Raw genomic sequence first — 54,422 nt, 5'->3', positions numbered from 1 at the left:
CTCCATTATTGAGGACTACATTTCCACGACCTACGCCAACAAAATGACCGCCGGCCCTGCCCCCAAAAACGGCATGAAGGCGGCAGTCGTTGGCTCCGGCCCGGCGGGCCTGACCATTGCGGTGCTGCTGGCACGCTGGGGCTACGATGTGACCATCTTTGATGCCCGCGATAAAATTGGCGGCGTCATGCGCTACGGCATCCCCAACTATCGCCTGCCGGACAGCGTGCTGGACGATTTCCAGTACCGCCATCTGGAGCTGAAGGGCATCAAGGTGCGGCCCAACACCACCATCGGCAAGACCATCACCATCGATGATCTGTTCCGCGACGGCTACAAGAGCGTGTTCATCGGTGCCGGTCTGTGGAAGGCCAACGCCATGCATATCAAGGGCGAAACTTTGGGAAATGTAGCTTTTGGCATCGACTATCTGGCAAACTCCAAGGCGTTCCGTCTGGGCAGCGATATTGCCGTGATCGGCGTGGGCAACTCTGCCATGGACTGCGCCCGCACCGCCATCCGCAACGGTGCCCGCCACGTCACCTGCTATGCCCGCCGCGACGAGAGCTGCATCAGCGCCTCCGAGTACGAGGTGAGCTATGCAAAGCTGGAGGGCGTGGGCTTCCGCTTCTGCAAAGCACCGGTGGAGATCCGGGAGAACGGCCTGATCTGCCGCGATACCGTCAAGGGCGAAGATGGCAGGTTCACTCAGGTGGAGGGCAGTGAGATTTTCTACCCCCACACCGGCGTGATCGTGTCGGTCAGTCAGGGCTCGGAGAGCAACCTCGTCAAGACCACCACCGGCATCGAGACCAACCAGAAGGGTCTGCTCACCGTCAGCGAGGACGGCAGCACCACCCGCGAGGGCGTATTTGCCGGCGGCGATGCCGTGATGGGCGCACGCACCGTGGTGGAGGCGGTGGCTGTGGCCAAGAAGGTGGCCGAATCCATGGATGCCTACATGAAGAGCCTGCCTGCAGAAGAAGTGGCTGACCCCTATGCCAATATCCCGGTGTTCCAGACCCCCACTTCGGACGTGCTGGCAAAGCAGGAGATCTGACGAAATAAAGACAAACTTGGAAGAAACTGTAAAGCTTCTGCGTCTTTGCCGATCTTTGCCGCTCCGTTTGTTGACGGGGCGGCTTTTGCCTTGTATACTATTCATATACTTACTCCTGATTTGTACAAACTGGATATAAAACGGTGAAAGGCGGTGGACGCTATCCTGAAAGCATCCCTCCCGAAACTGCGGGAAAAATTATTGGAAGCGCTGCAGGCAGTGCTGCCCATTGCAGCCATCGTGCTGGTGCTCTGCTTTACCATTGCGCCGGTGTCGCCCAGCATCCTGCTGTGCTTTTTGCTGGGGGCCGCCATGATCGTGGTGGGCATCATGTTCTTCACACTGGGCGCGGAGATGAGCATGACCCCCATGGGCGAGCGCGTGGGTGCGGTGATCACCAAAAGCCGGAAGCTGCCGGTGATCTTGGGCATCGGCTTTCTGCTGGGCTTCCTCATCACCATTTCGGAGCCGGACCTGCAGGTGCTGGCCAATCAGGTGCCCTCCATCCCGAACCGCACCCTTATTTTATCGGTGGCGGCGGGCGTGGGCCTGTTTCTGGTGTTTGCCTTCCTGCGTATGCTCATTGGCATCTCGCTGCCAAAGCTGCTGGTGCTGTTCTACGGCATGATCTTCCTTCTGGCGGCGTTTGTGCCCAAGGAATTTCTTGCTGTGGCCTTTGACTCCGGCGGTGTGACCACCGGCCCCATGACGGTGCCCTTTATCATGGCGCTGGGCGTGGGTGTTTCGTCCATCCGCGGCGACCGCCACGCGGCGGACGACAGCTTTGGTCTGGTGGCCATGTGCTCCATCGGCCCCATTCTGGCAGTGCTCATTCTGGGCATCGTGTTCCGCGCCTCGGACAGCACCTATATCCCGCCGGTGCTGCCGGAGGTGAGCGACTCGGTGGAGCTGTGGCAGCTGTTCCATGTCAGCCTGCCTACGTATCTGGAAGAGATCGCTGTCTCGCTGCTGCCCATCATCGTGATGTTCGGCATTTTTCAATTTGCGGCTCTGCACATGGACCGCCGGTCGCTGGGCCGCATTGCGGTGGGTCTTGCGTATACCTACGTGGGCCTTGTGCTGTTCCTCACCGGCGCAAATGTGGGCTTTATGCCCGCCGGTAATTATCTGGGTCAGGTGCTGGCCGGGCAGAGCTTCCGCTGGATCATCATTCCCATTGGAATGCTCATCGGTTACTTCATCGTCAAGGCCGAGCCGGCCGTCTATGTGCTGAACAAGCAGGTGGAAGAGGTGACCGACGGTGCCATTTCGGCCAAGGCCATGGGCATGGCACTCTCGGCAGGTGTTTCCATCTCGGTGGGCCTTGCCATGGTGCGGGTGCTCACCGGTATTTCCATCCTGTGGTTCCTCGTGCCGGGCTATGTGTTTGCCATCGGCATCTCCTTTGTGGTGCCAAAGCTCTTCACCGCCATTGCATTTGACGCGGGCGGTGTGGCTTCCGGCCCCATGACGGCTACCTTCCTGCTGCCGCTGGCACAGGGCGCCTGCGTGGCCGTGGGCGGCAATATCGTCACCGACGCTTTCGGCGTGGTGGCCATGGTGGCCATGACGCCGCTCATCACGGTGCAGCTGATGGGCCTTGTGGCACAGCTGCGCACCCGCAAGGCCCGGCGGCTGCAGCCTGCGGCCGTGGGTGAGGCCTTTGCCGGACTGCCGGACGATGATATCATTGAACTGTAAGGAGGGTGCGGTATGAGTACATTGTTTTTGCTGGTCACCATCACCGACCGCCGCTCCACCGATGCCTTTCTGCAGCTGTATGAGAGCCACGGCGTGAATGTGTGCCTGCGCACTGTGGGCAGCGGCACCGCCGTGCGTGAAACGCTGGCCACGCTGGGTCTGGAAAAGACCGAGAAGGCGGTGCTGCTGGCGGTGGTGACAGAGGATACATGGAAGGCCGTCCGGACAGACCTGCGCCGCAAAATGCGCATCGACGTGCCGGGCACCGGCATTGCATTCACGGTGCCGCTGAGCAGCATCGGCGGCAGAAGGGCGCTGATGTTCCTCACCCAGCACCAGCCGCTGACATTGAAGGAGGAGAGCACCTTGAAGGATACCCGTTACGAACTGCTGCTGGTGATCGCCAATCAGGGCCACACCGGCACCATTATGGATGCAGCCCGCGCCGCAGGTGCCGGCGGTGGCACGGTGATCCACGCCAAGGGTACCGGCATGGAAGGCGCAGCCCAGTTCCTTGGCATGGAGCTGGTGAACGAAAAGGAGCTGGTGCTCATCGTGGCCCGCACGCCGGAAAAGAACCGCATCATGAAAGCCATCATGGACGGTGCCGGGCCAAAGGCGGGTGCGATCGTGTTCTCGCTGCCGGTGACGGATACCGCCGGTCTGCGTCTGCTGGAGGACGAGGAACCGGTGCAGGAGACCTCTGCGCAGTAAACAACAAAATGTAATTTATTCCGGGATTATTCCGCATTTATGGGCGAAACGCTTGATAAATGCGGATTTTTTCGTTATCATAAAAGAAAGAAATTCAAGAACGAGGGACAAAAGATGATAAAGCTTTCATATGAGCAGCAGATCGCATTCAATTCGCTGTCCATCATCGTGGGCAATGCACTGTATGCGCTCACGGTGGTGCTGTTTCTTGTGCCGTCAGGCCTGATCACCGGCGGTGCCACCGGCATCGCACTGGGCATCAACCGTGCATTGGGACTGCCGGTGTCCGGTGTGCTGTTCGTCATCAACATGACCATGCTTACGGTGGGCTGGGTGCTGCTGGGGCGGCGCTTTGCCATCACCACCATTGCCAGCACCGTGCTCAGCCCCCTGTTTCTGGCTCTGTGGGAGCGGGTGTTCACAGGCTTTGTGCTCACCGATGATCTGGTGCTCAACACCATTTTTGCAGGCCTCGGCGTAGGCGTTTCGCTGGGCATCACCATCCGGGCAGGCGCATCCACCGGCGGCATGGACATCCCTCCGCTGGTGCTGAACAAATATTTCCACATCCCGGTGTCGGCCAGTATGCTGGTGTTCGATATGCTCATCCTCTGCCTGCAGGCGGCGTTCAGCCCGCTGCAGCAGTGTCTGTACGGCATCGTGATGGTGATCGTGTATACGGTGGTGCTGGACAAGGTGCTCATCTTCGGCACTACCCGCACCGAGGTAAAGATCATCAGCCAGCACGCCGATGATATCCGCGAAGCCATCTTCATCCAGCTGGACCGCGGCGTGACCGTGCTGCATGGCGAGGGAGGCTACAGCCACGAGCCGGAGCAGGTGCTGCTGAGCATCGTGAGCAACCGCCAGCTGCCGAAGCTGGAAAAGCTGGCCCATGCCATCGACCCCACCTGCTTTATGATCGTGAGCCATGTGACCGAGGTGAGCGGGCGCGGCTTCTCGCTGGAAAAGAACTATCAGGCGTGACGGGGAGGGCTTTAAGGAAAGCGGATTTTCCGCAAGGCTCTTGCAAAACAGGCATGGTTTGGGGTATAGTATAGAAAGACGGTAGGTTTTACCGCAAAAGACCCCCCATACAGAAAGGAAAACCATCATGTTTGATATTTTCAATATGCTCAAGAAGGAAGAACACAAGGACGCAAAGCAGGTGACCCGCGAGACCATCATCGGCGATATCCTGGATATGGACCAGACCACCGCTCCCTACTTCATGGAGATCGGCATGCACTGTCTGGGCTGCCCTGCATCCCGCGGCGAGAGCATCGAGGAGGCCTGTGCTGTCCACGGCGTGGACTGCGATGAGCTGATCGAAAAGCTGAACGAGCATCTGGCCGCAAAGAAGGCATAAATTGCTGCCCACACTGGATGCGCGTCTGGCTGCCGCCGCAGAGCTTGTGCGGCCGGGAGAGCCGGTGGCGGACATCGGCTGCGACCACGGCAAGCTGACGGCGGTGCTGGCGGCTTCGGGAAAATACCCGAAGGTGATTGGTGCCGACCTGCGGCCCGGCCCGCTGGCAAAGGCAGAGCAGACGCTGGAACATGCAGGCTGTAAAGACCGCGCTGAGCTTCGGCTTGGCGACGGTCTTTCTGTGCTTACGGAGAACGAAGTAGGCAGCATCGTGCTGGCGGGCGTTTCCGCCCAGACCACTTGGGAAATTTTAGAGAAAGCCCCGTGGGTGTTCACCGTGGGAGGGCCGCGGATCATCATGATCCCGGCCACCCGCCACGACGCGCTGCGCCGCTGGTTGTGGGAGCATGGCTTCTCCTTTGCAGCCGACCGCCCGGTGCAGGCGGCGGGCCGCTGGTACGCGGTGATGGCGGCGGAGTACACCGGCAGGGTGTATGCGCCCACCTTTGCCGAGTGCCTGTTTGGCAGTACGGGAGAGTGGCCTGGGGGAAAAGGCTACGCCGACTGGCAGAAGGCAAAGCTGCCCCGGATGCGCCTTGGCGTGCCGGATGGCAGCGAACTGGCGCAGGAAATCGATAGTTTATTAGCTGGCTTGCCCTCTCAGGCCGCTTCGCGTCCAGCTCTCCCAAAGGGAGAGCCTTTGGCAAAATGATGAACGCTGCATGGAATGCCAAGGCCTCTCACCATGGGAGAGGTGGCATTGCGTAAGCAATGACGGAGAGGGCGAGGATGGTGAAGATATGATAACAGTTAATCAGATATACGAAGCAATGCAGGCCATCGCGCCGCTGGAGCTGGCGGAACACTGGGATAATCCCGGCCTGCTGGTGGACTGCGGCGGGCAGATGCACCGGGTGCTGGCAGCACTGGACATCACCCCCGAAGTGGTGGCCGAAGCCGCCGCAAAGCAGTGTGAGATGATCGTGTCCCACCACCCGGTCATTTTTGATCCACTCAAAAAGATCGGCCCGCAGGATGTGCCGTTCCAGCTGGTGCAGGCGGGCATTTCTGCCATCTGTATGCACACTAATCTGGATGCTGCCGAGGGCGGCGTGAACGAAGTGCTGGCAGGCATCTTTGGCATGAAGAATATGGAAACCTTTGCCGAGGGCTGCGGCCGCGTGGGAGCCATTGAAGAAATCGCGGTTCCAAAGCTTGCCCGCAAGGCACAGCAGGAGCTTGCTGCGCGCTGCAACCAGCCGAAGAACGGCCCGGCGGTGCAGGTGAAGTTTGTGGATGCGGGGAAGCCGGTCAAGCGCTTGGCGGTCATCAGCGGTGCGGGCGGAAGCCTGTTTGCAGATGCCATTGCTATGGGCGCGGACTGCCTGCTGACCGGTGAAGCCAACCACCACCACGCCATCGATGCCAAGCGGCTGGGCCTTTCGCTCATTGCGGCGGGCCACTATGCCACCGAATTTCCGGTGACTGCCGCCGTGGCTGCAAAGCTGCGCGCCGCCCTGCCGGAGCTGGAAGTGCTGGTGAGCACTGAAAACCGGGATCCGTATACGTATTTATAAAGAAAGCTGCAATAAGGTGAACGGCCTCGCCCTCTCAGTCTCGCATCTGCTCGACAGCTCTCCCAAGGGGAGAGCCCTTGGCAAAACCATGAACCTTGCGTAGACTGCCAAAGCCTCTCACTTTGGGAGAGGTGGCACGGCGTTAGCCGTGACGGAGAGGGCGAGGCCGCTTAAAATAAAAGAATTTCCATTCCAAATCATAAACGAGGTAAACACTATGGCATTGGATGCCGCGACACTGGCCCTTACGGCAGCAGAGCTCAAAGCAACGCTGACCGACGCCAAGATCGCAAAACTATTTGAACCCACCCGCGATGAGCTGGTGCTCACCCTGCGCACCCGCACGGATACCTATGCGCTGCTGCTTTCGGCCCGCAGCGGTTCCGCCCGCGTGTGCCTGACCGAAGAAAGCTTTGAAAACCCGGAAACGCCGCCCTCCTTCTGTATGCTGATGCGCAAGCATCTCACCGGCGGCAGGCTGCTGGACGTGCACATGGAGCCGGGCGACCGCATTGTCTACTTTGATTTTCAGTGCACCAACGAGATGGGCGACCTTGTGCGCAACACCCTGTGTGCCGAGCTGATGGGCCGCTACTCCAATCTGGTTCTGGTGCAGAACGGCAAGATCATTGACGCACTCAAGCGCGTGGATTTTGAGGACAGCGATGTGCGCCAGCTGCTGCCGGGCCTGCCCTATACCACGCCGCCCAAGCCTGCAAGACCGGACTTCCTGCTGGTGAGCAGTGCGTCCATCGTGGCAGCAGCCTGCCAGAGAGATCTGCCGGTGGCAGATGCCCTCAACAAGACCGTGGCCGGTGTTGGCCCGGTGGTCTGCCGCGAAGCTGCATGGCGTGCCTTTGACGGCGAACATCTGCCCGCCAATGAGCTGACCGAGGAACAGAAGCGCAAGCTTATGGCCGCCATCGACGAGCTGAAGGAAGAGCACGCAACCGGCGGTACGCCCTGCAGCGTCACCGACCCCAGCGGAAAGCCCATCGAGTATACCTTCTTCCGCCCGCAGCAGTACGGCGAAAAATATATAATAAAGGAGTGGCCCTCCTTCAACGCCATGCTGGAGGGCTACTACGCTGAGAAGGACCGCGCGGAACGCCTGCGCACCAAAAGCAAGGAGCTGCACAAGGCGGTGCACAATATGTACGAGCGCGCCGTGCGCAAGCAGGCCGCCCGTCAGGAAGAGCTTGCTGCCAGCGGCAAGAGCGAAAAGCTGCGTCTGTACGGTGAGCTGCTCTCGGCAAACCTCTATCTGGCCCAGAAGGGCATGAAGAGCATCACCGTGCCCAACTGGTACGACGAGGGCAAAGAGGTGACCATCCCGCTGGACCTGCGGTTCACACCCAGCCAGAACGCCCAGAACTTCTTCAAGAACTATAAAAAGAAGCAGACCGCCGCCCGGATGCTGGTGGATCTGCTGGCAGAGGGTGAAGAGGAGATCGCCTATCTGGAAACGGTGCTCTACGAGGTGGAGTCGGCTTCCGGTGAGGCGGCCCTCAACGAGATCCGGGCAGAGCTGAAGAGTCAGGGCTACCTGAAATACTACAAGCAGCGGGATAAGCGCCAGAAGCCTGCAGATTTCCTGCGGTTCACTTCCACCGATGGCTTTGAGATACTGGTAGGCCGCAACAACGCCCAGAACGACAAGCTCACCCTCCACACCGCCCGGGGCAAAGACCTGTGGTTCCATGTGCAGAAGGCCCCCGGCAGCCACGTTGTGGTCATGAGCCGGGGCGAGGAGATCCCGGACACCACCAGGCAGGAGGCCGCGGAGCTGGCAGTCATCTACTCCAGCACCTACAAGGCGGGCACCGGTGCCAAGGTGGCGGTGGACACCACCGAGGTGAAAAACATCTGGAAAGCCAGCGGTGCCAAGCCCGGCATGGTGCTGTACGAGGTGTACACCACGGTCTACATCACACCCCGGGATGGGCTGGAGGAGCAGCTGAAGAAAAAGTAAAAACGAACTCCTTCAGGCGCTTACGCGCCAGCTCCCTCACGGAGGGAGCCCTTGGCAGTACGGAAAAGTTTCCCTCTTTGCCAAGGGCTCTCCCTTTGGGAGAGCTGGCAAAGCCGACAGGCTTTGACTGAGAGGGCGAGGACGGTAGTGCTCCGGCCCTGCTTTTTATTATATATGTATAAAAGCGGCAGAACAGCCCATACTAAGCACTGCGCAGCGGGCGCGGCGGAGTTTTCCAGCCGCAAAATGGAAACGGATTGTGCATCTTGCACAGAAAATGCGCTTTTTGATAAAACAGAGAAAATAAAAAAGAAAATTCGTTCTTTTTTCTAAAAAACACTTGCCAAATGCACGAAGGTGTGATAGAATAACTCTCGGCTGCAAAGGGCTTGTGCGATACAAGTCGTGCAGGCCAGCGATATGCGTAGATGCGGGAGGTTGTCATCCGGCGATAGCTGCGATGGGTTATTTCCGCGGAGTATGTCCGATCTTAGAACCGGGCGAAAGAATTACTGACAGCGATGGAATACGTTCCCTCGGCAGAGAAGTTACTCCTCTGCGAAACGGGCGGAACCAATGTTCGGATTTGATTTGCTAATATGTTTCCGGGAGAACTGCCATGCGGTTCACCGGTTTTTATAGTGCCAAATCGAGGAACACCCGGAACTGTGTAGAGCAATTTATCGGCTCGCCTAGGGCAAAATCAATTTTTTCAGGAGGCGTAAGCAATGGCAGTCAAAGAGAAAATCAGAATCCGTCTGCAGAGCTATGATGCTCAGCTGATCGATGCCGCAGCAGAGAAGATCGTGGAGACCGCAAAGCACACCGGTGCACGCGTGTCCGGCCCCATCCCCCTGCCCACCGATCGTGAGATCGTTACCGTTCTGCGCGCTACCCACAAGTACAAGGATAGCCGCGAGCAGTTCGAGAGCCGCACTCATAAGCGTCTGATCGACATTCTGAAGCCGTCCAACAAGACGGTCGAGGCTCTGATGAGCCTCCAGCTCCCCGCTGGCGTGGACATCGAGATCAAGCTGTAAAAGACATTCGATCAAATTCGATGCCCTCGTTTCCCGAGGGGTCATGTTGGCAGTGACGTGCGCTGCCAACCAATAACCTTTACAGGAGGAAAAGAAAATGGTTAAAGGCATTATCGGCAAGAAAGTCGGTATGACCCAGCTGTTCGACGCGAACGGCAAGGTCGTTCCCGTCACCGTCATCGAGGCTGGTCCCTGCACCGTCGTGCAGAAGAAGACCGTCGAGAGCGATGGCTACCAGGCTGTTCAGCTGGGCTTCGGCGAGGTTTCCGCCAAGAAGGTCAACAAGGCAGCTGCAGGCCACTTCAAGAAGGCAAACGTTGCCCCCAAGAAGACCCTGCGCGAGTTCCGTCTGGAAGATGTTTCCGCAATGAACGTTGGCGACGTGCTGAAGGCTGATGTCTTCGCAGAGGGCGACAAGGTGGACGTTGTGGGCGTTTCCAAGGGCAAGGGCTACCAGGGCGTTATCAAGCGCTACGGTCAGCACCGTCTGCGTGAGAGCCACGGCACCGGTCCTGTTGCTCGTCATGCAGGTTCTAACGGTTCCACTTCTACCCCTGCTCGCGTGTTCCCCGGCAAGCGCCTGCCCGGCCACATGGGCTTTGTGCGCGTCACCGTGCAGAACCTGACTGTTGTCAAGGTTGACACCGAGAACAATCTGATCGCTGTCAAGGGTGCGGTCCCCGGTTCCAAGGGCACCATCATCACTCTGGCCAACAGCGTGAAGGCGTAAGGAGGAAAGCTACAATGGCAAAGTTTAACGTAGTCGATATGAACGGTCAGCATGTTAGCGAGATCGAGCTTTCCGACGCCGTGTTCGGTATCACCCCGAACGAGAAGGCTGTCCACATTGCTGTGGTGAACTTCCTGGCCAACCAGCGTCAGGGCACCCAGAACACCAAGATCCGCATGGAAGTTTCCGGCGGCGGCAAGAAGCCCTGGCGTCAGAAGGGCACCGGCCACGCTCGTCAGGGTTCCATCCGTGCACCGCAGTGGACTCACGGCGGCGTCGCTCTGGGCCCCAAGCCCCGCAGCTACAACTACCACATCAACAACAAGGTCAAGCGCCTGGCTCTGCTGAGCGTCCTGTCCGACAAGGCTGCCAATGGCAACATGGTCGTTGTTGACAAGTTCGCTTGCGATGAGTACAAGACCAAGACCGTGGTTGCAATGCTGAACGCTGTTGGCGCCGGCAAGAAGAACCTGCTGGTCAACGAGACTGTCGATGCAAAGTTCGTCAAGAGCGCTGGCAACATTGCCGGTGTGAAGACCACCTTCGCAGGCAGCGTGAACACCTACGATGTGCTGAACGCCGACAAGCTGATCATCAGCGTCGACGCAGCTAAGAAGCTCGAGGAGGTGCTTGGCTAATGAAAACCGCACATGATATCATCCTGAAGCCGGTCATTACCGAGAACTCCATGGCTGGCATCGCTGACAAGAAGTACACCTTCAAGGTCGCTACCGATGCTACCAAGGTCGAGATCGCTCAGGCCGTTGAGGTCCTGTTCCCGGGCGCTAAGGTCGCAAAGGTCAACACCATTTCTGTGCGCGGCCGTTTCCGCCGCCAGGGTATGCACGCCGGTTACACCGCTGCATCCAAGAAGGCTATCGTGACCCTGACCAAGGACTCCAAGGAGATCGAGTTCTTCAACAGCATGGTCTAAGCCGAACCCGCCGAGGGTTCCTCTATGGGGATATGACCCCGATAATAATTCATAAGATAAACAAAGGAGAATAGCACTATGGCTATCAAGAAGTATGGCCCCACTACTCCGGGCCGCCGCGGCATGACCGTCACGGATTACAGCGTCCTGTCTAAGGTCGCTCCCGAGCGCAGCCTGCTGGAGCCCATGAAGAAGCACAGCGGCCGCAACAACACCGGTCGCATCACCGTCCGTCATCAGGGCGGCGGCAACCGCACCAAGTATCGTGTCATCGACTTCAAGCGTCAGAAGACCGATATGCCCGCTACCGTCAAGACTCTCGAGTACGATCCGAACCGCAGCGCATTCATCGCTCTGGTCGAGTACACCGATGGCGTCAAGAGCTACATCATTGCTCCCGATGGCCTGAAGGTGGGCGATGTGGTCGTCAGCAGCAAGTCTGCCGATATCAAGCCCGGCAACTGCCTGCCCTTCGAGAACATCCCCGTCGGTACCATCATCCATAACATCGAGCTGTATCCCGGCCGCGGCGCTCAGCTGGTTCGTTCCGCTGGCAACATGGCTCAGCTGATGGCTAAGGAGAATGGCTACGCTCTGGTTCGTCTGCCCTCTGGTGAGATGCGCAACGTGCCCGTGAACTGCACCGCAGTCATCGGTCAGGTTTCCAACATCGACCACGAGAACGTCAACCTGGGCAAGGCTGGCCGCAAGCGCCACATGGGCGTTCGTCCTGGCAGCCGTGGTACCGTCATGAACCCCTGCGACCATCCCCACGGTGGTGGCGAGGGCCGCGCACCTGTTGGTCACTCCGGTCCTATGACTCCCTGGGGCAAGCCCGCTCTGGGTCTCAAGACTCGCAAGCATCATAAGCGCTCCGATAAGCTGATCGTGAAGCGTGCAGGTAAGTAAGAGAGGAGTTTAAGACAATGGGTAGAAGCATTAAAAAAGGACCTTTCGTCCAGGCTGCTCTTATGAAGCACGTTGAAGCGATGAACGCTTCCGGCAAGAAGCAGGTCATCAAGACCTGGAGCCGCGCCTCCACGATCTTCCCCGAATTCGTTGGTCACACCTTTGCCGTCCACGACGGCCGCAAGCATGTGCCTGTGTATGTGACTGAGGACATGGTTGGCCACAAGCTGGGTGAGTTCGTTCCCACCCGTACCTTCAAGGGCCACACTGGTAATTCTAAGTAATAGAGGGAGGAACACAACATGGAAGCTCGGGCAATTCTTCGTTATGCCCGCATTAGTCCTCGTAAGGTGTCTATCGTTATGGACCTGATCCGTAACAAGCCCCTGGACGAAGCGCTGGCAATCCTGCAGTACACCCCGAAGGCAGCTTGTGAGCCCCTTCTGAAGCTGGTGAAGTCTGCAGCCGCTAATGCGGAAAACAACTTCAATATGGACAAGAACAACCTCTACGTCGCCGAGTGCTACGTCTGCCCCGGCCCGACGCTGAAGCGCATGATGCCTCGTGCACAGGGCCGCGGCTACCGCATCCTGAAGCGCACCAGCCACATGACCGTTGTTCTGAAAGAGAAAGAGTAAGGAGGGAAAACAATGGGCCAGAAAGTAAATCCGCACGGCATTCGTGTCGGCGTTATTAAAGACTGGGACAGCCGCTGGTTTGCCTCCAAGAAGGATTTCAGCGATAACCTCGTCGAGGACCACAAGATCCGCACTGAGCTGAAGGCTCAGCTGAAGGATGCTGGTGTGCCCAAGATCGAGATCGAGCGTACTGTGGACCCGTCCACTTCCGCTCCTCGCGTAACTGTCAACATCTACTGCGCTAAGCCCGGCATGGTCATCGGCAAGGGCGGCGAAGAGCGCGTTGCTCTGCAGAACAAGCTGACCAAAGAGTATGGCAAGACTGTCATCGTCAACGTCATCGAGGTCAAGAGCGCTGCTACCAACGCTCAGCTGGTCGCTGAGGATATCGCTCGTCAGCTGGAGAACCGCGTGACCTTCCGCCGTGCCATGAAGCAGTGCATGCGCAATGCCATGAGCCCCCGCGATCGCGCAACCGTTCCCGCAAAGGGCATCAAGGCAATGTGCTCCGGCCGTCTGGGCGGCGCTGATATCGCTCGTACCGAGAGCTATCACGAGGGCACCATCCCCCTGCAGACCCTGCGTGCTGACATTGACTACGGCTTTGCAGAGGCTGCTACCACCTACGGCCGCATCGGTGTCAAGGTGTGGGTCTACAAGGGCGAAGTCCTGAAGAGCGCTAAGACCGCTCAGAAGAAGGAAGGAGGCAACAAGTAATGTTACTGCCTAAGCGTGTTAAGTATCGCCGCGTCCAGCGCGGCCGCATGACCGGTAAGGCTACCCGCGGCAACGTGGTGTGCCAGGGCCAGTACGGCCTTGTTGCTCTGGAGCCGGCATGGATCTCTTCCACCCAGATCGAGGCTGCTCGTGTTGCCATGACTCGTTACATCAAGCGTGGCGGCAAGGTGTGGATCAAGATCTTCCCCGATAAGCCCGTAACTGAAAAGCCCGCTGAGACCCGCATGGGTTCCGGTAAAGGCTCTCCCGAATACTGGGTCGCTGTTGTGAAGCCCGGCCGCGTTCTGTTCGAGCTGGCAGATGTCGATGAGACCACTGCCCGTGAGGCTCTGCGTCTGGCTATGCACAAGCTGCCCATCAAGTGCAAATTTGTTGTCCGTGAGGACTCCGTGAAGGAGGATGGCACCAATGAAGGCTAATGAACTCCGCGAAATGCAGACCGCAGAGCTGACCAGCAAGCTGGCAGACCTGAAGGCCGAGCTGTTTAACCTGCGCTTCCAGCATGCCATCAACCAGCTGGAGAACCCCGGCCGCATCGAAGCAGTCAAGAAGGACATCGCCCGCGTGATGACCGTTCTGGCTGAGAAGCAGTAAGGAGGTTAAACGATGGAAGAACGTAATCTGAGAAAGACCCGCGTCGGCGTCGTCGTGTCCGACAAGATGGATAAGACCATCGTGGTTGCCGTTAAGGATAGCGTGCAGCACCCCCTGTACAAGAAGATCCTGAAGCGTACCGCCAAGTTCAAGGCTCGTGATGAGCAGAACGAGTGCGGCATCGGTGACCGTGTTGAGATCATGGAGTGCCGCCCCCTGTCCAAGGATGTGCGCTGGCGCCTGGTCCGTATCGTTGAGAAGGCAAAGTAATTTGCCCGCTGCTTTGAACAGTTTGAAAGGAGATATCTGATATGGTTCAGATGCAAACTTATCTCAAAGTTGCCGACAACACCGGTGCCAAGGAGCTGATGTGCTTCCGCGTGCTGGGCGGCACCCGCAAGAGATACGCAAACATTGGTGACGTTGTGGTCTGCTCTGTCAAGAAGGCAGCCCCCGGCGGCTCCGTTAAGAAGGGCGACGTTGTGAAGGCTGTCATCGTGCGCAGCAAGCATGGCGTGCGCCGCGACGACGGCTCCTACATCCGTTTCGATGAGAACGCCGCCGTTATCGTTATGGCCGACAAGAGCCCCAAGGGTACCCGTATCTTTGGACCCGTTGCTCGCGAGCTGCGTGATGCCGGCTACACCAAGATCCTGAGCCTGGCTCCGGAATCGCTGTAAGGAGGTTTTAAAAATGAATAATCTTCATGTTAAAACCGGCGACAACGTTATGATCATCAGCGGCAAGGACAAGGGCCACACTGGTAAGGTCCTGCAGGTCAGCCCCTCTGAGAACAAGGTCATCGTTGAGGGCCAGAACATGGTTACCAAGCACGTCAAGCCTCGTCGTCAGGGCGAGCAGGGCGGCATCGTCAAGGCTGAGGGTGCTATGTACGCATCCAAGGTCATGCCCATCTGCCCCAAGTGCGGCAAGGCCGTGCGTGTGGGCCACGTCGAGAAGGACGGCAAGATGGTTCGCGTCTGCAAGAAGTGCGGCGCTGAGCTGTAAGAAAGGAGTAAGGAACAATGGCTCGTTTGAAAGAACAGTATGTCAATGAAATTGCTCCTGCTCTGAACTCCAAGTTCGGTTACAAGAGCGTTATGCAGATCCCCAAGCTGGACAAGGTCGTCATCAACGTTGCCTGCGGCGAAGCCAAGGACAACGAGAAGATCCTGGAAGCTGTTATGAAGGATCTGGGCCAGATCACTGGCCAGAAGGCAGTCGTCTGCCGTGCCAAGAAGAGCGTTGCTAACTTCAAGCTGCGCCAGGGCACTCCCATCGGCTGCAAGGTCACCCTGCGCGGTGAGCGTATGTATGAGTTCGTCGATCGCTTCTTCAACATCGCACTGCCCCGTGTCCGCGACTTCCGCGGCATCAACGGCAACGGTTTTGATGGCCGCGGCAACTTTGCATGCGGCATCAAGGAGCAGATCATCTTCCCCGAGATCGACTTCGAGAAGGTCGATGCAGTCCGCGGCATGGATGTCTGCTTTGTCACCACTGCCAAGACTGACGAAGAGGGCAAGGAGCTGCTGAAGGCTCTGGGCGCTCCGTTCGCAGAGAACAACTAAGGGAGGAGATTTCTACAATGGCTAAACTGTCTATGAAGCTGAAGCAGTCTCGTCCTGCTAAGTTCTCTACCCGTGCATACACCCGCTGCCGCATCTGCGGCCGTCCCCACTCCGTGCTGCGCAAGTACGGCGTGTGCCGTGTGTGCTTCCGTGAGCTGGCCTACAAGGGCGAGATCCCGGGCGTGAAGAAGGCTTCCTGGTAATCAAGCCAGAGGGCCGGATAATTTGTCGGATATCCGCCCCGGGGCAACGATGTTTCGGGGCGGTATCATTATAAAACAAACGAGAGCTAATCTAAGGAGGTTAGTGGCAAATGCAGATTACTGATCCTATCGCGGACCTGCTGACTCGCATCCGCAACGCTAGCACTGCCAAACACCCTTCTGTGGAGATCCCCGCTTCCAACATGAAGAAGGCTATCTGCCAGATTCTGGTTGACGAGGGCTACATCAAGGGCATGCAGGTCAAGAACGACACCGTTCAGGGCACCATCGTTGTCACCCTGAAGTATCAGGCTAACGGCGAGCCCGTTATCGCTGGTCTGCGCCGCGTGTCCAAGCCCGGCCTGCGCATCTACACCAACTGCGAGGATATGCCCAAGGTCATGAAGGGCCTGGGCACCGCAATCATTTCCACCTCTAAGGGCATCATGACTGATAAGGCTGCACGTGCTGCACACGTCGGCGGCGAAGTCCTGGCCTACGTGTGGTAAGAAAGGGGTAAAAGACAATGTCGAGAATTGGAAGAAAACCCATCGTCATTCCTGCCGGCGTTACTGTCACTGTCGATGAGGCAGCACATCACGTCGCCGTCAAGGGCCCCAAGGGCAGCCTGAATTCCAACTATCATCCCCTGATGACCGTCAAGGTCGAGGGCAATGAAGTTCTGGTTACCCGCCCCAATGACGAACCCCAGGCCCGCAGCCTGCACGGCCTGACCCGTACCAACATCGCCAACATGGTGAACGGTGTTGTGAACGGCTACGAGAAGAAGCTGGAGATCGTGGGTGTCGGCCTGCGCTGCCAGAAGCAGGGCTCCAACCTGGTCATGAACCTGGGCTTCTCTCATCAGGTGAACATTCCTGATACTGAGGACTGCACCATCGTGTGGCAGGATCCCAACCACTTCACCGTTACCGGTATTGACAAGCAGAAGGTCGGCCAGTATGCTGCCGAGATCCGCGCCAAGAAGCCGCCCGAGCCTTACAAGGGCAAGGGCATCCGCTACGAGGGCGAGGTTGTCAAGCACAAAGAAGGCAAGGCCGGCAAGGGCAAGAAATAAGGTAAGGAGTGAAAGACAATGGTTAAGCAGATCGACAAGAACGAAGCTCGTCTTCGTCGTCATCGCCGCGTTCGTAACAAGATCAGCGGCACCGCAGCACGTCCTCGCCTGGATGTTTTCCGCTCCGCCAAGCACATTTACGCTCAGATCATCGATGATGAGCAGGGCGTGACTCTGGTGTCGGCTTCTACTATGGACAAGGACTTCAACGGCAACGGCGGCAACGTCGAGGCCGCTGCTGAGATCGGCAAGAAGATCGCAGCAAAGGCTCTGGAAAAGGGCATCACCGAGGTCGTGTTCGACCGTGGTGGCTACGTTTATCATGGCCGTGTTAAGGCCCTGGCTGATGGCGCCCGTGAGGGCGGCCTGAAGCTGTAATGAGAGGAGGAAACACATTATGGCTATGAGAAACCGTGAAGACGACGGCATGATCACCAAGGTTGTCTCCATCAACCGCGTTTCCAAGACTGTCAAGGGCGGCCGCATCATGAAGTTTGCCGCTCTGGTTGTCGTGGGCGACGGCAAGGGCACCATCGGTTACGGCATCGGCAAGTCCGGCGAAGTGCCTGAGGCAATCCGCAAGGGCGAAGCTGCTGCTAAGAAGAACATGCACAAGGTTGCCCTGAAGGGCACCACCATCCCCCACGAGATCGTCGGCAAGTACGGCGCAGGCGCCGTTCTGCTCAAGCCGGCTGCACCTGGTACCGGTATGATCGCCGGCGGCCCTGTGCGTGCCGTCATTGAGGCTGCTGGCATCAAGGACATCCGTGCGAAGTCTATGCGTTCCAACAACCCCATCAACGTTGTTTCTGCTACCTTCGCAGGTCTGTGCGGCCTGGTCAGCGCTGAGTCTGTCGCTGAGAAGCGCGGCAAGACCGTGAAAGAAATTCTGGGTTAAGGAGGTAACAAACCATGGCAGATAAGATGCTCAAGATCGAGCTGAAGAAGAGCCTGATTGGCCGCGGCGCTAAGCAGATCGCTACCGCTGAGGCTCTGGGCCTGAAGAAGCCGGGCGACGTTACCGTTCAGCCTGACAATGCCGCTACGCAGGGCAAGATCGCAAAGATCGGCTTTATGCTCAGCGTCACCGAAGCCTAATAGCAGGGGGTATACGCATAATGAAACTTCATGAATTGCACGCGATTCCCGGCGCAAACAAGGCTGTGACCCGTAAGGGCCGCGGCATTGGCTCCGGCAATGGCAAGACTGCCGGCTTCGGCAGCAAGGGCCAGAAGGCCCGCTCCGGCGTGAAGCACGCTGGTTTCGAGGGCGGCCAGATGCCTCTGGCACGCCGCCTGCCCAAGGTTGGCTTTAACAACATCTTTGCTACCCAGTACGCCATCGTCAACGTGGCTGATCTGGAAGCTGCTTTCAATGCCGGCGATGTCGTCGATACCGAGGCTCTGAAGGCAAAGGGTCTGGTCAAGAAGACCCTGGACGGCGTTAAGGTTCTGGGCAACGGCGAGCTGACCAAGGCTCTGACCGTGAAGGCCGCAGCCTATTCCGCTTCTGCCAAAGAGAAAATCGAGAAGGCAGGCGGAAAGGCTGAGGTGATGTAAGGTGTTCCAGACATTCCGTAACGCATGGAAGATCCCCGAGCTTAAAAATCGTCTCCTGTTCACGCTGGCGATCCTCGTGGTGTACCGTCTGGGCTGTGCCATTCCCGTTCCGTTCGTTTCCGGCTCTGCGCTGACGCAGATGTTCGCAAACGGCGACATGCTCTCCTATCTGAACATGATGAGCGGTGGTGCTCTGGCCCGTTGCACGCTCTTCGCGTTAGGTGTGACACCCTATATCAACGCCTCCATTATTGTGCAGCTGCTCACCGTGGCAATTCCTGCGCTGGAAAATCTGGCAAAGGAAGCCGACGGCCAGCAGAAGCTGCAGCAGATCAACCGGTACGCAGGTGCTGTGGTCGCTCTGATCATGAGCATCGGCTACTACTTCGTGATCCGCAATATGGGCGCACTGAAGTACGTTTCCGGCGGTGCCGGCATCTTTGCCGCCATCGTCATCATCGCAACCTTTGTGGCTGGCGCACAGCTGATCACATGGTGCGGTGAGCAGATCGATGACAAGGGCATCGGCAACGGTGTCTCGCTCATCATCTTTGCTTCGATCGTCTCCAACTGGTCTTCGCTGTACACCTCTGTCAAGGGTCTGCTGACTCAGGCAGCGTCCGGCAAGCCCCAGTACTACTTCTTCCTGCCGCTGCTGATCGTGCTGGCACTGGTGGCTGTGGTCTTCGTGGTCGTCATGACCAACGCAGAGCGCCGCATCACCATTCAGTACGCAAAGCGCGTGGTAGGCCGCAAGCAGATGGGCGGTCAGAACAGCTATCTGCCCCTGAAGCTGAACATGAGCGGCGTTATGCCCATCATCTTCGCTTCGGCTCTGGTGTCCATCCCGGGCACCATCGGCAGCTTCCTGCAGATCGACCAGCAGGCACACCCGGTGTGGTATGCATTCTTCCACACCTTCAACTACACCTCCTGGCTGTACGTTGTGATCTACCTGCTGCTGATCCTGGCATTCAACTACTTCTATGTGGCCATCCAGTACAACCCCGTTGAGATCGCCAACAATCTGCGCCGCAACAACGGCTCGATCCCCGGCTTCCGTCCCGGCAAGCCGACCAGCGATTTCATCACCCGCACCCTGAACAAGATCACCCTCATCGGTGCCATCTTCCTGGCTGCGGTGGCTGTGCTGCCGATCATTCTGGGCAACCTGACCGGTATGAGCATCCAGCTGGGCGGTACCAGCCTGCTGATCGTGGTTGGTGTGGCACTTGATACCACCCGCAGCCTCGACAGCTTCATGACGATGCGCAACCACAAGGGCTTCCTTGGTTGATCCACAATAATTAAGATGTGAGAAAGCACTGGAAAGGAGAGTACGCTCGAACTTTTCAGTGCTTTTTTACTTTTTTGGAGTTTACATCCTCTAGCAAAGGAAAGGAATGATCCTATGAATCTGATCCTGTTGGGCGCACCTGGTGCTGGTAAGGGCACTCAGGCCGAGATCATCTGCGCCAAGCTGAACATCCCCTCCATCAGCACCGGCAACATTCTGCGCGCTGCTGTCAAGGAAGGCACCGAGATGGGCCTGAAGGCAAAGAGCTTTATGGACGCTGGCGCTCTGGTGCCCGATGAGGTCATCATCGGCATCCTGAAAGAGCGTCTGGCTCAGCCGGACTGCGCAAACGGCTTTATCCTGGACGGTGTGCCCCGCACCATCGCTCAGGCCGAGGCCATCGAGACCATGGGCATCCGCATTGACAAGGTGCTGGAGCTGCAGGTCGAGGACAATGTGATCGTTGACCGCATGAGCGGCCGCCGCGTCTGCGAGAAGTGCGGCGCAAGCTACCACATCGTCAACAAGAAGAGCAAGGTCGAGGGTGTGTGCGACCTGTGCGGCGGCAAGACCGTCATCCGCAAGGACGACCAGCCTGCCACCGTGCTGGATCGTCTGAAAGCATATCATGAGCAGACCGAGCCGCTGGTGGAGTTCTACCGTACCCGCGGCAAGCTGGCAGAGATCAAGTTCTGCCCCTCCATCGAGGAGACCACGGCTGAAGTCATGAAGGCTTTGGAGGCATAATCGTGATTCAGATCAAAAATGCGAAAGAGCTGGACGGCATGCGCAAGGCAAATGCCCTGAGCGCAGCTGCCCTGAAGTACGGCGGTGAGCATATCGAAGCAGGTATGACCACATGGGAATTGGATAAGCTGATCTACGACTTCATCGTGAAGCACGGCGGAACCCCCAATTTCAAGGGTCTGTATGGCTTTCCGGGTACGGCCTGCATCAGCCTGAATGATACCGTTATCCACGGTATCCCTTCGCATGACATCGTCATTCGCCCCGGTGATATCGTCAGCATCGACACCGGCGCAAAGATCGACGGCTTCAATGGCGACAATGCCTGCACCTATGCGGTGGGTAAGGTCGATCTGGAAGCACAGCGCCTGCTGGACGTGACCAAGGCTGCTCTTTATAAAGGTATCGAGCAGGCTGTGGCCGGCAACCGCATCGGCGACATTGGCTATGCTGTGCAGAGCTACTGCGAGGATGCCGGTTTCTCGGTCGTCCGCGAGTTCGTGGGCCACGGCACCGGCCGTGAGCTGCACGAGGACCCGGAAGTGCCCAACTACGGCCATCAGGGCCGCGGCCCGCGCCTTGTGCCCGGCATGACCATTGCCATTGAGCCCATGATCTGCCAGTACGACTGCAAGATCACCCAGTCCAAGGACGGCTGGACCGTCAAGACCAAGGACGGTGGTCTGGCTGCGCACTTTGAGCACTCCAATGCGATCCTGAAGGATCACACTGAGATCATGACCCGCTTCTGGGATGACCCGGATTTTGACCCGGAAAAGTTCAGCCTGAAGTAAGCTGATCCCTGAAATATGAGAAGCGCCGCCTGTGAAGAGCAGAAATGCTCCGCCGCAGGCGGCGTTTTTGCAGGGACAGACCTGCTGTTTGTGCAATTATGACAACTTTTGGTGAAAAAGTTTCATCTTTGCGGTGGAGAAAAACCAAGACCGGGGAGAGAAAGGGCAGCTTTTGAATTTCGAGAATTTTTTATCGGAAATACGGAAAAAACCTCTTGCAAATTGACAACAAAAGGTGTATAATCTATAAATGGCTGTGGAAGCCAGATACTTCCTCGGCGGACAGGGATTTTCTGCCCGTTTTGCGGATTTTGTGCCGCGAAAGATGAAGTATGTGGCGATCATCGCCGCCTGTCCGTCTGTGGACCGGCACTGGAACTGGAGAACACTGAAGCGGCAAGCTGCGGTCAAACGGGCGCAGGCACGTGAAAACCGCGGCGCTTTCAGGGTTCCAAGGCAAAGGCACCGGTTCAGGTTCAACGACAAACTGAGCAGATCCAATGAGGAGGCAAATAGCTTGTCTAAGGAAGACGTTATCGAGATCGAAGGCATTGTGCGTGAAGCCATGCCCAACGCCATCTTTAAGGTGGAAATGTTGAGCGAGGATAAGAACACCGGGAAGCTCACTCCCAGCGGTCACATCCTCTTAGCGCACATCTCCGGCAAGCTGCGGACCAATTTCATCCGTATCCTGCCCGGGGACAAGGTTACCGTGGAAATGTCGCCCTATGATCTTTCTAAGGGCCGCATCACCTGGCGCTCCAAATAAGCACCAGGGTATCAACCAAAAGGAGGTTCAACATCATGAAGGTCAAGCCTTCCGTGAAACCCATCTGCGAAAAGTGCAAGGTCATCCGCCGCAAAGGCCGCGTGATGGTCATCTGCCAGAACCCCAAGCATAAGCAGCGCCAGGGCTAATTCGGGCGCCTGGGGGTCAAGTGCGTAGAGTCCCGGCGCAGACCCCGACACTGACATGGGATGATTTTTGGAGGAAACTACTATGGCACGTATTGCCGGCGTTGACCTGCCCCGCGAGAAGCGCGTTCAGGTGGGTCTCACCTACGTTTATGGTATCGGCCAGACCACTGCTAACAAGATCCTGGAAGCAACTGGCATCAACCCCGATACCCGCGTCAAGGACCTGACTCTGGAAGAAGAGGCTAAGATCCGTGACTACATCGATCAGGCTAACATCATCGTTGAAGGCGACCTGCGCCGCAACGTTGCTCTGGACATCAAGCGCCTGGTTGAGATCCAGTCCTTCCGTGGCACCCGCCATCGCAAGAATCTGCCCTGCCGCGGCCAGCGTACCAAGACCAATGCACGTACCTGCAAGGGTCCCAAGCGCACTGTCGCTAACAAGAAGAAGTAAGGAGGATTTGAGAAATGGCAAGTGCAAATAATGCCAAGAAGGGCGCTAATGTCCGCATGAAGCGCAAAGAGCGCAAGAACATTGCTGCTGGTCAGGCTCATATCCAGTCTACCTTCAACAATACTGTTGTCACCATCACCGACCTGCAGGGTAATGCAGTGTCCTGGTGCTCCTCCGGCTCCCTGAACTTCCGCGGCAGCCGCAAGAGCACTCCGTTCGCAGCCCAGTCTGCTGCTGAGACCGCAGCCAAGGTTGCTATCGAGCATGGCATGAAGACCGTTGAGGTCTACGTCAAGGGCCCCGGCGCTGGCCGTGAGTCCGCTATTCGTGCGCTGCAGGCTACCGGCCTGGAAGTCACCCTGATTAAGGACGTGACTCCCATCCCCCACAATGGCTGCCGTCCCCCGAAGCGCCGTCGTGTCTGATCGAAGGAGGAAATTGAATTATGGCAAAGAATACGCAGCCTATCGCAAAGCGTTGCAAGGCCCTGGGCATTTCTCCTGCGGTCATGGGCTATGCAAAGAAGAATACCACCCGCAACTCCAATGGCAACATGCGCAAGAAGCAGTCTGAGTACGCATCTCAGCTGAAGGAGAAGCAGAAGGTCAAGTTTATCTACGGCGTTCTGGAAAAGCAGTTCCACAATGCTTACCTGCGTGCTGAGGCCCGCCCCGGCAAGACTGGTGAGAACCTGCTGCAGATCATGGAGTGCCGTCTGGACAACGTCGTGTTCCGTCTGGGCTTTGCTCAGACCCGCCGCGACGCTCGTCAGCTGGTGTCCCACGCTCACTTCACCGTCAACGGCAAGAAGGTCAACATTCCTTCTTATCAGGTGAAGGCTGGCGACGTGATCGAAGTGCGCGAGTCCAGCCGCAGCTCTGCAAAGTTTGCAAAGCTGACCGGCCCCGAGGCTCCCATTGTTGCTCTGCCCGCATGGCTGAACCGTGAGACCGGTTCTCTGAAGGGTGTTGTCGCAAAGCTGCCCGAGCGCAGCGATATCGACTACGAAGTCGCAGAGCACCTCATCGTCGAGCTGTACTCCAAGTAATCCATTAAGAAGGCTGGGCCTTCCCCGTGGACGGCTCACTTTCGCATTCTTTTCTTTGAAAGAATTTAATAATGGGCCGGCGGCAGCGCCGGTTTGACAAGGAGGGCATAGATATGATGGAGATTGAACGTCCCAAAATCGAAACGGCAAGCCTGTCCCCGGACGGCCGCTACGGTAAATTCGTGGCAGAACCGCTGGAGCGTGGCTTTGGCATCACACTGGGCAATAGCCTGCGTCGTGTGCTTCTTTCCTCTCTGCCCGGTGTCGCCGTGACCAGCGTCAAGATTGATGGCGTGGTTCACGAGTTCTCCACCATTGAGGGCGTCAAGGAAGACGTTACCGAAATTGTCCTGAACCTGAAGGGTATTGCTGCAAAGCTGTACACCGATGGTCCGAAGACAGTGCGTGTTGAGGCAGTCGGCCCCTGTGAGGTCACCGCTGACAACATCAAGCAGGGCGACGACATCGAAATTCTGAACCCTGAGTGGCACATCGCAACCCTGGGCGAGGGCGGCAAGCTCGTCATGGAGCTGACCTTCGATAAGGGCCGCGGCTATGTGCCCGCAGAGCGCAACAAACAGGCTATCATCGAGAAGAACGATATCAACACTCTTCCCGTTGACAGCATTTACACCCCTGTGCTCAAGGTGAACTACAACGTCGAGAGCACCCGTGTTGGCCAGGCGATCGATTATGACAAGCTGACCATCGAGGTTTGGACCGATGGCACGATCAATGCGCAGGAAGCCGTTTCTCTGGCTGCCCGTGTGCTGACCGAGCACCTGAACCTGTTCGTCAACCTGTCCGATGAGGCAGCCGGCGCTGAGATCATGGTGGAGAAGACCAACGACGACAAGGAAAAGGCTCTGGAAATGACCATTGAAGAGCTGGATCTGAGCGTGCGTTCCTTCAACTGCCTGAAGCGCGCAGGCATCAACACGGTGGAAGATCTGGTCAGCAAGAGCGAGGACGAGATGATGAAGGTCCGCAACCTCGGTCGCAAGAGCCTGGAAGAGGTCATGGCAAAGCTGGATTCTCTGGGCTTCAAGCTGAACACGGATGACGATAACTAAAAATAATTAAGGAGTGAAACGGGATGCCCGGTACCAGAAAGCTCGGTAGAACCAGCGACAGCCGCAATGCTATGATGCGCGCTATGGTTACCTACCTGTTAGAGAATGGCAAGATTGAGACCACTGTCACTCGCGCTAAGGACGTTCGTTCCATGGCCGAGAAGATGATCAGCCTTGGCAAGGCAAGCGACCTGCACACCAAGCGTCAGGTTTATGCCTACATCACCAAGGAAGATGTTGCAAAGAAGCTGTTTGATGAGATCAGCCCCAAGTACGCTGACCGCAACGGCGGCTACACCCGCATCATCAAGATCGGCGCTCGCCGCGGCGACGCAGCTGAGATGGCAGTTCTGGAGCTGGTCTGATCTGCTCTGACTGTTTATAACAGTTTTTTAAGAGACTATCGTATTTTGTACGGTAGTCTCTTTTTTGCTTTCTCATTTTCAGGTGTTGGCATTGCGCCCGGCCCGTGGTATACTGACAATAGCATGTTTTCGGCCTTTGGCCGGACAAGTTTTCCACACAGAGGAGGCGCAGCGGTTGAAACATCCGAATCATTTTGGCCGGTGGTTGGCTTGCGTGCTGCTGTGCCTGCTTCTGGCAGGCTGCAGCATGCCCGGTGAACAGGTGCAGGTGGAAGAGCTTCTGCGTGCGCCCAAGCTTTCCGGCGATTACGGCGATGTGCAGACTGCCCTGAACGACTGGCTGGGGGAGAGCGCACAGCTCAAATATCCCATGCAGGGCGACCTGCTTTCGCCTTTCCTGCTGCAGGATCTGGACGGTGACGGCAGGCAGGATGCCGCCGTGCTTTACACCACCGCCCAAAGCTCCAACGTGTGCATTGCCATCCTGCAGAAGGATGATGCCGACATCTGGCATGTGCGCCAGAACGTAGAGGGCCTTGCAGACACGGTAGAGTCGGTGGGGCTGGCCCAGCTGCAGCCCGGCGATGCCACCCAACTGGTGGTGGGTTATACAGCGGCACAGGGCGACCATTATCTGGCTGTGTATTCCTACACCGACGGCGTGCTTTCCACGATCCTGGAGCAGCAGTACCAGCAGTATCTGGTGGAGGATATCACCGGCGGCGGCAATCAGGACCTGATCCTGATGTCCACGCTGGAGGACGGCGGCGTGCAGATCGAACTGCTGACCGTGGATAAAGAGGGCAGCTTCCAGCAGGTGGCTGTTATGGGCCTTTCCGCCAATCGGTTCGCCGGCTGCGCCTCGGTGGCGGCGGGTGTGGGTGCGGACGGCAGGCATTATCTGGTGCTGGATGGCTGGACCGGCATTTCCGGCAACAATCTGGCCAGCGTGCTGCTGCGTTTTGACGAGGACACGCAGCAGATGGTGCCTGCCGATCAGATCAGCACCGAAAAGCTTTACACCGCATCCCTGCGCAATGTGCCCAGTCTGGTCAGTCAGGATCTGGACGGCGACGGCATCGTGGAGATCCCCACCCAGCCGGACGAAGCGGGCCTGCTGAACATGAGCCAGAGCCGCCGCATGGATTTTATCGTGTGGATGGACTATACCAGCCCGCACCCGGAAAAAAGCTTCGGGCTGCTGGACGAAGAGACCAACTGCTATATCGAGCTGCCCATGGAGTGGGAGGGCAACCTCAAACTGACCGACAGCGAACAATATGATGGTGCAGTGGAGCTGCGCACGGTGGACGAAGACCAGCTGGTAATGACCCTGCGTCTGGTGCGCACCACCTCCAGCCTGAAGGGCTGGACCCGCCTTGGCATCGTGGCATCCCGCCAGATGCAGGCGAAGCTTGCCCCGGATGTGGAGATCAGTGATAAAAATTACCGCCTGTCCAAGGCGCTGTATCTGCTCAACTAAAGAACGGAGGAACAGTTCATGGTACGAGTGCTTGTCGTTGAAGATGAAGCCAACATCCGCGAGATGATCGCGCTGAACCTGCGCCTTGCGGGCATGGAGGCTGTGGAGGCCGAAAGCGCCGAGGCGGCTCTGCCGCTGCTGGAGAAGAAGCCGGGCTGCGATGCGGCCATTCTGGATGTGATGCTGCCGGGCATGAACGGCTTTTCCCTGTGCGAGACCATCCGCCGCACCGATCAGAAGATCGGCATTATCATCCTCAGCGCCAAGGGACAGGAGCAGGACAAGATCCGCGGCCTTTCTATTGGTGCCGATGACTATATGACCAAGCCTTTCAGCGTAAGCGAACTGCTGGCCCGTGTGAAAGCGCTGTGCCGCCGCGTCGGCCGTACTACAGGCGGGGACGAAAAAGAAAAAGAAAACCCGCTGGGGATGCTCACCAGCGGCGAATTTGTGCTGGACGAGAACCGCCGCGTGCTGCTCAAGGCAGGCCAGCCCATCGAGCTGACGCAGGTGGAATTCCAGATCATGGAGCTGTTCTTCCGCAACCCCGGCATTGCGCTGGTGCGCGAGAAGATCTTGAAGGGTGTCTGGGGCGAGAACTATTTTGGTGACGTGAAGATCGTGGATGTGAACATCCGCCGTCTGCGCATGAAGGTGGAGGATGAACCCAGCCATCCCACCCATATCCTTACTGTGTGGGGCTACGGCTACAGATGGGAAGAATGAGAAGCGGGATCACCCGCCGGTGGCTGCGGGGCAATCTGCTCATCACCGTGCTGCTGGTGCTGCTGGCCGAAACCATGTTCCTGTACAACTACACCCGCAGCTATTATAACAGCGTGCAGCAGACCATGTACCGGCGGTTCTCTTCGGTGTCCGGCCAGCTGAAAATGTACACCGGCGATACGGTGCAGAGCACGGCAGCTACCCGCAGCGTGGCCCTGCGCCGCATGGTGGAGCAGTTTGCCGATAAGGACAAATACGAGTTCATGCTGCTGGACAGCTATGGCGGGGTCATTGCGTCCTCCAGTGGCACAAATGCGGACGGCATTGTGACCGGCACCGACTTTGAGCAGGCGCAGGAGGCTTCTGATGGCCTTGGTGTGGCGGTCTACCGCACCCAGTCCGGTGAGCTGGTGATGGCGGCCTGTTATCTGGTGCCCTATGCCGCCGAGGATGTGGCGGCGATGCGTCTTGTCACCAGCCTGACCCTTGTGGGAGCGCAGATCAAGAACGCCATCGCGGTAAGTGTTGTGATCGCGGCGGTGATCCTTGCTTTCACCGTGATGTCCGGCCTGTACTTCATCCGCAGCATCGTGGTGCCGCTGGGGCAGGTGGAGCGCACCGCAGCCAGCATCGCCCGGGGTGAGCTGGATGTGCGCCTGCCGGTCACTGGCAACGAGCACGACGAGGTGGACCGCCTGCGCGGCACCATCAACCAGATGGCCGAAGGGCTGGAAGAGACCGAGAAGATGAAGAACGAGTTCATCAGTTCCGTCTCTCACGAGCTGCGCACGCCGCTCACCTCCATCCGGGGCTGGGTGGAGACCCTGCGCACACTGGACGACCCGGCAGACGAGAACTACCGCAAGGGCCTTGAGATCATCAACAATGAGACGGGCCGCCTGTACAACATGGTGGAAGAGCTGCTGGATTTCAGCCGTCTGCAGAACGGCCGCATCCGTATGGACTGCCGCCCGCTGGACCTTGTGGCAGAGCTGACCGATGCGGTGCTGTTCTGTGAAGCACGCATCCAGCGCGAGGGCCTTGTGCTCAGCTACACCGAGCCGGAGGAGATGATCCCGGTCTATGCCGACCCGGACCGTCTGCGGCAGGTGTTCATCAATATCATGGACAACGCCATCAAGTACTCGGCCCCCGGCGGGCGCATCACGGTCAAGCTGTGGGCGGGCGAATACAAGGCTTTTGCGGAGATCATCGATCAGGGCCGCGGCATCCCGCCGGAAGACCTTGAGAATGTCAAGACCAAGTTCTACAAGGGCAGTAATTCGGTGCGCGGCAGCGGCATCGGCCTTGCGCTGGTGGATTCCATCATGACTGCACTGGACGGCACCATGGACATCAAGAGCACGCTGGGCCGCGGCACAGTGGTCACACTGGGCTTGCCGCTGTACCATAAGGCGTGAAGATTTTGTCACAATTCTGTGGTAAAATAACCGGGAAAAATATGATCCGATAGGAGAACCCAATGAATCAACCCAAAAAGGAACGTTTCAAGACCAGCGTCGGCGGGCAGGCGCTGATGGAAGGCATCATGATGCGCGGCCCGAAGCTCATCTGCTGCGCCGTGCGCAAGCCGGACGGCACCATTGAGACCAAGATCGACCCTGTGAAGAACCACGGCATCTGGACAAAGATCCCGCTGGTGCGCGGTGCCATCTCCATGATCGAAAGCCTGATCGTGGGCTACCGATACATGATGTACTCGGCTCAGGTGAGCATGGGTGACGACTACGACCCCGAAGAGGAAGAGACTGCCTTTGAAAAATGGGTGGGCGACCACTTGGGCAAAAAGGCAGAGGACGCACTGCTGGCCTGTGCCGCCGTACTGGGCGGCCTGCTGGCGATTTTGCTGTTCACCGTGCTGCCCACCCTCATCGTGGGCGGCGTGAACCACTTTGTAACATTGGGCCGCTGGGCCAAGGTGGTGCTGGAAGCGGTGCTGAAAGTTGGCATCTTCCTCACCTATATGGTGGCCATCTCCAAGATGAAGGAGATCCACCGTGTGTTTGAGTACCACGGTGCCGAGCACAAGACCATTGCCTGCTATGAGGCCGGTGACGAGCTGACCGTGGAGAATGTGCGCAAGTACACTCGGTTCCATCCGCGCTGCGGCACCAGTTTCCTCATTCTGGTGGTCATCGTCAGCGTGTTCCTCTACAGCGTGCTGCCGTGGGGCAGCATCGGCCTGCGGGTGCTGTTCAAGCTGCTGCTTCTGCCGCTGGTCATGGGCATCAGCTATGAGCTGCTCAAGTGGTGTGGCCGTTCCGATAACATTGCCACCCGCATCATCCGCCAGCCCGGTATCTGGGTGCAGCACCTGACCGTGTTTGAACCGGACGACAGCATGATCGAGGTGGCTATTGCCGCCGTGACCCCTGTGCTGCCCGAGGACCCGGAGGATGGCAGATGGTAATTGCTGGTTTGACCCCGCGCGAAGCGGTGCGGGCTGTGGAAGCCCGGCTTTCCGCTGCAGGGTGTCCGGATGCCGATTACGATGCACGGGAGCTGTTCCGCGTGGCAGCCGGGCGGGATGCCCGCCTTTCCGACCGGGTGCTGACCACGGAGGAAGCGGAAAAGCTGGAAGCCCTCTGCACGCGCCGTGAGCAGCGGGAACCGCTGCAATACCTGTGCGGGATCTGGAGCTTTCTGGATTTTGACCTTGCTGTTGGCCCCGGTGTGCTCTGCCCCCGGGCAGACACTGAGGTGGTAGCGGAAGCGGCTGCCAATACCCTGACGGGCATTGCAGCGCCCCGGGTGCTGGATCTCTGCGCGGGGACCGGCTGTCTGGGGCTGGGCGTCAAGCGCTTCTGTCCGGCGGCGCAGGTGACCTGCGTGGAAAAAAGCCCGGAAGCCTTTGTTTATCTGGAAAAGAACTGCCGCTGCGCCCTGAAAGGGCAGGGCGGGCAGACGGAGGACTTGCTGGAGCCTACCGCGTTTGAGCAGGCAGATGCCCCGGCCTTTGACTGGGGGCCGGCGCTGAACGCTCTGCGCGCAAAGGCAAAGCAAGCCTATGCGGTGCAGCCGGTGGAGGGCGACCTGTTCACCTACTGGCAGGGCCTGCCGGAAGGGCAGCTTGATCTGATCGTATCCAACCCGCCCTACCTCACCGCCGAGGAGATGCGGCATCTGCAGCCGGAGGTGGCGCAGGAACCGGCCATGGCGCTGGAAGCAGGAAAGGACGGCCTTATGTTTTACCGTGCCCTTGCAGAGCATTACCAGAATGCACTGCGGCCCGGCGGCGCACTGGTGCTGGAGATCGGCTGGCAGCAGCGGCAGGCTGTGGCGGCACTGCTGGCTGCAAACGGCTGGGCAGACATTGAGTGCCGCAAGGATTTTGGCGGCAATGACCGGTGCATGATCGCCCACAGACCCGAAAAATAAAAGTGAAAACTGAAACAACTTCTTGTTGTAATATTTTGATTTTGTGGTATACTATACTGGAAAGTATACGGACAGCCCGCGCACGGCGGGCAGCAGGAAGAAAAGGAGCAGCACGCTATGGCAAAAAATCAGAACAACAACACCGTTGCCCCGGCGACCAAAAAGACCGAGCCGGAGGCCAAAAAGGATGCGCTGGCCACTGCGCTGGCCCAGATCGAAAAGCAGTTCGGCAAGGGTGCCGTGATGAAGCTGGGGGATAACGCCTCCATGCAGGTGGATGCCATTTCCACCGGCAGTCTGGGTCTGGATCTGGCTCTGGGCGTGGGCGGTGTGCCCCGCGGCCGCATCATTGAGGTGTACGGCCCGGAATCCAGCGGTAAGACCACGCTGGCTCTGCACATCCTGGCCGAAGCCCAGAAGCAGGGCGGCGAAGTGGCCTTCATTGATGTGGAGCATGCACTGGACCCCACCTATGCCGAAGCGCTGGGCGTGGACATCAACAATCTGCTGGTCAGCCAGCCGGACACCGGTGAGCAGGCCATGGAGATCTGCGAAGCACTGGTGCGCTCCGGTGCCATCGATGCCATCGTGGTGGACTCGGTTGCCGCCATGGTGCCGAGGGCTGAGATCGAGGGCGAAATGGGCGACAGCCATGTGGGCCTGCAGGCCCGCCTGATGAGTCAGGCCATGCGCAAGTTGACTTCGGTCATCGGCAAGACCAACACGGTCTGCGTCTTCATCAACCAGCTGCGTGAAAAAGTGGGCGTGATGTACGGCAACCCGGAGGTCACCACCGGCGGCCGCGCCCTGAAATATTACGCCTCGGTGCGCATCGACATCCGCCGCGTGGAGGGCCTGAAGGACTCTTCCGGCCAGTTCATCGGCAACCACACCCGCGCCAAGATCGTCAAGAACAAGGTGGCCCCTCCGTTCCGTGAGGCAGAGTTCGATATCATGTTCGGCGAGGGCATTTCCAAGATGAGCGAACTCATTGATGTGGGCGTGAAGCTGGGCATCGTGCAGAAGAGCGGCGCATGGTTCAACTATGGCGATGTCCGTCTGGGTCAGGGCCGTGACAACGCAAAGCAGTTCCTGAAGGACAATCCCGAGATCGCAAACGACATCGAGGGCCAGATCCGCGCCAATGCCGATAAGCTGTACGCATCCCGCCGCCCGGCAGGCAAGGGCGCTGCGGCCAAGGCCGAGGAACCCGCCAAGGCTGCAGATGCCAAGGAGCCGGTGGTCAAGGCTCCTGCCCGCAGCAGCGAGAGCGAACTGGATATCATGGTGGAGGACTAAATGTCCTTTTATAAACGCCGTCGCCCGAAGCCGGAAGAAGAAAAGTGCGCCGACCCGGCCAAGGCCCGCGCCCGCGCACTGGATGCGCTGGCCTCGCGCGAGATGTCCTCGGCACAGCTGTATGAACGGCTGTGCTATGGCTTTACCGAGCAGGCTGCAGCGGCTACTGTGGCTGAGATGGTGGATCTGGATTACGTAAACGATGACCGCTATGCCGAAGCCCGGGCACACAGCCTGCTTGCCGCCCGCAAGAGCCGCCGTGCGGCGGCCCAGAACCTGCGGCAGAAGGGCCTTTCCGGCGCGCAGATCGAGCAGGCGCTGGAAAGCGTCTATGCCCCGGACGCAGACGGCGAAAGCCCGGAGCTGGAAGCTGCCGCCGCTCTGGTGCGCAGCCGCTATATGAAAAAGCTGGCCGATGGCCGCCGCGACCTTGTGGTGGCCGCCCTGCAGCGCCGCGGCTTTGCGTATTCGGTCATAAAAGAAGCGATAAAAAGAGCGGAAGAAGAATAAAAAGCACCCCTCAAAAGAGAAAGAGAGTATCATCCCCTATGAAAATTGCGTGTATTTCCCTTGGCTGCCCCAAGAATCAGGTCGATCTGGATGTGATGGTGCATATCCTGCTGTCTGCCGGCCACGAGACCGTGGCCGATCTGGCCGAAGCAGATGTGATCCTTGTGAACACCTGCGGCTTCATCGAGAGCGCCAAGACCGAAGCTATTGAAAACATTCTGGAAGCCTGCTCCTACAAGCAGCAGAACCCGGAGTTGAAGGTCATCGTCACCGGCTGTCTTGCCGAGCGCTACCGCAGCCAGATCGAGGAAGAGATCCCCGAGGTGGACGCGGTGGTGGGCTGTGCCTCCAACAAGGCCATCGACACCATCGTGGCCCGCCTGTTCCATGGTGAGGACCATCTGGAAAGCTACGGTGCCAAAAAGGACTTTCCGCTGGGCGGCAAGCGTGTCATCGGCACGCCTGCCCACTATGCGTACTTAAAGATCGCTGAAGGCTGCAACAACCGCTGCCACTACTGCGCCATCCCCGGCATCCGCGGCCCGCTGCACAGCCGCGATATGGCCGACTGCGTGGCCGAAGCCCGCTGGCTGGCCGGTGAGGGCGTGAAAGAGCTGATCGTGGTCGCACAGGACCCCACCGCTTACGGCGAGGACTGGGGCAAGCCCGGCAGCATCTGCGAGCTGCTGGATAAGCTGAACAAGGTGCCGGGCCTCGAGTGGATCCGCATTATGTACGCTTACCCGGAGCGCATCACGGATGAGTTCATTGCCGCCATGAAGCGCAATGAGAAGGTGGTGCCCTACCTCGATCTGCCCATCCAGCACTGCAATGATACCATCCTCAAGAATATGAACCGCCGCTCCAACCGCGCCGAGCTGCTGGAGGTGATCGGCAAGCTGCGCCGCGAGATCCCCGGCATCACCCTGCGCACCACTCTGATCGCAGGCTTCCCCGGCGAGACCGAGGAGCAGTTCGAGGATCTGTGCAATTTTGTCAAGGAAGTAAAGTTTGATCGTCTGGGCTGCTTTGCCTATTCTGCCGAGGAGAACACCGTTGCTGCCAAGATGGACGGCCAGATCGAGCAGGAAGTCAAGGACAAGCGCGCCGAACTGGTGATGCAGATCCAGACCGGTATCATGGCCCAGAAGCAGGCCGAAAAGGTGGGCCAGACCGTGCATGTGCTTTGCGACGGCATCGACGAGGAGAGCGGCCTGTATCTGTGCCGCACCACCGGCGATGCTCCTGAGGTGGACGGCAATGTGTGCGTTTCCAGCGAGGAGCCGCTGTACCCCGGCCAGTTCTACGATGTTCTGGTGGACGACAGCGACCTTTACGATCTGTATGGTACTGTTGCAAAATAACAAATTGGAGGAATCTGTATGAATCTGCCCAATAAACTCACTTTGACTCGCATCCTGCTGGTGCCGGTGTTCATGGTCTTTGTGTCCCTCACCAGCCTGAACGGCATCGCAGATGGCTCCTTCCAGCCGACGTATTACCTGATCGCAGGCATCGTCTTTGCTGCCGCCAGCTTTACTGATTTTCTGGACGGCCATCTGGCCCGCAAGTGGAACATGGTAACGGACTTCGGCAAGTTTGCCGACCCGCTGGCCGACAAACTGCTCACCACTGTGGCCTTCATTTACATGATGCGGGACGGCGTATGCAGCCCGGTGGTGCTGTGCATCATTCTGGCCCGCGAGTTCGCCGTGTCCGGTCTGCGCATGGTGGCAGCCGGTGCCAAGGACGGCAAGGTGATCGCCGCCAACATGTGGGGCAAGGTGAAGACCGTGCTGCAGATGCTGAGCATCATCTTCTACTTCTTTGGCATGTCCATTGCAAGCATGTCGGCTACCGGCACAGAGCAGGGCGCGCGGCAGATCCTGGTAATCAGCATTTCCATGGTGCTGTGCTGGCTGGTGGCTGCCGTGACAGCCATTTCCGGCATCAAGTACCTGTGGGACAACCGCAGCTTCATCAACACCGCAAAATAAAAAGAACCCTCTCAGTCAATGCCTTGCGGCACTGCCAGCTCACCCGAAGGAAGCTTTGGCAAAACGGAGAAATTTATCTCTGCAGCCAAAACCTCGCACTTCAGGAGAGGTGGCAATGCGTCAGCACTGACGGAGAGGGTTTTGTTATTAGGAAAATATCATGAAAAAATTTGCTGATACAGTGCGCTGCCTGTTCTCCATCGCACTGAACCTGTTCATCGTCTGGGCGGAGCCCATTGCCCTGCCCATGAGCTGGGATTGGGGCAAAGAGCAGATGTTCATTTTTTACACCGAGGATTCCAACATCCTTTCGGCCTGCATCTGCGCCATGGTGGCGGTGGGCCAGCTGGTGTGCATCTTTACCGGCAGGGAACTGCCCCGCTGGCTGCACACCCTCAAGTACATTGCCACCTGCTGCCTGACCATGACCTTTCTCACGGTGGTGTTCGTGCTGGGCCCCATGTATGAGGACGGCAACGGCTGGTACATCATGCTGTGCACCAGCTCCATGTTGTACCATCACCTGCTCAATCCGCTGGCGGCCATCTTCTCCTTTGTGCTGCTGGAGCGCTCACCGCGCCTGCCCCGCAGTACGGTCAAGTGGGCGCTGCTGCCCACGGTGCTGTACGGCGGCATCATTTTGTGGCTGAACATCCAGCGCGTGGTAGATGGGCCATATCCCTTCATGAAGGTGTATGACCAGAGCGTGCAGGCGTCGGTGCTGTGGTGCATCGCCATCCTGCTGATGAATTACTTCTATGCATGGCTGCTCTGGAAGCTGAACGGCGGGAAGAAAGAAAAAGCCTGACGATTTGAAATGCCCTCCGCTTCGCTCTGGGCATAAATAGCGGAAATACTATTTTTTATTAGAGCAATACCGGACAGACTGCGGTCTGTCCGGTATTGCATTTTTCACAGAAGGGGCCGCAAAGAAAAACAGCATCTGAAAGCTCCGGCCCTTCCTGTGAAAAAGCAGCTCCGAAAAGCCCGCAGGCTTTTCGGAGCTGCAAATTAAAGATAGATTATCCTCTGAGTATGCCCAGAGCGAAGCGGAGGGCATTCTAAATGGTTCTTGTGTTTTTACGCTACGGTGGAATTCTCTTCCAGCCAGTCCAGCACACAGGACTGCAGGGCGTTCAGGTGCGCACGGTTCTCGCCGTAGGTGTCGGCATAGGTGCTGTTGGCGTTGTCCAGCTCTTCCTGCGTGGGAGCAAGGCTCTTGGTCTCGGCCACGGCCTGAAAGATCAGGTCCTGCTTTGCCAGATGCTCAAAGTAAGCGTCGGATGCGGCCAGCATGGCATCGGCATCGGTGTAGCCCTGCGTCTGGGCAAAAGCATTCAGATCCATGCCGTAGGCGGTGGCGTACTGGTTGTAGTAGTTCAGGAACATGCGGATGTAATAGCTGGTGATCTCGCTGGGCAGCTCCTTGAAGGTGGAGTTCGACATCAGGTAGTCCACGATGGCGTTCTCGTAGTTGGTGGCATACAGCGCATCGTTAAGGTAGTTGCGCAACTGGTCGGCGGTGTGCAGATCATCGCTGGTGCCAAAGTTGGAGTCCACCCACTCGTCGGTCAGCTCAGGGGTCACGCTTTCGGAAATGGAGTTCAGGGTCACGCTGAACACGGCTTCCTTGCCGCTGAGGGTGATCGTGTTGCCCTCGGCATCGGTGGAATCGCCGTAGCCGTCCGGGAAGGTGACGGTCACATCAAAGGTATCGCCCACATTGTGCCCGATGATCTGGTCCTCAAAGCCATCGATGAAGGAACCGCTGCCAAGGGTCAGGTCATAGCCGGAAGCACTGCCGCCGGTAAAGGCCACGCCGTCCACAGTGCCGGTGTAATCGATGTTGGCAACATCTCCGCTCTGGGCGGCACGGCCGGTAACGGGCTGGGAAGAGGTGTACTGGTTCAGCAGGTTGTCCACCTGCTGCTGCAGTTCATCTTCGGTGGGGGTCAGGTCGTTCTCCTTCAGGGCGATGGAGCCGAAGTCCTCCGGCAGGGTCACATAGTCCAGTGCTTTGATGCCGCTCCAATAGCCGTTTTCGTCCAGACCATCGCTGTAATCAAAGGCCTCGTAGTCGAAGTCGGCAACAGAGCCAAACTGCGAGACGGATGCGGCAGCCGAAGAAGCGCTGTCGGTCTGCTTGTGCTTTGTCAGCATGAAACAGGCAAAAATGACGCACACCGCTGCGGCGATGGCCAGCAGGATGCACAGGAGTTTTTTGGTGTTGTTTTTCAAAAGAAATACCTCCATAAAAATCGGCCTGATGCACAGCAAAAGACCGGTACAGGCAGAACAGATACCCATTTATTATATACGTTCTGACGGCAAAAGGAAAGTTCTTTGCAAAATTTCCACAAATCCTGCGGCGGGTTTGTATCACTTTTGCCCGTCTGCAGACGCAAAAGTGACCAAAACCGGTGGAAATGGGCGGGCGGTTCTGTTACAATAAAAATAAGTGAGCCTTCCCGGAAACATAAGGCCCCTCCCTGAGGGGGCTGTCGAGCGTATGCGAGACTGGAGGAGTTCCTCCTTCCGTCATCGCTGTGCAATGGAGAGGGCGAGGACGGTAAGATATTGGAGGAAATTCAAATGGATTACAATAAAGCTGCTCTGGAAATGCACGAGACCCACAAGGGCAAGGTGGGCATCGTAAGCAAGGTGGAGGTCGCCACCCGCGATGACCTGTCCACCGCCTACACTCCCGGTGTGGCCGAACCCTGCCGCAAGATCAAGGAAAACCCCGACGACGTGTATAAGTACACCTTCAAGGGCAACATGGTGGCTGTCGTTTCCAACGGCACCGCCGTGCTGGGCTTGGGCGATATCGGCCCGGAAGCTGGTCTGCCGGTCATGGAGGGCAAGGCGGTGCTGTTCAAGGAGTTCGGCGGCGTGGATGCCTTCCCCATCTGCATCGATGCCCACGACGCAGCCAGCGTCATTGCTGCCTGCAAGGCCATTGCGCCCACCTTTGGCGGCATCAATCTGGAGGATATCAAGAGCCCCGAGTGCTTTGAGATCGAAGAAACGCTGGAGCGTGAGCTGGACATCCCTGTGTTTCACGATGACCAGCACGGCACCGCCATCGTGGTTACCGCTGCCCTCATCAACGCTCTGCGTGTGGTGGGCAAGAAGATGGAAGATGTGCACATCGTGCTGAACGGCCCCGGCGCTGCCGGTACTGCCATCATCAAGATGCTCATGACCGCCGGTGCAAAGGACATCATTGCAGTGGACCAGTTCGGCACCCTGTACAAGGGCTGCAACAGCGCCGAAGCCCACAAGAACTGGCTGGGTGAGGTGACCAATCCCCGTCAGGTCAAGGGCGGCCTGAAGGAAGCACTGGAAGGTGCCGACGTGTTCATCGGCGTTTCCAAGCCCGGCATCCTGACCACTGAGCTGTGCAAGACCATGAACAAGGATGCCATCGTTTTTGCCATGGCCAACCCCACCCCGGAGATCATGCCGGACGAGGCCAAGGCCGGCGGCGTGCGGGTGATGGCCACCGGCCGCAGCGACTTCCCCAATCAGGTGAACAACGTGCTGTGCTTCCCCGGCCTGTTCAAGGGCGCACTGAGTGTGCGCGCCCGTGACATCAACAATGAGATGAAGCTGGCTGCAGCCTACGCCATCGCCGACCTCATCACCGATGCCGACCGCAGCGAGGAGAACATCATCCCCGGCGCGTTCGACCCCCGCGTGGCCGAAGCTGTGGCAAATGCCGTGGCAAAGGCTGCCCGCGAGACCGGCGTGGCCCGTCTGTAAGCGGAGGACAGGGTTATGAGAACCATTTCCGCACAGGAGATCACGGATACCGTTGCACGGCTGTGCATCGAAGCCAACACCCGCCTGCCGCAGGACGTGCAGGCGGCGCTGGACAAGGCCCGGCAGGAAGAGCCGTGGCCGCTGGCCAAGAGCACTCTCGACCTTTTGTGGTCGAACCTTTCCGCCGCAAAAGAAGAAAACCTGCCCATCTGTCAGGATACCGGCATGGCCTGCGTGTTTGTGGAGCTTGGCACCGATGTGCACATTGACGGCAGCTTTGAAGCTGCCATCCATGAGGGCGTGCGCCGGGGCTATACCGACGGCTACCTGCGCAAGAGCATTGTGGCAGACCCTTTGCGCCGGGGCAATACCGGCGACAACACCCCCGCCGCCATCACGGTGCATCTGGTGGACGGCGAGGGCTGCCGCATCACGGTGGCCCCAAAGGGCTTCGGCAGCGAGAATATGAGCCAGATCAAAATGCTCAAGCCCGCCGACGGCGTAGAGGGGTTCAAGAAGTTCGTGCTGGACACCGTGAAGCTGGCCGGCTCCAACCCCTGCCCGCCCATCGTGCTGGGCATCGGCGTGGGCGGCAGCTTTGATAAGGTGGCCTATTTGGCCAAAAAGGCACTGCTGCGCCCGCTGGATGTGCCGAACCCCGACCCCTATTACGCACAGCTGGAGCAGGAGCTGCTTGCCGCCATCAACGAGCTGGGCATCGGCCCGCAGGGCTTTGGCGGCAGGACCACCTGTCTGGGCCTTGCCATTGAGCAGATGCCTACCCATGTGGCGGGCCTGCCTGCGGCGGTGAATGTTTCCTGCCATGTCACCCGCCGTGCAAGCGCGGAACTGTAAGGAGGGGCAAAGATGGAATACAGACTGACGACTCCCTGCACGGCCGAGGATCTTGCCCCGCTCAAGGCGGGCGACACCGTGCTGCTTTCCGGCGTGGTGTACACCGCCCGGGATCAGGCCCACAGGCGGATGACCGAAGCACTGGAAAAAGGCGAACCGCTGCCCTTTGATCTGACCGGCAGCGCCATCTACTACGTTGGCCCCACGCCGGAACGCCCGGGCCAGGTGATCGGCTCGGCGGGACCCACCACCAGCGGCCGCATGGATGCCATGAGCCCGCGCCTGCTGGACCTTGGCAATAAGATCATGATCGGCAAGGGCAAGCGGGACGATACTGTAAAGGCAGCTGTGGTGCGCAACGGGGCTGTGTATCTGGCAGCGCTTGGCGGGGCCGGTGCGCTGATGGCAAAAAGCGTGCAGACGCTGGAAGTGATCGCATGGCCGGACCTTGGCTGTGAAGCCGTGCGCCGCCTGATTGTGAAGGATATGCCGCTGACGGTGATCCTGGATGCCCACGGCGGCGACCTGTACCAGTCCGGCCCGGCGGCATATCTGGAAGCAAAATAATTTATCGCCTTTGCACAAAACGCGGCCGACTAAAAACCGGCAAAACAGCAGATTTGCGCAGGATAAATTTGGTTTGTTTTAACAAACTTCCGCGAATTGCTTGCACATCGGCAAAAAGTGTGATATCTTGTACTATATGAAACCGTGGTGCTTTGCATCCCGGCACAGACAGGAGGCAAACATACCATGCAGATCCACCAATCCGCAGAAGATTATCTTGAAACGATCCTGATGCTGAGTCAGCGTATGGGCAAAGTGCGCTCCATCGACGTGGTCAATGAGCTGGGCTTTACCAAAGCCAGCGTCAGCATTGCCATGAAAAAGCTGCGCGAGAACGGCTATATCGCGGTGGACGGCGAGGGCAACCTGACCCTGCTGGCACCGGGCCGCGAGATCGCAGAGCGCATCTATAGCCGTCACCGTCTGCTGACCCACTTCTTTATGCAGCTGGGCGTGGACGAAAAGACCGCCGCCGAAGATGCCTGCAAGGCAGAGCATATCCTCAGTGAGCAGACGCTGGAAAAGATCCGTGAGCGCGCCATTGAGACGGATGCTGAGCTTGGCAAGACTGTCAAGTGATCCCCGCAGCATTCCAAGATCGTAAAATGATCCCGTTCCTGAAAAGGAGCGGGATTTTTTTGTATGGAAATTGGACGGCAGATCCCTCTTGCATCCGGGGTGCGGGTGCGGTATTCTTATAAGATAAGAAGGTTTTACAGCCAAACCGGGAGGAAACAGCCATGGATGCAGACGAGATCCGCACGCTTTTGGGCGATAACATTTTTGAGCGGGCCAAGAAATACCGCAAGCGCATCCAGCAGAGCACCTGCGCGGTGAACGAGGACGGCGTGCGGCATATTTCGGCCATGGTACAGGGCAGCGGCGGCAGCTATTACTATACGCAGGCATGGCTGCGGGAGAACGGCAGCTTTGTCAGTGCGTCCTGCAGCTGCCCGTATAACCAGAACGGCGAGGGCACCTACTGCAAGCATATCGGCGCATTGCTGCTGGATGATGCCGAAAAGAATGCCCCTGCACCGGCGGCAAAGCCGGATGCTATTCCCGGTGTTGTGCGCGGCGCGGCGGGCCTTGCCCCGGAACCGGCCCGGCGGGACAGCTATGCCTCCGGGCTGGAAATGCTGTTTGGCAAAAAGTGGCACGGCGAAACGTCGGTGTCGGATCACGAGGCCCGCAGGCTGCTGGATACCTACAAGGAAGCAGCCCTTGAAAACCTTGGCGTGGACGAGACCGCCCAGCGCACCGGCTTTGCCCATCTGGAACCGGAGCTGACCCTCGTGCCCGGCGCACAGCCATGGCTGCGGCTGCGCATCTCGGACGGCGGGCGGCAGTATGTGGTAAAAAGCATCCCGAACCTGATGGAAGCCGTCGAGATGGGCAAAAGCGTCAGCTACGGCAAGGCACTGGCTTTTGTGCACCGGTGGGATGCCTTTGATGAAGAGTCCCGTGCGCTTTTGCAGCTGCTGCGCCGTCAGGTGAACGCAAGGCAGAGCATGGACAAAGCCGCCGTGCGGGTGTACGGCGGGGCCGAACAAGGCCCGGCGGGAGGCATGATCCTGACCGGCGAGATCTTTGATGACCTTGTGCAGCTGTACGAGCATACCGGTTTTTTGGGCGGGTACGAGCTGCGGGAAGGTCTGCCCGTCATTACCATGACCGTGGAGCGCCGCCGCGGCGGTGTGCAGGTGGAAGGCGAACCCGCACTTTCCGCTGTGCAGGGCCTTGACTATGATTACCTGTTCAGCGAGGATACGCTCTGGCGGCTGCAGCGGCCCGGGTGCACCCGCATCCTGCCCGCATTGCAGGCGCTGGGCGGCAAAAGCCTGTTTTTTACAAACGCAGATGCCACGGCCTTTTGCAGCTATGTGCTGCCGGAGCTGGGCAGCAAGCTGAACATCGTGGACCCGGAACGTCTGCTGCTGAACCAGATCCCGCTGGAACCGGTGGTGCAGTTCTATCTGGACGCACCGGACAGCTTCCGCATCGAAGCACACGCGGAGTTTTTGTACGGGGAGGATAAGGTCACGCCGTTCGTGCCGTCTCCGGCAGGGCTTTTGCGGGATGTGCGCGCCGAGAGCCGGGCAAAGCGGCTGCTGGCCTCTTATCTGCAGCCCGGTGTGGGCGGCAGAGAGGAAGTGTACGGCACCGCTGACGAGGACGAGATCTACCGCATGTTGGAGGAGGGCGTGCCGGCCCTGCTGGCCGAGGGTGAAGTATACCTGACGGATGCCTTCCGCAGCCTGCAGGCCGCGCCGCCTCGCATCACGGTGGGCGTTTCGGTGCACGGCAGTGTGCTGGATCTGGAAGTGGATACCGGCGAGTTCCCGGTGGCAGAGCTGAAAGACCTGCTGCGCTCCCTGCACCAGAAAAAGCGCTACCACCGCCTGCGGGACGGCCGTCTGCTGCGGCTGGACGACAGTCTGGAAGGGCTGGACGAACTGAACGATACACTGGAACTTTCCGGGGCCAAGCTCAAGAGCGGCCACGCCGAGCTGCCGCTCTACCGTGCACCCAGTCTCGACTGGGCGCTCTCGGGCCAGAACGGCCTGCGTTTCAACCGCGACGATGCGTTCCGCCGCATCAGCCGCAGCTTTCACGCCGTGAAGGACAGCGAGTATACTCCGCCGGAAAGCCTGCACAATGTGCTGCGCAAGTACCAGCGGGATGGCTACCGCTGGCTGCGCACGCTGGACGGCTACGGCATGGGCGGCATTCTGGCCGACGATATGGGCCTTGGCAAGACCGTGCAGGTGCTCAGCTACCTGCTGGCCGTGAAGGAAAGCGGCCAGCGCCTGCCCAGCCTCATCGTCTGCCCGGCATCGCTGGTGCTCAACTGGCAGGAGGAATGCCAGAAGTTCACGCCGCAGCTTTCCTGCGTGGCTGTGGACGGTGACGCTGCTCACCGGGCAGAGCTGGCAAAGCAGTGGGCGGAAGCCGACCTTGTGGTGACCAGCTATGACCTGATGCGCCGGGACGAGGAGCTTTACAGCGGGCAGCAATTCTACGCCTGCATTCTGGACGAAGCCCAGGCCATCAAGAACCACACTACCCAAAAGTACAAGGCGGTGTGCGGGGTGAACAGCAAAGTGCGGTTTGCCCTTACCGGCACCCCGGTGGAGAACCGCTTGGGCGAATTGTGGAGCATCTTCTCCTTCCTGATGCCGGGGTATCTGCCGCCCTACAAGACCTTCTGCGCCCGGTTTGAAAAGCCTATCGTGCAGGAGGACGACAAAGACGCACTGCGCCGTTTGAACCAGCTCACCGGGCCGTTCATCCTGCGGCGCATGAAGTCCGAGGTGCTCAAAGAGCTGCCCCCCAAGACCGAGAATCTCCACCGCATCGAGCTGGACGAGCAGCAGCGCAAGCTCTACCTTGCCGCTGTGGTGGACGCGCGGGAAAAGCTGCGCGCTGCAAAGCCGGAGGATAAAATGGCGGTGTTCGCAGTGCTCATGCGCCTGCGGGAGATCTGCTGCGACCCGCGCCTTGTGGCAGACAACTGGGACGGCGGCAGCGCCAAGCTGGATGCCTGCATGGAGCTGGTGACGGCTGCTGTGGAGGGCGGACACCGCATCCTGCTGTTCAGCCAGTTCACCTCCATGCTGGAGCTGCTGGCAAAACGGCTGGACGAAGCGGGCGTGAGCCACTTTACCCTGCAGGGTTCCACCCCAAAGCCGGTGCGTGCAGAGCTTGTGCGCCGGTTCAACAGCGGCGAAGCGGACGTGTTCCTCATCTCGCTGCGGGCGGGCGGCACCGGCCTGAACCTGACGGCGGCAGATATCGTCATCCACTACGACCCGTGGTGGAACGTGGCTGCGCAGAATCAGGCCACTGACCGCGCTTACCGCATCGGCCAGCGCAACCCGGTGCAGGTGTACAAGCTCATTGCGCAGGACACCATTGAAGAAAAGATCGTGGAGCTGCAGCAGGCAAAGCAGGAACTTGCCGAGACGGTCACCGGCTCGGCAGATGGAGCCATCCTGTCCATGAAACCAGAGGAATTGCTGCAGCTGCTGCAAGAGGAATAAAGAGGAGAAAACATCATGAAAGTCTGGGATCTGCACTGCGATACCCTCAGCGAGCTGCGCAAAGCCGAACATGCGGGCCGGCCCAAGAGCTTTGCGCAGAACGATCTGCATATCGACCTTGAAAAATTACAAAAGGGCGACTATCTGCTGCAGTGCTTTGCGGCATTCGTCGATCTGGGCGACCCCGCCCCCGGGGCAGACCCGCTGGTGACAGCGCTGGAAGAGATCGACCAGTTCAAGCGCATCATGGCGGCATACCCGGAAAAAATTGCCCCGGTGTACACGGCGGCGGACATCCGCCGGAATGCTGCGGCGGGAAAGATCAGCGGGATGCTCACCATCGAGGAAGGCGCCTGCTGCAAGGGCAGCGCGGGGGTGCTGCGCCGGATGTATGAGCTGGGCGTGCGCATGATGACCCTGACATGGAACCACGAAAACGAGCTGGCAAGCCCGCAGCGGAACCCCAGCGGGGTGCTGGTGCCCCAGACCGAAAAGGGCCTGACCGGGAAGGGCTTTGAATTTCTGGCCGAGATGGAGCGGCTGCATATAATCGTGGATGTGAGCCACCTTTCGGACAAGGGCTTCTGGGATATCGTGGAACACGGCACCCGGCCTTTTGCGGCCAGCCACTCCAACTGCCGCGCACTGGCACCCCACACCCGCAACCTGACCGATGAGATGATCCGCGCCCTTTCGGAGCGCGGCGGCATTGCGGGCCTGAACTACTATGCGCCCTTTCTGGATGCCGACCCCACCCACCCGGAAAAATGCCGCAGCACGGCGGCGCTCATTGCGAAGCATGCGGCCCACTATAAGCAGGTAGGCGGTGCGCAGATGATTGCCCTTGGAAGCGATTTTGATGGCATCGATGGCCCCCACCAGCTGGAAAATGCTGCCTTCCTGCCGCTGCTGGCGGATGCCCTGCGCAAAGAGGGCTTCACCGAGGACGAGGTGGAGGGGGTCTATTTCCGCAACGCCATGCGCTTTTTTGAGGATAATTTGTAATAACAACGGAGAATATGCCGACATGGATAAAAACATGACGCTGGAAAAGCGCATTGCTGCGGAGCTGTACTGCTATCAGGGCAAAATGAGCGTGTTCGTGGACGACCTGCAGGGCCATACCGTGGAGGTGGGTGCGGACGAAGAATTTGAGACGGCATCCACCATCAAGGCGTTCATTCTCGCTGCATTGTATTTGCAGACGCAGCGCGGCAAAGCAGACCTTGCCGAAGAGATCACCTATGAGCAGAGCCAGTTCGTGGACGGCAGCGGTATGCTGCGCGCGCTGGGCGTGGGCGCAAAGCTCAAGGTGAAGGACACCGCTACCATGATGATCATTTGCTCGGACAACATCGCCACCAATATGATTATCGACTATTTGGGACTGGATACCATCAACGCCTGCATCCGGGAGTTGGGCTTTGCGCATACTGTGCTGCACAATCCGCTGCACTTTGACCGCTACCGCCGGCTTGGCACCACCACGCCGCGCGACTACGCGGCGCTGTTCGCCCGCATTGCAAAAGGGGAGCTTGTCAGCCGGGAAGCCAGCGCGGAGATGCTTGCCATCCTGCGCCAGCAGCACTACAACACCATGCTGACCCACGACTTCCCGCAGTATTACCTCGACTGCGAGGAGACCGGCGCGCCGGAGCTGATCTGGGTAGCCAGCAAGAGCGGCAGCATGAACGCCTGCCGCAACGACGGCGGCATCGTCCACACCCCCTACGGCGAATATGTCATCGTGCTGATGAACAAGGACTTTCACGATATCATCGAGTACAATGAACACCCCGCCATGGTGTATGGTGCCCGCGTCTCGCGGATGATCCTGGATCAGGTACTGGCCTGTGAGGGCCGACTGTCCCTGTCCTGAGACGCACGTTCTCCCAAAGAACAAAATTGGAAAAATAAAAGGAATTATAACAATGGGTATCACGCTCTCGCCATGGATGATGGCGTTTCTCGTTCTGATGACGGGCTTTGCAGGCTTTGTGGATTCGGCAGCCGGAGGCGGCGGTCTTATCAGCCTGCCGGCCTATCTGTTTGCCGGGCTGCCGCCTCACTACACCTATGCTACCAACAAATTCAGCGCCGCCTGCGGCACCACTTTTGCCACAGCCAACTTTTTCAAAAACGGTGCAATGAACCTGAAGGTGGGCATCCTTGCAGCCATTGGCAGCTTTGCGGGCAGTGCACTGGGGGCACATATCGTGCTGCTGCTCAGCGATGAACTGCTGCGCACCATGATGTTCCTCATCCTGCCGGTGGCGGCGGTGGTCATTTTGTGGCAGCGCGACCTGCCGGACAAGAACCGGGACGACGGCACCCTGAACCTGAAAAAGATCCTGCTGGCGCTGGGCATCGGCTTGGGCATCGGCCTGTACGACGGCATCGTGGGCCCGGGCACCGGCACCTTTGCCATCATTGCCTTTACCACCCTGATGGGCTTTGACCTGCGCACGGCGGGCGGCAACGCCAAGGTGCTGAATCTTGCCAGCAACTACGCCAGCCTGTTCACCTATCTGATGAACGGTCTGGTGGTGTTCCACATCGGCATCCCTTGCGCCGTCAGCAACATTCTGGGCAACCTGCTGGGGTCCCATTTCGCCCTGAAAAAGGGTGCGCGCTTCATCCGTCCCATGATGCTGGTGGTGCTGGTGCTGCTGCTGGGCAAGCTCATCTCGGACGCAGTGCTGTGAGTGCCGGGCGCGCCAGAGGCTCCCTCTCCGAGGGAGCTGGCAAAACCGTCAGGTTTTGACTGAGGGAGTCTGCGCCCGTTTCCCGCTGCAAAAAACAAGCCGGGCAGCCCGCAGGCTGCCCGACTTTGCTCGGATGATTTTTTTTCGGTGGTCGCTTATTCCAGCACCAGCTCTTTGTCAAAGAATGCCAGACCAAATGCACCGGGGCCTGCGTGGGTGCCGATGACGCAGCCGATCTGGCGCACCAGCGGTTCGCCCATGTGCAGATTTTCACGGAAGTAGTTCTCGATGGGCTGCACTTCCCGCAGGCTGGAAGAATAACCGGCAACAGCGGCAAAGTCCGGGCTGATGCCGCCCAGCTCTTCGATCTTCTTGAACAGGGCCACATAGGCACCGGGCAGGCCGCGGGCCTTACCGGCCATGGCTACCTTACCGTCCTTGATGGTGATGAGGGGCTTGATGCCCAGCATCCCGCCCGCGACGGCCACAGCGGCAGGCAGACGGCCGCCCTTGCGCAGATACTTCAGATCGTCGATTGCGGCAACCAGATGCAGATGCTCCTTGGCGTGCTCCAGATCGGTGGCGATCTGCACCAGCGTCTTGCCTGCGTCACGCAGCTGCACGGCCAGACGCACCAGCAGCGATTCGCCCAGACACACGGTGGCACTGTCCACAAACAGCACGTTGTCTACATTGGCGAGGTCTGCGGCCAGCTTTGCGCACTGCCATGTGCCGGACAGCTGGTGGGACAGGAAGATGCCCAGCACTTCGTCCCCGGCGGCAGCGGCTTCCAGATAGAACTTCTCGAACAGCTCCGGGCTGGGCTGGCTGGTGGTGGGCAGCTTGCGGCAGCTGGCCAGATGGGCATAGTATTCGGTGGGGGTCATGTCGATGCCATCCCGCAGGATGCTGCCATCCTCCAGCGTCACGTTCAGAGGGATCACGGTCACGCCCAGCTGCTCGGCTTCGGCGGGCAGGATGTCGGACGCAGAATCGGTGAGAATACGGATCATAAAATACCTCCGGATTTCCGGTAAAAACAAATTCAAGTCATGTTTCCCGACGCTTTGCGATAAAACGTCGGGAAACATTATACCAGAATCCACAGGGAAAAGTCAATTGCCTGAGCGAAAATTGCTTCGTCCCAGCGCAAAATACTTGCGTAAAAGCCGCTGCTTATGATAAGATAGGCGCTGAGAACCGCACGGCAGGGAGGGCAGGCCATGGAGCAAAAGGCAAAAACAAGGGCGCTGCTGGCTGCGTTCGGCTGCGCACTGGCCTACCTGCTGGCAGGCAAAGTGCTGGCATTTCTGCCTGCCCCGGCGTGGGATGTGCGGGCGCTGAGTTTTGTGCACCACTGCATCGCTGCACCTGTCGTGGAGGAACTGGTGTTCCGCGGTGCCATCCAGCAGCTGGCGCAGCCCTTGGGCAGATGGCAGGCCGCGGCGCTGCAGGCGGTACTGTTTGCAGTGCAGCACGGCACCCCGGCGGGCATGGCGTGGGCGCTTGGCTGCGGCCTTGTGCTGGGCGCACTTCGTGAACGCACCGGCAGGGTATGGCCGGGGATGCTTTTGCATACATTGAATAATCTGCTGGTTTTTGCAGCAGGATAAAGGGGAACCTATGACCGATTCTGAACTGATGGGCCTTGCGCTGGAAGAAGCCCGCAAGGCGGCTGCACTGGGCGAGGTGCCGGTGGGGGCCGTGGTGGCCCGCAACGGCGAAGTGGTAGCTGCCGCCCACAACACCCGCGAGACCGAAAAAAACGCCCTGCATCATGCAGAGCTGCTGGCCATTGATGCAGCCTGCAAAAAGCTGGGCGGCTGGCGGCTGTGGGAGTGCGAGCTGTTCGTCACGCTGGAGCCGTGCCCCATGTGCGCCGGGGCCATCATCAACAGCCGCATCCGGCGGGTGGTATACGGCGCGGCAGACACCAAGGCGGGCTGCTGCGGCAGTGTGACTGACCTGTTTGCAATGCCCTTCAACCATCACCCGGTGGTGGAGCAGGGGCTGCGCGCAGAGGAAGCACAGGAGCTGCTGCAGGCGTTTTTCAAGGATCTGCGGGCACGGCTTGCGGCCCGGCCGAAGTGGAAACCGCCTGTATGACCGGCACGGAATATGAAGAAACCGTAAAAAAGTGGAAGCTGCGTAAAAAGTAGGCGGCTTCCACTTTCTTTTTTCGGCAAATTGTGCTATATTATTTAATGGTGTTTTGTCGAAACCCATCTTATGCAGCTGTCTGCCGCGCCGAGCACCGGACTTTGACCGGATAAGAAATGGACGCTGAACGGACGGCGATGGGCCGCACAGACATCTCCTGCACGGCATACCTTTGCAGTGCAGAGATCACGACAGGAGGACTATACTCTTGTACGAAGATGAATTTGAACTGACGTTCAATCTGTCGGGTGAGGAGCCGCAGCCGGAACAGGCTGCACAGGAGCCGCCCGTACCGCCAAAGCCAAAGGCGGCAGCACCCGTGGTGGACGAACCCACCCGGGTGATGGTGCTGGAAAAGCCCCAGCCTGCGCCGCAGCCGGAAATGCCGGAGCCTGTGCAGGAAGAGCCGGAGAAAACACCTGCACCTGCCGTGCACACAGCAGCCAATGGCCGCTGTGTGCTGATCTCCGGCGGCGACCGCGGCATTGGTGCCGCTGCGGCTCGGGCGTTCTATGCGGCGGGCTACCGCGTGGCGGTGCTGTACCACAGCAATGCCAAAGCCGCTGCAGAGCTGGAAAAACAGCTGCCCAGCATCACCGCTGTGCAGTGCGATGTGGCGTCCCGCGCCAGCTGCGAGCTTGCGTTCCGCACCGCAGAACAGGCACTGGGCCGTGTGGATGTGCTGGTGAGCAATGCAGGCATCGCCCAGCAGAAGCTGTTCACCGACATCACCCCGGAAGAGTGGCAGCATATGCTGGACGTGAACCTGACCGGTGCGTTCCACCTGTGTCAGCTGGCGCTGCCGGGTATGATCCGCCGCAAGGCCGGACGCATCCTGACCGTGAGCAGCATGTGGGGCCAGACCGGCGGCAGCTGCGAGGTGCATTACTCTGCAGCAAAGGCAGGCCTGATCGGCCTGACCAAGGCTTTGGCCAAAGAAGAAGGCCCAAGCGGCATCACAGTGAACTGTGTTGCGCCCGGGGTCATTGATACCGATATGATGGCAGCATTCACCGCCGAGGATAAGGAAGCGCTGGCCGAAGAGACCCCTGTGGGCCGTCTTGGCAGCGCAGACGAAGTGGCGCAGCTGCTGGTGTTCCTTGCCGGCGAGGGTGCGGGCTACATCACCGGTCAGGTGTTCGGCGTGAACGGAGGACTTGTGATCTGATGCGCAGGAACACTTTATTACAGGATTTCCCCCGGCGGGAGCATCCCCGGAGCAAGAAGGAGAGAGCAAAATGGGCATGACTTTAAAGGAACTGTTGACGAAAGGCGAAGGCACCATTTCGGCCAAGGAGGCCAAGGCGCTGGCTGCACAGTGCAGAATGGATGAGGAAACGCTCTACACCCTTCTGGAAGAACGCGGCATCAAGGTTCAGGAAGAGGATGCAGAGCCTACGCTGGATGTGGACAGCATCATGGCCGAGGTCGAGAATGCCGAGAACAACAACGATGATATGGGCATCAGCGAGGACGAGGAAGAGCAGAGCGAGGAGAACCCTGCAGACCTGAAGGCTGCCATGGACGAACTGCTGGACGACCCCGTTAAGAACTACCTCAAGCAGATCGGCCAGATCCCGCTGCTGAGCGCGGAGCAGGAAGTGGAGCTGAGCCGCCGCATCCATGCCGGTGCCGAGGCGGCGCACATCCTGCAGGCCGACCGCCAGAAGTACGGCGGGCCGGAGTACATCAAAAAGAACAGCGCCCGCTTCTCGTTTGAAGAGGATGAGAACAGCCGCAGCTATACCGAAGATCTGGACGAGGAGGGCAACGAGAAGCCCAGCGAGGATGCCGAGGAAAAGGCTGCCGAAGAGGAAGCTATGGAGGCTGTGGAGAACGGCCCTCTGAGCGACGAAAAGCGCGCTGAGCTGCTCAAGACCCGCCGCGATGGCCTGAACGCCCGCCGCAGCCTGAGCGAAGCGAACCTGCGTCTGGTGGTGTCCATTGCCAAAAAGCATGTGGGCCACAATCTGGCATTCCTGGATCTGATCCAGGAGGGCAACATCGGCCTGATCAAGGCTGCCGAGAAGTTCGACTGTGACCGCGGCTTCCGCTTCTCTACCTATGCAACCTGGTGGATCCGTCAGGCCATCACCCGTGCCATTGCGGATCAGGCCCGTACCATCCGCATTCCGGTGCACATGGTGGAGACCATCAACCGGATGCGTCAGGCCACCAACCAGCTGGTGTACCAGAACGGCCACGAGCCGACCCCGGAAGAGCTGGCAAAGGCCATGGATATGAGTGTGGAGCGTGTGCGCGAGATCCAGCGCATGGCACAGGAGCCGGCAAGTCTGGAAAGCCCCGTGGGTGAGGAAGAGGATTCCTCTCTGGGCGATTTCGTCGCAGACGAAAACGCCGAAGCCCCCGGCAAGGCCGCAGACCGCGCCATGGTGGCACAGCAGATCAATCTGGCTCTCAAGAGCCTGACCCCTCGTGAAGAGAAGGTCATCCGCCTGCGCTTTGGTCTGGACGATGGCCGTCCCCGTACGCTGGAAGAGGTTGGCCGTGACTTTGGCGTTACCCGTGAGCGTGTGCGCCAGATCGAGGCAAAGGCGATCCGCAAGCTGCACAGCCGCAAGTGCCTGTCCCTGCTGAACGGCCTGATCGAGTGATAAAGTAAAACTCCTTCAGTCATCGCTGCGCGATGCCAGCTCCCTCAGAGAGGGAGCCCTTGGCAAAACCGGAAAGTTGTCCGTACTGCCAAAGGCCCCATCTCCGAGGGGGCTGTCTGCGTAAGCAGACTGGGGGAGTTCTTTCGTAAAAAACGACTTTTTTGCAAAAATCCGGATTTTTTTGCAAAAACCTCTTGCCAAACGGTGAAAACTGTGGTATTATAACTGAGCTGTGATTGCGCTGCTATAGCTCAGTTGGTAGAGCGCATCCTTGGTAAGGATGAGGTCTCCAGTTCGAATCTGGATAGCAGCTCCAGCTCAGATGCCCTGAAGTCGAAAGATTTCGGGGCGTTTTTCTTTGTGCAGATCGTTTTTGCTGTGCGGGTCCGGAACAGGGCAGAGCAGGCTTTGAACGGCCCTTTCAAGCTTTTTTGCGTTTTTCGTAAATTCATGCTTGACAAGCGGACGCTTTTTCGATATAATAAAGCACGTTCCGGCGGTAAGCGCCGCGCGAAACTTGAGCAATCATGGCCCGGTAGCTCAGTTGGTTAGAGCACCAGCCTGTCACGCTGGGGGTCGTCGGTTCGAGCCCGATCCGGGTCGCCATTTGCTGCTATAGCTCAGTTGGTAGAGCGCATCCTTGGTAAGGATGAGGTCTCCAGTTCGAATCTGGATAGCAGCTCCACAGCAGACACCTCGAAGCCTTAGGACTTCGGGGTGTTTTTTTGTTGTATGACTGCAAAAGCAGGCTGACGGAGTGCGGATCGCTTTGAGTACAAAAACAAAACGCACAGGCTCCGAAGAACCTGTGCGTTTATGGCAGGGGTAGTAAGTTTCGAACTCACGGCACGCGGTTTTGGAGACCGCTGCTCTACCAGCTGAGCTATACCCCTATGGGCATTCGCTGAATGCTTTGTTATTATAGCCGATGCAAAGGCGAATGTCAAGCATTTCTTTCAAGATTCAGGCATTTTTCGTGCCGCAGCTGCAACAGCCTTCTTTTTTATCGGATGCAGGCAGCTGGCTGGAAAGCTGTTCCAGCGTTACGCTGTCGATATACTGGTTGATCACCTCATCAAGGCCGGTCCAGAAGGGCAGGGTGAAGCACTGCTCCCACATGGGGCACTCGTTGGTCTCGCTGCCAAGGCAGGGAATGGGTGCCACGCTGCCCTCAATGGCGCGCAGGATCTCGCCGGCGGTGTAGTCGGCAGGGGCTTTGGTCAGGCGGTAGCCGCCCTGACTGCCGCGCTCGCTTTTTACAAGGCCCACACGGGCCAGCGGGGTCACGATCTGCTCCAAATATTTCAGGCTCAGGTTCTGCCGCTCACTGATCTCCTTCAGGCTCACGGTGGTGCCCGGCGCATAACGTGCCAGCTCGGCCATCAGGCGCAGGGCATAACGGCTTTTGGTCGAAAATTTCATGGCGATCCTCTCCTTATTGCTTCCTATAGTATAGCACGTTGCTCGGATTTTGCAAAGGTATCCTCTTGTGCAAACAAAAAAGGTCTGTTATCATAGGATGGATAAGAGGATACTATAAGGAGTGAGAGTATGAGTGAGAAGATCACGGCTGCCGATGCCATCCGTCTGCTGGATGCACACGAGGCGGCTGCTGTAGATGTCCGGGAGCCGGACGAGTTTGCCGTGGGCCACATCCCCGGCGCAAAGCTGCTGCCGCTGGGTCAGGTGCTGAGCCGTGCGGCTGAGGTGCTGCCGGATAAGAACGCTGTATGGCTGGTCTACTGCCGCACCGGCCGCCGCAGTGCCGATGCCGTGCGCAAGCTGGAAAGCCTTGGCTACACCCGCCTGTACGATCTGGGCGGCATTCTGAGCTGGCCCTATGAGATCGAGGGCGACTTTGAAGGGCATTTTTAAAAAGAAAGAAGGATAACTCCATGTCGTTCCACGCAAAAGATTTTGCCGGCAGCCACTGCGGCTGCCGCTACCAGCAGGACTACCGCCCCACCTTGGGCCGCGACGGCAAAAAGGAATCCGGCACGCTGGAGGTCATCAAGTTCTATTACGATGGTGCCATCCGCTTTGAGCAGCACTGCTACGGCGAAGCCGCAACCTTCGTGTTCGGCGTATGGGCATCCGGCATGGACGAGGACGGCACCCTGCACTGGGTGCTGCCCGACCGCCGCAAGAGCTACTACGACGAGGCGTATCTGCCCAAAAAGCTGGACCGCGTGGACGAGACAGGCAATCTTTACTTTGACGGCAGCAATTTTCCGTGGAAGCTGGCGGACGATTTTGCCGAGGATAAGCGCTGGGGCTACCCCAAGTGGAAGGTGGTACTGGGAAAACTGATCGGAAAGGGCAAAAAAGGTGACTGAATCACGAAAATCCAGTATTCATATTGACATACTAGGGAATGATATGGTATAACTTATCCGTTGAAAGGATTCCGCATCTGCACAGGGCATTCAAGGCTCCTGCAGACGCGTTCAATAAGAAAGGATCATTCCTATGGAAAACATGGAAAAAGTGGTTTATCTGGATAATGCTGCCACCACTCCCTGTGCTCCCGAGGCACTGGAAATGATGGTCAAAGCCCTGAGCGGTGCCTGCGGCAACCCCAGCAGCCATTACAGTGTGGGCTATGAGGCCAAGGAATTCGTGGACACCGGCCGTGCGCAGGTGGCAAAGGCCATCAATGCAAGTCCGGCTGAGCTCTTCTTTACCAGCTGCGGCTCCGAGGCCGACAACTGGGCCGTAAAGGGCACCGCCTTCACTAAGGCACGCCAGAACAAAAAGCACCTCATCACCAGCGCTTTTGAGCATCATGCCATCATGCACAGCATGGCTGCACTGGAGCGCATGGGCTTTGAAGTGACCTATATCAAGCCCACCGCCGAGGGCTACATCCGTCCCGAGGACGTGGAAGCTGCCATCCGTCCCGATACCGCGCTGGTCAGCATCATGATGGCCAACAACGAGATCGGTACCATCCAGCCCATCAAGGAGATCGCCGAGGTCGCTCACAAGCACGGTGTCTGGATGCACACCGACGCAGTGCAGGCCGTGGGTGCCATCCCCGTGGATGTGAAGGAACTGGGCGTGGATATGCTGTCCATGAGCGCCCACAAGTTCAACGGCCCCAAGGGCATGGGTGCCCTGTACTGCCGCAAGGGCGTATGGCCCCAGAACCTGATCGATGGCGGCAGTCAGGAGGCCCGCCACCGTGCAGGCACCGAGAATGTGGCCGGCATTGC

Annotated in this window: 67 protein-coding genes and 4 tRNA genes (2 of these 71 only partly in view); 67 read left to right on the top strand and 4 right to left on the bottom strand. The window is 58.6% G+C overall.

Annotation, left to right across the window (positions count from 1 at the left end; translation table 11 throughout):
- From DW937_RS07495 to DW937_RS07255, 49 genes are all read left to right on the top strand, one after another.
- Positions 1-1,060 carry the 3' portion of an NAD(P)-dependent oxidoreductase gene (locus tag DW937_RS07495; protein ID WP_118526569.1) on the top strand. The gene continues 257 nt to the left of window position 1, outside the view, so 1,060 of the gene's 1,317 nt are visible here — the last part of the coding sequence; the start codon falls outside the window, past its left edge; its stop codon occupies positions 1,058-1,060.
- 153 nt (positions 1,061-1,213) lie between these two features.
- Entirely contained in the window at positions 1,214-2,761 is a 1,548-nt protein-coding gene (locus DW937_RS07490; RefSeq protein WP_118526571.1) for a DUF1538 domain-containing protein, read from the top strand.
- A 12-nt stretch (positions 2,762-2,773) separates the two neighbouring features.
- Positions 2,774-3,475, top strand: a complete 702-nt coding sequence (locus tag DW937_RS07485) for a P-II family nitrogen regulator (RefSeq protein WP_120120556.1) — start codon at positions 2,774-2,776, stop codon at positions 3,473-3,475.
- A 114-nt stretch (positions 3,476-3,589) separates the two neighbouring features.
- Positions 3,590-4,462 (top strand): YitT family protein, encoded by an 873-nt coding sequence (locus tag DW937_RS07480; protein WP_165852911.1) that lies wholly within the window; start codon positions 3,590-3,592, stop codon positions 4,460-4,462.
- 127 nt (positions 4,463-4,589) lie between these two features.
- Positions 4,590-4,844: a DUF1858 domain-containing protein gene (locus tag DW937_RS07475; protein WP_005938058.1), complete on the top strand. Its 255-nt coding sequence runs from the start codon at positions 4,590-4,592 to the stop codon at positions 4,842-4,844.
- Between the two features lies 1 nt (position 4,845).
- A complete protein-coding gene (locus tag DW937_RS07470) occupies positions 4,846-5,556 on the top strand; it encodes a class I SAM-dependent methyltransferase (protein WP_120120555.1) in 711 nt (236 codons plus the stop codon).
- Between the two features lie 88 nt (positions 5,557-5,644).
- The gene (locus DW937_RS07465) at positions 5,645-6,421 is read left to right on the top strand and encodes a Nif3-like dinuclear metal center hexameric protein (protein ID WP_120120554.1); all 777 of its coding nucleotides are present in this window, start codon (positions 5,645-5,647) and stop codon (positions 6,419-6,421) included.
- A 217-nt stretch (positions 6,422-6,638) separates the two neighbouring features.
- A complete protein-coding gene (locus DW937_RS07460) occupies positions 6,639-8,393 on the top strand; it encodes an NFACT RNA binding domain-containing protein (protein WP_120120553.1) in 1,755 nt (584 codons plus the stop codon).
- A 728-nt stretch (positions 8,394-9,121) separates the two neighbouring features.
- A complete protein-coding gene (gene rpsJ / locus DW937_RS07455; protein ID WP_005934923.1) occupies positions 9,122-9,433 on the top strand; it encodes a 30S ribosomal protein S10 in 312 nt (103 codons plus the stop codon).
- 97 nt (positions 9,434-9,530) lie between these two features.
- On the top strand, positions 9,531-10,163 hold the full coding sequence (gene rplC / locus DW937_RS07450) for a 50S ribosomal protein L3 (RefSeq protein ID WP_005938036.1): 633 nt from the start codon (positions 9,531-9,533) through the stop codon (positions 10,161-10,163).
- A 14-nt stretch (positions 10,164-10,177) separates the two neighbouring features.
- Complete coding sequence (gene rplD, locus DW937_RS07445; protein ID WP_005938033.1) at positions 10,178-10,801, top strand: 50S ribosomal protein L4; 624 nt, start codon at positions 10,178-10,180, stop codon at positions 10,799-10,801.
- A complete protein-coding gene (rplW, locus tag DW937_RS07440; protein WP_005938030.1) occupies positions 10,801-11,097 on the top strand; it encodes a 50S ribosomal protein L23 in 297 nt (98 codons plus the stop codon). Before rplD ends, rplW begins: the two co-directional genes overlap by 1 nt.
- 78 nt (positions 11,098-11,175) lie before the next feature.
- Positions 11,176-12,006, top strand: coding sequence for a 50S ribosomal protein L2 (gene rplB / locus DW937_RS07435; protein WP_097777144.1), 831 nt, complete (start codon positions 11,176-11,178; stop codon positions 12,004-12,006).
- 17 nt (positions 12,007-12,023) lie between these two features.
- The gene (rpsS, locus tag DW937_RS07430) at positions 12,024-12,290 is read left to right on the top strand and encodes a 30S ribosomal protein S19 (protein WP_005921883.1); all 267 of its coding nucleotides are present in this window, start codon (positions 12,024-12,026) and stop codon (positions 12,288-12,290) included.
- Positions 12,291-12,308: 18 nt separating this feature from the next.
- Entirely contained in the window at positions 12,309-12,644 is a 336-nt protein-coding gene (gene rplV / locus DW937_RS07425; RefSeq protein WP_005921882.1) for a 50S ribosomal protein L22, read from the top strand.
- Positions 12,645-12,656: 12 nt separating this feature from the next.
- Positions 12,657-13,361 (top strand): 30S ribosomal protein S3, encoded by a 705-nt coding sequence (gene rpsC, locus DW937_RS07420; RefSeq protein WP_005938023.1) that lies wholly within the window; start codon positions 12,657-12,659, stop codon positions 13,359-13,361.
- Positions 13,361-13,801 (top strand): 50S ribosomal protein L16, encoded by a 441-nt coding sequence (gene rplP / locus DW937_RS07415; RefSeq protein WP_097774397.1) that lies wholly within the window; start codon positions 13,361-13,363, stop codon positions 13,799-13,801. The genes rpsC and rplP overlap by 1 nt, the downstream gene beginning before the upstream one ends.
- Positions 13,791-13,976, top strand: a complete 186-nt coding sequence (rpmC, locus tag DW937_RS07410; protein WP_005921879.1) for a 50S ribosomal protein L29 — start codon at positions 13,791-13,793, stop codon at positions 13,974-13,976. Before rplP ends, rpmC begins: the two co-directional genes overlap by 11 nt.
- Before the next feature lie 12 nt (positions 13,977-13,988).
- A complete protein-coding gene (rpsQ, locus tag DW937_RS07405; protein ID WP_005938017.1) occupies positions 13,989-14,246 on the top strand; it encodes a 30S ribosomal protein S17 in 258 nt (85 codons plus the stop codon).
- A 41-nt stretch (positions 14,247-14,287) separates the two neighbouring features.
- Positions 14,288-14,656 (top strand): 50S ribosomal protein L14, encoded by a 369-nt coding sequence (gene rplN, locus DW937_RS07400; protein WP_005938014.1) that lies wholly within the window; start codon positions 14,288-14,290, stop codon positions 14,654-14,656.
- Between the two features lie 13 nt (positions 14,657-14,669).
- Entirely contained in the window at positions 14,670-14,984 is a 315-nt protein-coding gene (gene rplX / locus DW937_RS07395; protein WP_005934911.1) for a 50S ribosomal protein L24, read from the top strand.
- Between the two features lie 17 nt (positions 14,985-15,001).
- A complete protein-coding gene (gene rplE / locus DW937_RS07390) occupies positions 15,002-15,547 on the top strand; it encodes a 50S ribosomal protein L5 (protein ID WP_005938011.1) in 546 nt (181 codons plus the stop codon).
- A 17-nt stretch (positions 15,548-15,564) separates the two neighbouring features.
- Entirely contained in the window at positions 15,565-15,750 is a 186-nt protein-coding gene (locus DW937_RS07385; protein ID WP_005921866.1) for a type Z 30S ribosomal protein S14, read from the top strand.
- Positions 15,751-15,860: 110 nt separating this feature from the next.
- Positions 15,861-16,259, top strand: a complete 399-nt coding sequence (gene rpsH / locus DW937_RS07380) for a 30S ribosomal protein S8 (protein WP_005938007.1) — start codon at positions 15,861-15,863, stop codon at positions 16,257-16,259.
- A gap of 17 nt (positions 16,260-16,276) precedes the next feature.
- Complete coding sequence (rplF, locus tag DW937_RS07375; protein WP_005938003.1) at positions 16,277-16,828, top strand: 50S ribosomal protein L6; 552 nt, start codon at positions 16,277-16,279, stop codon at positions 16,826-16,828.
- Positions 16,829-16,846: 18 nt separating this feature from the next.
- Positions 16,847-17,206, top strand: coding sequence for a 50S ribosomal protein L18 (gene rplR / locus DW937_RS07370; protein ID WP_005938000.1), 360 nt, complete (start codon positions 16,847-16,849; stop codon positions 17,204-17,206).
- A 19-nt stretch (positions 17,207-17,225) separates the two neighbouring features.
- Entirely contained in the window at positions 17,226-17,726 is a 501-nt protein-coding gene (rpsE, locus tag DW937_RS07365; protein ID WP_005937997.1) for a 30S ribosomal protein S5, read from the top strand.
- A 14-nt stretch (positions 17,727-17,740) separates the two neighbouring features.
- Positions 17,741-17,926: a 50S ribosomal protein L30 gene (gene rpmD, locus DW937_RS07360; RefSeq protein WP_005934904.1), complete on the top strand. Its 186-nt coding sequence runs from the start codon at positions 17,741-17,743 to the stop codon at positions 17,924-17,926.
- A 20-nt stretch (positions 17,927-17,946) separates the two neighbouring features.
- Positions 17,947-18,387 carry a 50S ribosomal protein L15 gene (gene rplO, locus DW937_RS07355; RefSeq protein ID WP_005934902.1) on the top strand — a complete coding sequence of 147 codons (441 nt, stop codon included), beginning with the start codon at positions 17,947-17,949 and terminating at the stop codon, positions 18,385-18,387.
- 1 nt (position 18,388) lies between these two features.
- Positions 18,389-19,684, top strand: coding sequence for a preprotein translocase subunit SecY (gene secY, locus DW937_RS07350; RefSeq protein ID WP_005937994.1), 1,296 nt, complete (start codon positions 18,389-18,391; stop codon positions 19,682-19,684).
- Between the two features lie 114 nt (positions 19,685-19,798).
- A complete protein-coding gene (locus DW937_RS07345; protein WP_005937991.1) occupies positions 19,799-20,431 on the top strand; it encodes an adenylate kinase in 633 nt (210 codons plus the stop codon).
- A 2-nt stretch (positions 20,432-20,433) separates the two neighbouring features.
- Positions 20,434-21,225 carry a type I methionyl aminopeptidase gene (gene map / locus DW937_RS07340; protein WP_120120552.1) on the top strand — a complete coding sequence of 264 codons (792 nt, stop codon included), beginning with the start codon at positions 20,434-20,436 and terminating at the stop codon, positions 21,223-21,225.
- A gap of 517 nt (positions 21,226-21,742) precedes the next feature.
- Entirely contained in the window at positions 21,743-21,994 is a 252-nt protein-coding gene (gene infA / locus DW937_RS07335) for a translation initiation factor IF-1 (protein ID WP_005937979.1), read from the top strand.
- Between the two features lie 35 nt (positions 21,995-22,029).
- Positions 22,030-22,143 (top strand): 50S ribosomal protein L36, encoded by a 114-nt coding sequence (gene rpmJ / locus DW937_RS07330; protein ID WP_005921832.1) that lies wholly within the window; start codon positions 22,030-22,032, stop codon positions 22,141-22,143.
- An 82-nt stretch (positions 22,144-22,225) separates the two neighbouring features.
- The gene (rpsM, locus tag DW937_RS07325; RefSeq protein ID WP_005937976.1) at positions 22,226-22,597 is read left to right on the top strand and encodes a 30S ribosomal protein S13; all 372 of its coding nucleotides are present in this window, start codon (positions 22,226-22,228) and stop codon (positions 22,595-22,597) included.
- 14 nt (positions 22,598-22,611) lie between these two features.
- Positions 22,612-23,022 (top strand): 30S ribosomal protein S11, encoded by a 411-nt coding sequence (gene rpsK, locus DW937_RS07320; RefSeq protein ID WP_005934894.1) that lies wholly within the window; start codon positions 22,612-22,614, stop codon positions 23,020-23,022.
- A 20-nt stretch (positions 23,023-23,042) separates the two neighbouring features.
- Positions 23,043-23,645 (top strand): 30S ribosomal protein S4, encoded by a 603-nt coding sequence (rpsD, locus tag DW937_RS07315; RefSeq protein ID WP_120120551.1) that lies wholly within the window; start codon positions 23,043-23,045, stop codon positions 23,643-23,645.
- A gap of 113 nt (positions 23,646-23,758) precedes the next feature.
- Entirely contained in the window at positions 23,759-24,718 is a 960-nt protein-coding gene (locus DW937_RS07310) for a DNA-directed RNA polymerase subunit alpha (protein WP_044953267.1), read from the top strand.
- Positions 24,719-24,741: 23 nt separating this feature from the next.
- Positions 24,742-25,083 (top strand): 50S ribosomal protein L17, encoded by a 342-nt coding sequence (gene rplQ, locus DW937_RS07305; protein WP_005921819.1) that lies wholly within the window; start codon positions 24,742-24,744, stop codon positions 25,081-25,083.
- 175 nt (positions 25,084-25,258) lie between these two features.
- On the top strand, positions 25,259-26,566 hold the full coding sequence (locus DW937_RS07300; protein ID WP_242959190.1) for a hypothetical protein: 1,308 nt from the start codon (positions 25,259-25,261) through the stop codon (positions 26,564-26,566).
- Positions 26,567-26,584: 18 nt separating this feature from the next.
- Entirely contained in the window at positions 26,585-27,292 is a 708-nt protein-coding gene (locus DW937_RS07295) for a response regulator transcription factor (RefSeq protein ID WP_120020863.1), read from the top strand.
- Entirely contained in the window at positions 27,289-28,713 is a 1,425-nt protein-coding gene (locus tag DW937_RS07290; RefSeq protein ID WP_097777147.1) for a HAMP domain-containing sensor histidine kinase, read from the top strand. The genes DW937_RS07295 and DW937_RS07290 overlap by 4 nt, the downstream gene beginning before the upstream one ends.
- Before the next feature lie 62 nt (positions 28,714-28,775).
- A complete protein-coding gene (locus DW937_RS07285; protein WP_005937952.1) occupies positions 28,776-29,723 on the top strand; it encodes a DUF1385 domain-containing protein in 948 nt (315 codons plus the stop codon).
- Entirely contained in the window at positions 29,717-30,691 is a 975-nt protein-coding gene (locus DW937_RS07280) for a HemK/PrmC family methyltransferase (protein ID WP_120020865.1), read from the top strand. The genes DW937_RS07285 and DW937_RS07280 overlap by 7 nt, the downstream gene beginning before the upstream one ends.
- Before the next feature lie 117 nt (positions 30,692-30,808).
- On the top strand, positions 30,809-31,990 hold the full coding sequence (gene recA / locus DW937_RS07275) for a recombinase RecA (RefSeq protein ID WP_118526585.1): 1,182 nt from the start codon (positions 30,809-30,811) through the stop codon (positions 31,988-31,990).
- Positions 31,991-32,500, top strand: coding sequence for a regulatory protein RecX (locus DW937_RS07270; protein ID WP_120120550.1), 510 nt, complete (start codon positions 31,991-31,993; stop codon positions 32,498-32,500). It begins immediately after the preceding gene.
- A gap of 38 nt (positions 32,501-32,538) precedes the next feature.
- Positions 32,539-33,864 (top strand): 30S ribosomal protein S12 methylthiotransferase RimO, encoded by a 1,326-nt coding sequence (gene rimO / locus DW937_RS07265; protein ID WP_005937940.1) that lies wholly within the window; start codon positions 32,539-32,541, stop codon positions 33,862-33,864.
- Between the two features lie 18 nt (positions 33,865-33,882).
- A complete protein-coding gene (gene pgsA / locus DW937_RS07260) occupies positions 33,883-34,497 on the top strand; it encodes a CDP-diacylglycerol--glycerol-3-phosphate 3-phosphatidyltransferase (RefSeq protein WP_120120549.1) in 615 nt (204 codons plus the stop codon).
- Positions 34,498-34,657: 160 nt separating this feature from the next.
- Positions 34,658-35,305 (top strand): hypothetical protein, encoded by a 648-nt coding sequence (locus DW937_RS07255; protein ID WP_120120548.1) that lies wholly within the window; start codon positions 34,658-34,660, stop codon positions 35,303-35,305.
- Between the two features lie 272 nt (positions 35,306-35,577).
- On the opposite strand, the gene DW937_RS07250 is transcribed toward DW937_RS07255, so the two are convergent.
- Positions 35,578-36,735, bottom strand: a complete 1,158-nt coding sequence (locus DW937_RS07250) for a trigger factor (protein WP_243111441.1) — start codon at positions 36,733-36,735, stop codon at positions 35,578-35,580.
- A 354-nt stretch (positions 36,736-37,089) separates the two neighbouring features.
- Between DW937_RS07250 and DW937_RS07245 the strand changes: the two genes are divergently transcribed.
- The 8 genes from DW937_RS07245 (at position 37,090) to DW937_RS07210 (ending at position 46,432) form a co-directional block, all read left to right on the top strand.
- Entirely contained in the window at positions 37,090-38,262 is a 1,173-nt protein-coding gene (locus tag DW937_RS07245) for a malic enzyme-like NAD(P)-binding protein (RefSeq protein WP_005937919.1), read from the top strand.
- A gap of 15 nt (positions 38,263-38,277) precedes the next feature.
- Complete coding sequence (locus DW937_RS07240; RefSeq protein ID WP_005937916.1) at positions 38,278-39,117, top strand: fumarate hydratase; 840 nt, start codon at positions 38,278-38,280, stop codon at positions 39,115-39,117.
- 12 nt (positions 39,118-39,129) lie between these two features.
- Entirely contained in the window at positions 39,130-39,684 is a 555-nt protein-coding gene (locus DW937_RS07235) for a Fe-S-containing hydro-lyase (RefSeq protein ID WP_120120547.1), read from the top strand.
- A 186-nt stretch (positions 39,685-39,870) separates the two neighbouring features.
- Entirely contained in the window at positions 39,871-40,263 is a 393-nt protein-coding gene (locus DW937_RS07230; RefSeq protein ID WP_097774413.1) for a metal-dependent transcriptional regulator, read from the top strand.
- Positions 40,264-40,424: 161 nt separating this feature from the next.
- Positions 40,425-43,727, top strand: a complete 3,303-nt coding sequence (locus DW937_RS07225) for a DEAD/DEAH box helicase (RefSeq protein ID WP_120120546.1) — start codon at positions 40,425-40,427, stop codon at positions 43,725-43,727.
- A gap of 15 nt (positions 43,728-43,742) precedes the next feature.
- Complete coding sequence (locus DW937_RS07220; protein ID WP_120120545.1) at positions 43,743-44,732, top strand: dipeptidase; 990 nt, start codon at positions 43,743-43,745, stop codon at positions 44,730-44,732.
- Positions 44,733-44,754: 22 nt separating this feature from the next.
- Complete coding sequence (locus tag DW937_RS07215; RefSeq protein WP_120120544.1) at positions 44,755-45,606, top strand: serine hydrolase; 852 nt, start codon at positions 44,755-44,757, stop codon at positions 45,604-45,606.
- Between the two features lie 52 nt (positions 45,607-45,658).
- A complete protein-coding gene (locus DW937_RS07210) occupies positions 45,659-46,432 on the top strand; it encodes a TSUP family transporter (protein WP_120120543.1) in 774 nt (257 codons plus the stop codon).
- 155 nt (positions 46,433-46,587) lie between these two features.
- Here the strand turns inward: DW937_RS07210 and DW937_RS07205 are convergent, their stop codons facing one another.
- Positions 46,588-47,445, bottom strand: coding sequence for a DegV family protein (locus tag DW937_RS07205; RefSeq protein ID WP_120120542.1), 858 nt, complete (start codon positions 47,443-47,445; stop codon positions 46,588-46,590).
- A 210-nt stretch (positions 47,446-47,655) separates the two neighbouring features.
- On the opposite strand from DW937_RS07205, the gene DW937_RS07200 reads away from it, so the two are divergent.
- From DW937_RS07200 to DW937_RS07170, 7 genes are all read left to right on the top strand, one after another.
- Positions 47,656-48,045: a CPBP family intramembrane glutamic endopeptidase gene (locus DW937_RS07200; protein ID WP_097777160.1), complete on the top strand. Its 390-nt coding sequence runs from the start codon at positions 47,656-47,658 to the stop codon at positions 48,043-48,045.
- A gap of 10 nt (positions 48,046-48,055) precedes the next feature.
- Entirely contained in the window at positions 48,056-48,538 is a 483-nt protein-coding gene (locus DW937_RS07195) for a nucleoside deaminase (protein ID WP_005937887.1), read from the top strand.
- A 262-nt stretch (positions 48,539-48,800) separates the two neighbouring features.
- Positions 48,801-49,760 (top strand): 3-oxoacyl-ACP reductase FabG, encoded by a 960-nt coding sequence (gene fabG / locus DW937_RS07190; protein WP_243111440.1) that lies wholly within the window; start codon positions 48,801-48,803, stop codon positions 49,758-49,760.
- 70 nt (positions 49,761-49,830) lie between these two features.
- Entirely contained in the window at positions 49,831-51,207 is a 1,377-nt protein-coding gene (locus tag DW937_RS07185; protein WP_120020873.1) for a sigma-70 family RNA polymerase sigma factor, read from the top strand.
- A 240-nt stretch (positions 51,208-51,447) separates the two neighbouring features.
- A tRNA-Thr gene (locus DW937_RS07180) sits at positions 51,448-51,523 on the top strand.
- A 213-nt stretch (positions 51,524-51,736) separates the two neighbouring features.
- Positions 51,737-51,813, top strand: a tRNA-Asp gene (locus DW937_RS07175).
- Positions 51,814-51,816: 3 nt separating this feature from the next.
- Positions 51,817-51,892 (top strand) — tRNA-Thr (locus DW937_RS07170).
- Between the two features lie 132 nt (positions 51,893-52,024).
- Here DW937_RS07170 and DW937_RS07165 read toward each other — a convergent pair.
- A tRNA-Trp gene (locus DW937_RS07165) sits at positions 52,025-52,100 on the bottom strand.
- 70 nt (positions 52,101-52,170) lie between these two features.
- Positions 52,171-52,629 (bottom strand): Rrf2 family transcriptional regulator, encoded by a 459-nt coding sequence (locus DW937_RS07160; protein ID WP_005937871.1) that lies wholly within the window; start codon positions 52,627-52,629, stop codon positions 52,171-52,173.
- A 129-nt stretch (positions 52,630-52,758) separates the two neighbouring features.
- Here DW937_RS07160 and DW937_RS07155 point away from each other — a divergent pair, with 129 nt between their 5' ends.
- From DW937_RS07155 to DW937_RS07145, 3 genes are all read left to right on the top strand, one after another.
- The gene (locus DW937_RS07155) at positions 52,759-53,082 is read left to right on the top strand and encodes a rhodanese-like domain-containing protein (protein ID WP_005937868.1); all 324 of its coding nucleotides are present in this window, start codon (positions 52,759-52,761) and stop codon (positions 53,080-53,082) included.
- A 20-nt stretch (positions 53,083-53,102) separates the two neighbouring features.
- Positions 53,103-53,543 carry a hypothetical protein gene (locus DW937_RS07150; RefSeq protein ID WP_120120541.1) on the top strand — a complete coding sequence of 147 codons (441 nt, stop codon included), beginning with the start codon at positions 53,103-53,105 and terminating at the stop codon, positions 53,541-53,543.
- 133 nt (positions 53,544-53,676) lie between these two features.
- On the top strand, positions 53,677-54,422 hold the 5' portion of the coding sequence (locus DW937_RS07145; RefSeq protein WP_005937861.1) for a cysteine desulfurase family protein. 472 nt of this gene lie beyond the right edge of the window; only the first 746 of its 1,218 coding nucleotides appear in the window; it begins with the start codon at positions 53,677-53,679; the stop codon falls past the right edge of the window.

This window comes from Faecalibacterium sp. AM43-5AT, assembly GCF_003603345.1.
Taxonomy (GTDB): domain Bacteria; phylum Bacillota; class Clostridia; order Oscillospirales; family Ruminococcaceae; genus Faecalibacterium; species Faecalibacterium taiwanense.
This window is presented reverse-complemented; position numbering and strand designations above follow the sequence as displayed.

What these genes read in the sequence shown, in the direction of transcription:
- DW937_RS07150 (WP_120120541.1), top strand. Translation starts at nt 53,103, where the DNA reads ATGTCGTTCCACGCAAAAGATTTTGCCGGCAGCCACTGCGGCTGCCGC.
- rimO (WP_005937940.1), top strand. Translation starts at nt 32,539, where the DNA reads ATGAAAATTGCGTGTATTTCCCTTGGCTGCCCCAAGAATCAGGTCGAT.
- DW937_RS07475 (WP_005938058.1), top strand. Translation starts at nt 4,590, where the DNA reads ATGTTTGATATTTTCAATATGCTCAAGAAGGAAGAACACAAGGACGCA.
- DW937_RS07210 (WP_120120543.1), top strand. Translation starts at nt 45,659, where the DNA reads ATGGGTATCACGCTCTCGCCATGGATGATGGCGTTTCTCGTTCTGATG.
- rplQ (WP_005921819.1), top strand. Translation starts at nt 24,742, where the DNA reads ATGCCCGGTACCAGAAAGCTCGGTAGAACCAGCGACAGCCGCAATGCT.
- rplF (WP_005938003.1), top strand. Translation starts at nt 16,277, where the DNA reads ATGTCGAGAATTGGAAGAAAACCCATCGTCATTCCTGCCGGCGTTACT.
- DW937_RS07345 (WP_005937991.1), top strand. Translation starts at nt 19,799, where the DNA reads ATGAATCTGATCCTGTTGGGCGCACCTGGTGCTGGTAAGGGCACTCAG.
- rpsE (WP_005937997.1), top strand. Translation starts at nt 17,226, where the DNA reads ATGGCTATGAGAAACCGTGAAGACGACGGCATGATCACCAAGGTTGTC.
- rpsK (WP_005934894.1), top strand. Translation starts at nt 22,612, where the DNA reads ATGGCAAGTGCAAATAATGCCAAGAAGGGCGCTAATGTCCGCATGAAG.
- rplP (WP_097774397.1), top strand. Translation starts at nt 13,361, where the DNA reads ATGTTACTGCCTAAGCGTGTTAAGTATCGCCGCGTCCAGCGCGGCCGC.
- rpsJ (WP_005934923.1), top strand. Translation starts at nt 9,122, where the DNA reads ATGGCAGTCAAAGAGAAAATCAGAATCCGTCTGCAGAGCTATGATGCT.
- rplR (WP_005938000.1), top strand. Translation starts at nt 16,847, where the DNA reads ATGGTTAAGCAGATCGACAAGAACGAAGCTCGTCTTCGTCGTCATCGC.
- DW937_RS07285 (WP_005937952.1), top strand. Translation starts at nt 28,776, where the DNA reads ATGAATCAACCCAAAAAGGAACGTTTCAAGACCAGCGTCGGCGGGCAG.
- DW937_RS07185 (WP_120020873.1), top strand. Translation starts at nt 49,831, where the DNA reads ATGGGCATGACTTTAAAGGAACTGTTGACGAAAGGCGAAGGCACCATT.
- DW937_RS07310 (WP_044953267.1), top strand. Translation starts at nt 23,759, where the DNA reads ATGATGGAGATTGAACGTCCCAAAATCGAAACGGCAAGCCTGTCCCCG.
- pgsA (WP_120120549.1), top strand. Translation starts at nt 33,883, where the DNA reads ATGAATCTGCCCAATAAACTCACTTTGACTCGCATCCTGCTGGTGCCG.
- DW937_RS07205 (WP_120120542.1), bottom strand. Translation starts at nt 47,445, where the DNA reads ATGATCCGTATTCTCACCGATTCTGCGTCCGACATCCTGCCCGCCGAA.
- rpsS (WP_005921883.1), top strand. Translation starts at nt 12,024, where the DNA reads ATGGGTAGAAGCATTAAAAAAGGACCTTTCGTCCAGGCTGCTCTTATG.
- DW937_RS07295 (WP_120020863.1), top strand. Translation starts at nt 26,585, where the DNA reads ATGGTACGAGTGCTTGTCGTTGAAGATGAAGCCAACATCCGCGAGATG.
- DW937_RS07155 (WP_005937868.1), top strand. Translation starts at nt 52,759, where the DNA reads ATGAGTGAGAAGATCACGGCTGCCGATGCCATCCGTCTGCTGGATGCA.
- rpsM (WP_005937976.1), top strand. Translation starts at nt 22,226, where the DNA reads ATGGCACGTATTGCCGGCGTTGACCTGCCCCGCGAGAAGCGCGTTCAG.
- rpsD (WP_120120551.1), top strand. Translation starts at nt 23,043, where the DNA reads ATGGCAAAGAATACGCAGCCTATCGCAAAGCGTTGCAAGGCCCTGGGC.
- rpmD (WP_005934904.1), top strand. Translation starts at nt 17,741, where the DNA reads ATGGCAGATAAGATGCTCAAGATCGAGCTGAAGAAGAGCCTGATTGGC.
- DW937_RS07480 (WP_165852911.1), top strand. Translation starts at nt 3,590, where the DNA reads ATGATAAAGCTTTCATATGAGCAGCAGATCGCATTCAATTCGCTGTCC.
- DW937_RS07460 (WP_120120553.1), top strand. Translation starts at nt 6,639, where the DNA reads ATGGCATTGGATGCCGCGACACTGGCCCTTACGGCAGCAGAGCTCAAA.
- DW937_RS07270 (WP_120120550.1), top strand. Translation starts at nt 31,991, where the DNA reads ATGTCCTTTTATAAACGCCGTCGCCCGAAGCCGGAAGAAGAAAAGTGC.
- DW937_RS07230 (WP_097774413.1), top strand. Translation starts at nt 39,871, where the DNA reads ATGCAGATCCACCAATCCGCAGAAGATTATCTTGAAACGATCCTGATG.
- rpsH (WP_005938007.1), top strand. Translation starts at nt 15,861, where the DNA reads ATGCAGATTACTGATCCTATCGCGGACCTGCTGACTCGCATCCGCAAC.
- DW937_RS07280 (WP_120020865.1), top strand. Translation starts at nt 29,717, where the DNA reads ATGGTAATTGCTGGTTTGACCCCGCGCGAAGCGGTGCGGGCTGTGGAA.
- DW937_RS07385 (WP_005921866.1), top strand. Translation starts at nt 15,565, where the DNA reads ATGGCTAAACTGTCTATGAAGCTGAAGCAGTCTCGTCCTGCTAAGTTC.
- rpmC (WP_005921879.1), top strand. Translation starts at nt 13,791, where the DNA reads ATGAAGGCTAATGAACTCCGCGAAATGCAGACCGCAGAGCTGACCAGC.
- rplO (WP_005934902.1), top strand. Translation starts at nt 17,947, where the DNA reads ATGAAACTTCATGAATTGCACGCGATTCCCGGCGCAAACAAGGCTGTG.
- rplV (WP_005921882.1), top strand. Translation starts at nt 12,309, where the DNA reads ATGGAAGCTCGGGCAATTCTTCGTTATGCCCGCATTAGTCCTCGTAAG.
- rpsQ (WP_005938017.1), top strand. Translation starts at nt 13,989, where the DNA reads ATGGAAGAACGTAATCTGAGAAAGACCCGCGTCGGCGTCGTCGTGTCC.
- DW937_RS07160 (WP_005937871.1), bottom strand. Translation starts at nt 52,629, where the DNA reads ATGAAATTTTCGACCAAAAGCCGTTATGCCCTGCGCCTGATGGCCGAG.
- rplB (WP_097777144.1), top strand. Translation starts at nt 11,176, where the DNA reads ATGGCTATCAAGAAGTATGGCCCCACTACTCCGGGCCGCCGCGGCATG.
- DW937_RS07240 (WP_005937916.1), top strand. Translation starts at nt 38,278, where the DNA reads ATGAGAACCATTTCCGCACAGGAGATCACGGATACCGTTGCACGGCTG.
- rplC (WP_005938036.1), top strand. Translation starts at nt 9,531, where the DNA reads ATGGTTAAAGGCATTATCGGCAAGAAAGTCGGTATGACCCAGCTGTTC.
- rplW (WP_005938030.1), top strand. Translation starts at nt 10,801, where the DNA reads ATGAAAACCGCACATGATATCATCCTGAAGCCGGTCATTACCGAGAAC.
- DW937_RS07200 (WP_097777160.1), top strand. Translation starts at nt 47,656, where the DNA reads ATGGAGCAAAAGGCAAAAACAAGGGCGCTGCTGGCTGCGTTCGGCTGC.
- recA (WP_118526585.1), top strand. Translation starts at nt 30,809, where the DNA reads ATGGCAAAAAATCAGAACAACAACACCGTTGCCCCGGCGACCAAAAAG.
- rplD (WP_005938033.1), top strand. Translation starts at nt 10,178, where the DNA reads ATGGCAAAGTTTAACGTAGTCGATATGAACGGTCAGCATGTTAGCGAG.
- DW937_RS07225 (WP_120120546.1), top strand. Translation starts at nt 40,425, where the DNA reads ATGGATGCAGACGAGATCCGCACGCTTTTGGGCGATAACATTTTTGAG.
- rplX (WP_005934911.1), top strand. Translation starts at nt 14,670, where the DNA reads ATGAATAATCTTCATGTTAAAACCGGCGACAACGTTATGATCATCAGC.
- rplN (WP_005938014.1), top strand. Translation starts at nt 14,288, where the DNA reads ATGGTTCAGATGCAAACTTATCTCAAAGTTGCCGACAACACCGGTGCC.
- rpmJ (WP_005921832.1), top strand. Translation starts at nt 22,030, where the DNA reads ATGAAGGTCAAGCCTTCCGTGAAACCCATCTGCGAAAAGTGCAAGGTC.
- DW937_RS07255 (WP_120120548.1), top strand. Translation starts at nt 34,658, where the DNA reads ATGAAAAAATTTGCTGATACAGTGCGCTGCCTGTTCTCCATCGCACTG.
- DW937_RS07220 (WP_120120545.1), top strand. Translation starts at nt 43,743, where the DNA reads ATGAAAGTCTGGGATCTGCACTGCGATACCCTCAGCGAGCTGCGCAAA.
- rplE (WP_005938011.1), top strand. Translation starts at nt 15,002, where the DNA reads ATGGCTCGTTTGAAAGAACAGTATGTCAATGAAATTGCTCCTGCTCTG.
- DW937_RS07195 (WP_005937887.1), top strand. Translation starts at nt 48,056, where the DNA reads ATGACCGATTCTGAACTGATGGGCCTTGCGCTGGAAGAAGCCCGCAAG.
- DW937_RS07290 (WP_097777147.1), top strand. Translation starts at nt 27,289, where the DNA reads ATGAGAAGCGGGATCACCCGCCGGTGGCTGCGGGGCAATCTGCTCATC.
- DW937_RS07245 (WP_005937919.1), top strand. Translation starts at nt 37,090, where the DNA reads ATGGATTACAATAAAGCTGCTCTGGAAATGCACGAGACCCACAAGGGC.
- DW937_RS07235 (WP_120120547.1), top strand. Translation starts at nt 39,130, where the DNA reads ATGGAATACAGACTGACGACTCCCTGCACGGCCGAGGATCTTGCCCCG.
- DW937_RS07465 (WP_120120554.1), top strand. Translation starts at nt 5,645, where the DNA reads ATGATAACAGTTAATCAGATATACGAAGCAATGCAGGCCATCGCGCCG.
- DW937_RS07215 (WP_120120544.1), top strand. Translation starts at nt 44,755, where the DNA reads ATGGATAAAAACATGACGCTGGAAAAGCGCATTGCTGCGGAGCTGTAC.
- rpsC (WP_005938023.1), top strand. Translation starts at nt 12,657, where the DNA reads ATGGGCCAGAAAGTAAATCCGCACGGCATTCGTGTCGGCGTTATTAAA.
- DW937_RS07485 (WP_120120556.1), top strand. Translation starts at nt 2,774, where the DNA reads ATGAGTACATTGTTTTTGCTGGTCACCATCACCGACCGCCGCTCCACC.